Genomic DNA, 57435 nt, shown 5'->3' on the forward strand with positions numbered 1-57435 from the left:
AACCCACCGGTGGGGCCGAAAATGAACGGAAATCACCACCAGGCGCCAGCGATCAGCCGGTCAGGCCGCCATGCTGTGCACCGGATGACCAATCCGCCTTAACGCACCAGCAAAACCATGGTTGTTGCGGGTGTCCAGCTAAAATGCTCTGGAAGGCGCGGTGCCCTACTTTCTCCGGATCGATCCGACCGCGCCCGGATAGCGAGTCTCCACGGAGAGGGTAAAGACACCACAAGCACGCTTGTTGAGCGCACTGAAGAATACCACCAGCCTTCGCATAGGCTTTTCTGTGGCGTCATGGCCACAACCGCTATGCGTCGGGGATAATCTCCCAAATAATAGTCACGCTACTTGCTCCTTCAAGTATAACTTGCAGTAGAAGGAACACCGCATCTTTGCGGGATTGTATTATCCAAATGGGGATACAATGCGTGGTCGCGAAGAATATCTGATTTCTTCGACGATCATAGAAAACGGCCCGCCTGTGCAAAACGCAGGCGGGCCGCTTAATTTGCTTTTCTGCGCCAAATTAGACGCTGACGGGCGCTTCATCATCGTCATCGTCTGACACAAGCAGAACAATCATCCCGATGCCAGCTATAGCGGTGATTATAGCTGCTCGAACCAGGTCACTTCCGCCTTCTTCCTCGTAGGAGCTGGTCTGGGCAGTTGCGGCTACTGGTGCCAAAGCGAGCGAACCGGCTGCTGCTGCTAGTGCAATTTTCGGAAATCTCATATGCGATCCTTTCAATCTCAAGGGACATCAATATGATTGTCCCATCAAGCTAATCACCAATCACCTTGGTTTGTTCCTGATTCTATCGAGGAAAGAGAACCGGTTGGCTATCAATCATGCACATTCGGTGGAACGGGCTCGGGTTCGAGAGCCTTCGACTGGCTTGTCTTCTGCTGCATTTAAACAGGGTTCAGTGCTGCTTCAGTTCGCTTTCGCCAAATTCGAACTCATGATGAAATTTCTGGTTTCTTTTGTTCTCGCGCTTCTCGCTATTGGGCTTGGTGCTGAAACCAGTACCGCCAATTCGGCCACCAACGCATGGCAGATCGGACCTGTCATCGATGGCCGGAGCTACTCAAAAAATATGCCTCTCTATCTGTACGAGGGCAGGGATGGTCCTTGGTTCGAGTTCCCGGGTCCTAGAAAGAGTGACGGCCACGTCCATTATGTCACCATAGCCTCCGGTCCGCTGAACACGGCGAAACGCATTACGATGCGGTATCGCATTGATTCGCCGCCGGATGTAAAATTCAGACCTCAGGAAGCTCCGGGTGAGGAAGCGACGATGTCGTTGTATTTTCAGCGTCACGGTGACCGCTGGACGCGAGATTATCCCCATTATCGATGGTATTCCCCTGCTGCTCGCGTCGTAAAGTTGCGCCCTGGTGTGCATGAGATCAGCATTGGTCTCGACGAACCATGGGTCGCGATGATGGGCGGGAACAGCCACACCCTACCCGGGCCTTTTGCAAAGACTTTAACCAATACTGCTCGGATCGGGTTTACTTTCGGTGGATCGACGGGTCGCGGGCATGGAGTTTACGCAACAAGGCCGGCTCGCTTTACCCTTCTAGAATTTGAGATCCAGTAAGGCTAATCTCCAGTATCCTTTGAGGCTTTGAGATGCGATCTGCGAATACGATCACCCTCAAGAGATTTTGATCGAAAGTCATCGGCCCTCGGTAAGCCACTTTCACCCGGCACCATTCCCGCTTGTCGCACGCGTGCCTATTGCCTAACTGCGGCACTATGACGTCGACTAACGAAATACGCCGCTCCTTCCTCGACTATTTTGCATCGAAGGATCATGCCGAGGTCCCGAGCGCACCACTCGTTCCGTTCAGCGATCCTACGCTGATGTTCGTCAATGCGGGGATGGTACCGTTCAAGAACGCTTTCACCGGTCTTGAAACACCACCCGCCTCGCGCGCGGTCAGCGCGCAGAAGTGCGTTCGAGCCGGGGGCAAGCACAACGATCTCGACAATGTCGGCTATACAGCCCGGCATCACACATTCTTCGAAATGCTGGGCAACTTCAGCTTCGGCGACTATTTCAAGGAACAGGCGATCGATAATGCCTGGAACCTGCTGACGAAGGAGTGGGGCCTCGATCCAGATCGGCTGTTGGTCACGGTCTATCATACCGACGATGAGGCCTTCGACCTGTGGAAGAAGCGCACCGGTTTCGTCGACGAGAAGATTATCCGCATTCCCACCAAGGACAATTTCTGGGCCATGGGCTCCGACGGCCCATGCGGTCCGTGTTCGGAAATCTTTTACGATCACGGAGATCATATCTGGGGCGGCCCTCCGGGATCGCCGGAAGAAGACGGCGATCGTTTCGTCGAGATCTGGAATCTCGTCTTCATGCAGTTCACGCAGGAGAACGATGAAATCGTCGGCGACCTGCCCAAGCCCAGCATCGATACCGGCATGGGCATCGAACGTGTCGCTGCTGTCATGCAGGGCGTCCATGACAATTACGATACCGATACCTTAAGAGCTTTGATCGGTGCCAGTGAAGCACTCACCGGAGTGAAAGCGGAAGGCAACCAGACTGCCAGCCATCGGGTCATCGCAGACCATCTGCGCTCGACGAGCTTCCTGCTGGCCGACGGGGTGCTGCCCAGCAATGAAGGCCGCGGCTACGTTCTGCGCCGCATCATGCGCCGCGCCATGCGTCACGCCCACTTGCTGGGAGCGAGTAAGCCGCTGATGTATCGCCTTGTTCCTGAACTCGTAAGCGAAATGGGGGCTGCCTATCCGGAGTTGGTACGCGGTCAGGCGCTTATCCAGGAAGTCCTCGAACGCGAGGAAGCGCAATTTCGTCGCACGCTCGAAAAGGGCCTCAAGCTGCTCGACGAGGCGACTGGCGAGATGGGTGAGGGTGGCACGCTGGATGGCGGAACTGCGTTCAAGCTCTACGACACATATGGATTTCCCTACGACCTCACCGAAGACGCGTTGCGCGCACGCGGAATAGGCGTGGACAGGGCTGGTTTCGACAGCGCGATGGCTGAGCAGAAGACGGCCGCGCGTGCTGCGTGGAAGGGATCCGGGGAAGCGGCCAGCGAAGACGTCTGGTTCGACATTGTCGAACGCGAAGGTTCGACCGAATTCACCGGCTATTCGTCCAGCACGGGTGAGGCGGCGGTGGTGGCGCTGGTGAAAGACGGCAAGGAAGTGGACACTGCGTCCGCGGGCGATGAGGTAATCGTTCTCACCAATCAGACGCCGTTCTACGGCGAGAGTGGCGGCCAGACCGGGGATGCCGGACGAATCTGGACGCCCGAGGGCCTTGAGATCATCGTCTCGACAACGAAGAAGCCGCTCGGACGACTACACGCTCATGTGTCGAAGGTAGGCAAGGGCAGCGTGAAAGTCGGCGATGCAGTGCATCTCGAGATCGACGCCGAACGCCGCGACCGTATCCGCGCAAACCATTCGGCGACGCACCTTGTTCACGCGGCACTGCGTAATCGCCTGGGCGGACATGTGACGCAGAAGGGGTCGCTGGTTGCCGACGATCGCTTCCGGTTCGACTTTTCGCACCCCACGCCGCTCAGCGACGAGGACATTGCCGCGATAGAAGCAGAGGTGAACGAGGAAATTCGCGCCAACGAGACGGTTGGCACGAGGCTCATGACGCCGGATGATGCAGTAGCCGCGGGTGCCTTGGCCCTTTTCGGTGAAAAATACGGCGACGAGGTTCGCGTCCTTTCCATGGGCCGCAAAGGCGGGGAGGGGCGTAATTACTCGGTCGAACTGTGCGGCGGCACCCATGTCGAAGCGACCGGTGACATCGGCCTGTTCAAGATCGTTGCCGAAAGCGCGGTCAGTTCGGGTGTGCGCCGTATCGAGGCATTGACCGGCGAAGCCGCACGTCAGTGGTTGCTGGCACGGGATGATGCCGTGCGAACCATTGCCGGGGCGCTCAAGACTTCTCCCGACGAAGCAACAGCGCGAGTCTTGACCTTGGTCGAGGAACGTAAGCGACTTGAAAAGGAACTTGCCGAAGCAAAGCGCGCGCTCGCCCTCGGCGGGGGAGGTTCTGCCAATCCTGGCACCGCCGATGAGGACCTCGACGGGGTCACATTTTCAGGTCAGATCATAGACGGACTCGATCCGAAGGAGCTTCGTCCACTGCTCGACGAGGTCAAGAAGCGCATGGGTTCCGGAATCACTGCAATCTGCGCTGTGAATAACGGCAAGGGTGCCTTTGCGGTTGGCGTGACCGACGATCTTACCGACCGGTATAGCGCGGTCGACCTGGTACGCGTCGGTGTGGAAGCGCTCGGGGGCAAGGGCGGCGGCGGTCGGCCCGATATGGCCCAGGGCGGTGGACCGGATGGTTCGAAGGCCGAAAAAGCTATCGCCGCTGTGCGCGAGACTTTGACAAGAGAAGACGCCTGACCGACACTAACGGTCAGGCGTTACCCTGTTTTACTTCATTTCTGCGGAATTGATCAGGCGCTGGGCGTCTTTTTGGTTACGCCGCTCGAACCTTGTTCGATGTCGTAGCCTTCAGTGTCGCCGGGTTTGCCGCGATCTTCGTTCGGTGCCTTGCCCTTTCGCGGATCGGCAACGTTCTGGGGCTTGAATTTCTCGTCATTTGGAAGTGGCTTTGTCGGGTCGATGTCACTCATATCCTTTCCTTTCGCCTCATCAACGCATGGGGAAAGGAAGGGTTCAACCGTCCAACGTACTCGAACGCAGCTTCGGCTTGTAGGAAAGTGCGCCCTCTTTCTCGATCAGATCACGGAACTCATCCCGCTTTTCGTGGATCGAAGCGATTACCGGACCCATGGCAACACCGATGTCGACCAATACGGCTTCCGAAAGTTGTAGCGCCGCTTCGAGTGTTTCGGGAACGGCGTGGCTGGCACCGGCGCGATAAAGCTCGGCAGCATGAGCGATGTCGCGGGCACGAGATACAATAAGCAAATCCGGATATTCGCTACGAAGCTTGGATACCAGACGTGCGGCAAGCACCGGCTCGTCCATGGTAAGCACGATGGCTGGAGCATTTTCGACGCCCAATCTGGCCAGCGATCCACCGCGAGCCGCATCTCCGAACGTCGCCCGATATCCCTTACGTTTGGCAAATTCGATAAGGTCGGCATCGGAATCTATTGCGATATAGGGTTTGCCATGCGCCTTGAGCATTTGCGCCACCAATCGGCCAACGCGCCCTATTCCCACAACTATGACTTTCCCGTCGCCTTCGTCGTCAGGTGGAAGCTCCGGCGCTGGTTCGACGCGGCGGGCGACGATACGACCGAGGCGTGCCAGGAGCGGTGTGAAGGTAAGACCGATTGCGGTCACAATCTGCCAGAACTGCGCAGTGCCAGGTTGAATCAGGAGTGCCGAGCTGGCGGCGGCAAGCACGATCAGAGTTGTCTCGGATGGGCTGGCCATCAAAATCCCGGTTTCGGCTGCCGTACTACGCCGGGCGCCCATCAATCGCAGGAGTACGCCCGTCAGGATTGCCTTGAACAAGAGTACGCCAACCACCGCAGTCGCGATCATCCCGAGGTATTCCCAGATGGTCGCCAGATCGATGCTCATCCCGACAGTAATCAGGAAGATGCCCAGCGCGAGCCCTTTGAAAGGCTCCATGATACTTTCGACTTCCTGATGATACTCGGTCTCGGCAATCAGCAGACCGGCCAGCAACGCACCCACTATCGGTGACAGACCTACGGCCGCCGTTGCAAGGCTGGCCCCGATAACCACCAGCATTGCAGCGGCGAGAAACAGTTCAGGACTTTTGGTCCTTGCTGCCTGGGCAAACAGGCGCGGAAGGGCGATACGGCCGGCGATCATCATGACCGCGATCACCGCCGCGCCTTGCCACATCGTGGTAAGCAGACCCTCCCAACCCTCCGAAGCGGCATTGGGCGCCATTGCGCCGAGGATGAAGACGATCGGAACGATCATGATGTCTTCGAACAACAACATCGAGAGTGCAGCGCGGCCCACGGGACTCGCGGTGCCTGAAATTGGCAGGACGATTGCAGTCGAAGAGAATGCGAGAGCAAAGCCGAGCGCCAGCGCTCCGGTCCAGAACTGGCCCATCATCGAGAGCACTATTGCAAGAATCACACCGCCAATGAGTAATTCCGCTGCCCCAAGTCCGAAGACGAGCCTTCGCAACTGCCACAAGCGTTTGAAGGACAATTCCAGCCCGATTGCGAAAAGCAACAGGATGATGCCGAACTCCGCAAAAGGTTCGAGCGCCTCCGGATCGGATATCGTTATGTGTTCGAGCCAAGGTCGCTCGAATACGAGCTGACCCAGGCCATAGGGACCCACTGCGATGCCGATAAGGATGAACCCGATAACGGGAGTAATCCGGAAGCGCGTAAAAACGGGTATAACTAGTCCCGCCGCGCCGAGGATCACGAGCGCGTCGGATATTGCCGGAGATGCTAGGCCGCCCGAAGCCATGAATAAGCTCTAGCCAGCCATCATTGCGAAGTCACGAAGGTAGAGGATGTTAGCCTCCACCAGGGTGTGCGGGGCCGAGCGGTTCGCGGCGCGGGCGAGGCTTGCCGGGATGCTTTCCGTCTTCATCCCATTCGATTCGGTAAAGGTCGAAGCGACGATCCGCCAGATTGCGCACGGTACCTTCGGCCCGGGCCCATTGGAGGTCGGCCAGGTTGATATCGCTGATCGTCAACGTTTCCACGTTTTCGGTCGCCTCGGCAGCAATGCCATCGCGGGCGAAAGGAAAATCGCACGGTGTCAGAATGCAGCTTTGCGCATACTGGATGTCCATATTGCCCACGTTGGGCAGATTTCCGACGTTGCCTGACAGCACGACGAAACACTGATTCTCGATAGCCCGAGCCTGTGAGCAATACCGAACGCGCAAATATCCCTGGCGGCTGTCGGTGCAGAACGGCACGAAGATGATGCGAGCACCTTCATCGGCAAGGCGGCGACTGAGTTCGGGGAACTCGCTGTCGTAGCAGATCTGCACACCGATCGGGCCGCAGTCGGTCTGGATTACCTCGACCTTGTCGCCGCCCTTGATGTTCCACCAATAACGCTCGTTGGGGGTGGGATGGATCTTTTCCTGCGCATGGACCGATCCGTCGCGCAGGCAGACATAGGCGACGTTGTGGATGTCTCCGTCATCCATGCGTGTCGGGTGGCTGCCGGCGATGATATTGATGTTGTAGCGCATCGCCATTTCGGAAATGTCGTCACGCAGGCGAGGGGTGTATTCGGACAATCGCTCGATCGCCTCGACCGGCGAGAGTTCCTTCTCTTCGAAACTAAGCAGCATCAGCGTGAAGAGTTCGGGAAAGACTATGAAGTCTGCTTCATAATCGCTTGCAACATCTACGAAATATGTCACGTGACGCATGAATTCGTCATAGTCAGCCACCTGCCGTGCCTGTAGCTGGCACGTCGCCACACGGACAGCTTCGACCCCTCGTGGTAGCCGCTTTTTCACCGGCTGGTCGCGCTCGACATAGGGATTGCGCCAGACCATCATGATGGCGTTTGCCATGCTGGCCTTGTCCTCGGGAAGATAGCCAAACATCACCCGCTCGGGCTCGAACCCGTTGGCGAGTTGGAAGCGCAACACAGGGTCGTGCAGCTTTCCTTCGACCACCTTCTCCAGATACTCCTGCGGCCCTTCGACCTTCCGCCGACTGCGGCGATAGTTCGGCATTCGGCCCGCAAAGACGATGCCGGTCAGGTCGCGGTCTTCGGCCAGAGCGCGGCGCTCTTCGTACAACCGTCTTCCGATGCGAACGCCGCGCACTTTAGGATCGACGCACATTTCGTAGCCGTAAAGCCAGTCGCCCGTCGGATCGTGGCGGCTGCCGTAGCCATTGCCGGTAATTTCGTCCCAATCGTGGTCCTGGAAGGCCAAGGCTTCGGCTACCTGCATGGTGGCGCAATAGCCGACCACCTTCTCGTCGAGCAGGGCGACAAAGCAACCTTCGGGAAAATTGTTGATCTGACCGCGAATCTCGCCGTGCGTATAGGCTGGCATGTCTTCGTAGACGCGCCGCACCAGGTCCGCGATGCCACGGATGTCCTTTATTTTCGCGTTGCGGATTTCGAGCCGCTTCTGGCCGAATTTCTCCGAACCCTTCCGGCGAACTGCGCGCTTCTTTGTTGGATGTCTGGCCATTTTACCCCGTCAGTTTTTGTCGACCCCAAAGAAAAACCGGGGCCGGCACGAGCCGACCCCGGTGATCTGGCTTATCTGGATAATGACCCAGAGGCGTTCCGGTTTCAGGCCGACTTTGCCATTTCCGCTTCCAGTCCCTCGACAATCGCTTCGAAGAACTGCTCGGTAGTCATCCAGCTCTGGTCTGGACCGATGAGCAATGCGAGGTCCTTGGTCATCTTGCCGCTTTCGACGGTCTGGATGCAGACCCGCTCCAGCGTTTCGGCGAACTTCACCACTTCGGGCGTGTTGTCGAACTTGCCGCGATACATGAGACCGCGCGTCCAGGCGAAGATGCTGGCGATCGGGTTGGTCGAGGTCGCCTTGCCCTGCTGGTGCTGGCGATAGTGGCGGGTGACGGTGCCGTGTGCAGCTTCGGCTTCTACCGTCTTGCCATCGGGAGTCATCAGGACCGAGGTCATCAGTCCGAGCGAGCCGAAGCCCTGAGCGACGATGTCCGACTGTACGTCGCCGTCGTAGTTCTTGCAGGCCCAGACGAACTTGCCACTCCACTTGAGTGCCGCTGCGACCATATCGTCGATCAGGCGGTGTTCGTAAGTCAGGCCGTGCTTTTCGAAATCTGCCTTGTATTCCGCATCGAACACTTCCTGGAAAAGGTCCTTGAAGCGGCCATCGTACTTCTTGAGGATGGTGTTCTTGGTCGACAGATATACCGGCCACTTGCGGTCAAGACCGTAAGCGAAGCTCGCGCGGGCGAAGTCGCGGATGCTGTCGTCGAGGTTGTACATCGTCAGGGCAACGCCCGGGCTGGGGAACTCGAACACGTCGATGTCGATGTTTTCGCCGTCTTCGCCCTCGAAGACCATGCGCAGTTTGCCCTTGCCGGGGATGAGCGTGTCTTTAGCGCGGTACTGGTCGCCGAAGGCATGGCGACCGACGACGATCGGGTCGGTCCATCCAGGGACGAGACGCGGAACGTTGTCGATGACGATAGGTTCGCGGAAGACTACGCCGCCGAGGATGTTGCGGATCGTGCCGTTCGGGCTGACCCACATCTTCTTGAGGCCAAATTCCTCGACGCGCTGCTCGTCGGGGGTGATGGTGGCGCACTTCACACCGACACCATATTCCTTGATCGCGTTCGCTGCATCGACGGTAATCTGATCGTCGGTCGCATCGCGGCTCTCGATAGAAAGGTCGTAGTATTTGAGATCGATATCGAGATAGGGAAGGATCAGCCGTTCGCGGATCCACTTCCAAATAATTTTGGTCATTTCGTCGCCGTCGAGTTCGACGACCGGGTTGGCTACCTTGATCTTGGCCATGGGTTTCCTGTCAGTTCGAATGGATTTGGCGGCGCCTTAGCAGACAGGCGGGCGAGGGCAAGGTGAGGCGAGAATGTTGCAAACGATTCACGATCCTTTTGTCACTGTGATGATCGTGGGGGCACACCCGCATTAGAACCACGCGGAAAGAAGCGAACGCAGTTAGCGCTCGCGTATCGCTTATTAGTGCCGAGTCTCAAGATGAATGGTATTGCGCCCTGACCCCCACCGATTCTAGAGGGGCATTGCTAGAGGTGAGCCTGCGCTGCCGCTTGAAGCATTGCCGCTGATAATTAAAACCACAATTGCAATGTCTTAAGGCGAGTCATATTAAGGTGGGGCCGCAATTCGGAGTAAATTTTTGTCAGCCCCCTTCCTCTCTCCGATTGTACGTCGTGGACTAGTTCATTCATTGCGATTTGAACTTAGTTTTATTTTGCTTGTAGGGACACTATTACCGCTGTTGGCACTTGCCTTCCTAGAAGGCGGTCGATTTGCCTCTTTTGAGACAACAGCAAATTGGATCGCGCAGCCTGGTGTGGCAAATTCTTTCATTGGAAGTATACTGAGCGCTATTGTTGCAATTCTTGTTTTAAGACGGCTGCGTTATTACCCCGGCGTAGCCGTTGCTCGGTCGATTTTGCCTGTAGTTGCTCTGCTGTTTGGCCTGTTTATTGGGGGAATCGCATGCCTCAGGTTGGAACATTATAACAAGCTGATCCTTTCGTGTTTTCTAGCGACGCTTGCTGCGCGATTTACGATTACAGCGATGCGGACGAGAGATAAGGGGCTACTTTATTATGTGGTGCCTGGTGGACGGGTGGATGTCATCTATCAATTGCGATCTGCCCCGGTCTTTACCCTAAAATCCCCTTCGATCGAGGCACTCCCGGATTGCGCTATTGTGGCCGACCTTCACGCGGACCTTGGCGCAAAGTGGGAGCGCTGCCTTGCCGAGGCCGCAATTTCCGGTCGTCCGGTTTACCATTACAAGCAGGTGTGGGAGGCAGAGACCGGCAAGGTCCAGATGGATCATTTATCCGAGAATAGTTTTGGCGCTCTATTGCCGAGTTTTGGATATCAGAAACTGAAGCGCGCAGTTGATCTGACCCTTGCCATTGCAGCGCTTCCGATGGTTTGCCTTCTGCTGGGAATTTGTGCGATTGTGATAAAGTGCGACAGCGAGGGGCCAGTATTCTTTCGTCAACGGCGAATGGGCTTTCGAGGCAAGGAATTCGATGTCCTCAAGCTGCGCACCATGTCGGAAGGTCATGATGGAGAAGATCGCGATCTTTCCATTACAAAGTCAGGCGATCAACGCGTTACGAAGGCCGGCGCTTTCTTGCGTCGCACTCGGCTGGATGAGTTACCCCAAATCTATAACATCCTCCGAGGCGAGATGAGTTGGATTGGACCGCGGCCTGAGGCGGTAAGTCTCTCGGAATGGTATGAACGCGAAATTCCGTTCTATCGCTATCGCCACATGGTACGCCCAGGAATTAGCGGGTGGGCACAAGTGAACCAAGGGCACGTAACGGAAGTCGGAGAAGTTCTTGAGAAGCTCCAGTATGATTTTTACTATGTGAAGAACCTCTCGTATTGGCTCGACATAATCATTGTCCTGCGAACGGTGAAAGTGGTTCTGTCCGGCTTTGGAGCCAAGTAGCCTATTTTCGGCAAGACTTGAAAAGTTCTCTATGCGCCAGTCCGTCTTATGTCGGCACGTCTGATAAGCGAACGTGTCGCTTTTCCCATTATGTCGATCAATAGCCAGGCTCGCTCATCGGGAGCCAATTTTTCGATCTTTCCTAAGAAGTTAGCGAAGGGGCCATCGCAAATTTCGACTTCGTCACCTTCTGCCATCTGAGCGAAGTTCTGGATGCAACCTTCTGAATCGCAGGAGTTCAATAGCGAATCCATGATTTCGTAAGGGACTGGTGCCGGTTGAAGGCCGAAGCTGATCAATCTCGAAATTCCATAGGTTGAATTGATTGCCCTTGAAGAAGTGGAGCGGGCATCGACCCCAACGAAGATGTAGCCTGGGAAGTAAGGGGACTTGATGGATTTCAGTTGGCCTTTGCGCCGCTTAGTCCTTCGCTCCATGGGAAGAAAAGATCTGAACCCTTGGCGGTTCAAGTTGCGTTCCGCAAGTGGCCCGCAATTAGGCTTCAACTGAGCTACGAACCACTGAGAAGAAGGCTTCTTTGCCATTTTTTTGTCTATCGCTTCAAGATTACTGGAAAGGGATAACTTATTCGAATTTCATCGAATTCCGGGTTGCGTGCCCGATTGACTCAGGACGCGATGTTCGCCACGGGCGCTATCGTAAACTGGTTGCGTTCCGTTGGCGGCATGCTACTGCTCAAAATTGAACGATGCAATTGCATCGTCAAATTGTAGTTCTGCGCTCTCCCCGATCTGGTGTGCGCCAGCATCGGTGCGGTAGCCTGCCTTCCTATACATGACCCGCCGCCGTAGCCATTTTCAGGAAGATACTCGCTTTCGTGTGCTTCGCTTGCTCGAAGAAAACCCTGATATGTCGCAGCGCGAATTGGCTGCAGCACTCGGGGTCAGTACGGGCGGCGTACATTATCTGCTTAGCGCCTTGGTCAAACGCGGGTTGATCAAGATGGGTAATTTCAGTGCGAGCACCGACAAGCGCCGCTACGCGTATATTTTAACCCCTAGGGGCTTGGTCGAAAAAGCTGCTATCACTGGGCGATTCCTTGCCCGCAAACGCGAAGAGTATGAAGTTTTGAGGCGCGAAATCTCACAGCTTGAAGCCGAGCTTAGTGGTGGCGCGGCAAGCGAGGTTCAAGATCTCGAGGGGGAGGGCTTGAGAGTGCTGTCACCCAGCCTTTTGAAACGCAAGGAGGTTGAAAAGCCCTGGGGGCGAAGGAATATACCTTCACGCTTTGCCACGAATTCCGATGATCCAATTGGAGAAATCTGGTTTGAGCATGAAGGTGAGCCGCTCGAGCTACTCATCAAGTACTTATTCACCAGCGAGAAACTCTCCATCCAGGTCCACCCTTCCGATGAGTTGGCGGTAGCCAGCGGCTTGCCTTCGGGTAAGGAGGAGTGCTGGCTTGTGCTCGATGCTGAGCCAGACGCCAAGCTTGGTATCGGTACTCGCGAAATTCTATCTGCTGAGGAGCTCCGCGCAGCCGCGCTCGACGGTTCCCTTGAAGACCTAGTCGACTGGAAACCTGTGTCTCGCGGCGACTTCTATTATATTCCTGCTGGAACCGTTCATGCCATCGGCGCCGGGGTTACCTTAGTCGAAGTGCAGCAGAACGCAGACATCACCTACCGCCTGTATGATTATGGTCGGCCTCGCGAGCTCCACCTGGAGAAGGGCATCGAAGCAGCCGCAGCCGCGCCCTATCCTGTCAGGCTAGGGAGAAAAGTTGATCTCAATAGTGCGCAACAATTGGTCGCTGGCCCCAAATTCGACTTGTGGCTGGGTAATGGCTGGCCTTCGCAGGGACTCAACGGAGGAATGGCGCATGTGATCCCGCTTACCGGAGCTGTCACTGTCGATGACGTGACCGCCGAGGCTGGCGAATGCCTGCTTTGTTCGCCTGACAGGGAGCTTCACGTCGCGCGCGATACTCAGCTGCTGATTGCGCAAGCCAGCTGCGCAGATCGAGATTTACATGACTGACAAGATCACTCCACTCATTCTATCGGGCGGTTCCGGAACCCGTCTTTGGCCCCTTTCGTCGCCCGAGCGCCCTAAGCAATTTCTGCGTCTCCATGGCGATGAAACCATGATTTCCCAGACGCTGCGCCGGGCCGAGAACCGCGATCTGTTCGCTCCCCCTATTATCGTCGGCGCGGCACGGCATGAGCCTCTCCTTTTGGAGGCATTGGCGCAAGTGGATTCCAGGGACGGTGTTGTCATTCTTGAGCCCTGCGCTCGAAACACAGCCCCTGCCATTGGCCTGGGTGCGCACGAAGCAGGAGGTGACGCGCTTGTCCTCGTTATGCCCAGCGATCATGTCATTCGTGACGTCCAGGCCTTTCATGCTGCTGTCAAGCGCGCAGTGCCGGCGGCGCAGCAGGGGCAATTGGTGGCCTTCGGGATTGAGCCCACCGGGCCCGAGACGGGCTATGGTTATATTCGGGCAGGCGACGCCGTTGTCGGCATGACGGGGGTATCCCTGTCCCGGGGCTTTACCGAGAAGCCCGACCTGACGCGCGCGCAGGACATGCTCTCCTCTGGTGACTATTTCTGGAACGCAGGCATCTTCCTCTTTCGCGCTGATGCGTTTCTTGCTGAACTCGAACGACTGCAGCCCGACATTTTTGTCGCTGTCAAATCGGCTATGGCGGGCGCGTCAAGGCAAGGCACCGCCATCAAGCCCGGTGAGCGCCAATTCGCTTCATCTCCGTCAAACTCCATTGACTACGCTGTCATGGAACAGGCGCCAGATGTCGTGGTCGTTCCTGTATCTTGTGGCTGGTCCGATATTGGCAGCTGGGACGTCCTGGCAGACATTTCGGAAGCTGATCAAGATGGCAATGTGTTTGTCGGCGATCTCAACGCGCTCGATTGTAGAGACACTTTTGTCAACGTCAGAGGTGTGCGGATCAACGCGGTAGGCGTGAGCAACCTGATCATTGTTGCCTCGGGAAGTGAAGTTCTCATCATGCCGCGCGGCCAGTCGCAACGGGTGAAAGATCTGCTGTGATAATCAAACATTTGAGAGTTCGCGTTATCGGGGGCGGGAAAATAGCGCGCTGGGATTTCGACACACCGTTCTGCACCATTCCACATTAAATGCGATGGCAAAGTCACAAAACTAGTGGACTGTCCAGCGTTGCAGTAGGTCTGCGGTGCAGGTGCCGCCCCGTGAGGAAAAGCTCGCCTCGCTTCGCCTTGCGCACTAGGACTTTAAGTATTTTGCCCCGCGCGTAAGGCGTATCAACCGCTGCGCCGGGCAGAAAGCGTAGCGTTTCGCGCAGGAGATCTCGCACTTTGCTGGAGGACACTATATGCCCGCAAGCCCCATTCATCACGTCATTCCCTCGATTGCTGAGGAGGCGTCGGGCCCATCCTATTCGGTGCCCGCGCTGGCCATGGCCAGCGAACGACTAGGTCGTGAGGTAGTCATCCATACGTCGCGCTCAAGAAAGCTACCGAACCCGAGGGTCAAGATTCAAATTTTTCCGCATTGGATGGAAAGGACCCCTATTTTGGGAGCAATACACTATGCGCCCGGTCTGCACCGAAAAATGCAAGAGTTGCCGGTTGGGTCGATAGTGCATGGACACGGGCTTTGGCTAATCCCTAATGTCATCAGCGCTGCAGCTGGATCTCGGGATGGGATCAAGGTGGTCCACGCGCCTAGAGGGATGCTTGGGTCGGGTGCGCTGACTTTCTCGTCCGGACGCAAGAAGCTGTTTTGGCACGTGTTGCAAAAACACGCAGTGCGGCATGTCGATTGCTGGCACGCTACATCAGAAAAGGAGATCGCCGACATACGTGATTTCGGTCTAAAACAGCCGATCGCCCTTGTGCCCAATGGGATTGATATTCCGCAGCTACCTTCTGATGCGGCACGGAGAAAGACGGTGCTGTTTCTTGGGCGAATCCACCCTAAGAAGGGGATTGATACGCTGCTTAAGGTTTGGCGCAATTTGGAGAAGAAATTTCCCGATTGGCAGCTGGAAATCGCAGGGCCCGAGGGCAACGAATTTGGCGCGGAATATAGCCAGTATATCACCGCCAACGGAATCGAGCGGGCGCGTCTGATCGGGCCGATCTATGGTGAGGATAAGGGCAAGGCCTATGCCGCAGCCTCGCTGTTCGTGCTGCCCACGCTGGACGAGAATTTCGGTCTGACGGTCGCCGAGGCGCTCGCGTATCAAACACCAGCTATCGTCTCGCACGGGGCGCCATGGGGAGGCCTTGCGTCAGAGGATTGCGGCTGGTGGCACCCCATTGGCCAAGAGCCGCTGCGCAATGCCTTGGCCCAAGCCATGTCCTCATCGCCCGATCGTTTGCGGGAGATGGGGCAAAGGGGCCGCGCATGGGTCGCGCGCGATTTCGGCTGGCCGTCGCTCGCGGGGAAGATGGAGCAGGTCTATGAATGGCTCGCAGACAAGGGCGACAAGCCGGACTTCGTGATCGCCGATTAAAAGCCGAAACGGTAAATCCCGGCTTTGACCTTCGAACGCACCTTGCCGAGCAGCGAACCATATTGCCGCCCGTGGCCCGACGTGCCGCCCATCACCGGGAAGAACGGCCCGCGCGTCGTCGCCAAAGCCGCGTCCTTCGGGTCTCGCAGGATCACCGAGAGCAGCGCCTGTTCGATGCGCCCGCCATTGGCTTCGAGAAGGGCGAGCGTTTCCGCGAGCAAGCGCCGCATCGTCCCCGCGCGCAGGGTAAACACCCGCGTTTCGCAATAGGGCATCTCGTCATAGCCCGCCGCTTCCTTGCCCCAAACATTGGGGCTGACGAGCAGAAATTCGGTGTGCTCCGCCTGAAACGTCTTGAACGCGCCGATATTCTCCAGCTTGCACCGCGCGTGCATCTTGAGAACCAGCGTATCATCTGGAAGCGTCTTCAGTCCGGCGAGGAGGTTGAGGCATTCGCCCATTGAGGGATCGGTCGAGCGTGCGGATAGGTCGTGGACCAGTTCCACACCCTCGGGCACCTGTGGCGGTGTTACCCCGTTGTCGCACACCATAATGCGGCAATGCGGCAAATGCTCGCGCAGATAGGCAAGATTGTGCAGCAGATCGGCCTGCCGCTCCGGCGCAGCGTCCTCAGTAGGGAATGTGCACGAAGGCAGCATCACCACGGGAGCGGTCGAGGCGTCAGGCTTCGCCATGGCGCGCTTACGCGTCGAACGAGCTGCGTGGAACGATGATGAGCGCGGGGCCGGTCGTAGTGATGCGGCCATCGCGGTAGTTCTTGTGCGCAAGCAACCCGGCGAGCGACCCGAAATCGTTGCTCATACCGTCATGCCCTTCGATGAAGACAATCGGCGCCTGACGCAGCCAGTCGGCGGATTCGCCATCCTCGCCAAAGATCACCGATTCCGCGCCTTCGATGTCCATCTTGAGGATGAACAGGTCTTCCTCGCGTCCATCGAGCAACGTGGTCATGGTGATCGCATCGACACCTTCGCCGCCGCCTGATCCCTCGCCCACGCGCCGTGCCGAGGCATCGACCGAATCTTCGAGGAAGACGGTGGTGTCCTCTTTCCAGATCGCCGCCTTGCGGAACGTGACGCCCGAAAGCCCCTTGGTGTTGTCGCGCGCGATGGCGAGGCTGTCATCAGCCGGTTCGATCGCGATCACGTCCGCTTCGGGGAAGAAGTGTTTGAACTGGCGCGTGGCAAGCCCGACATTCGCGCCCGCATCGACGATCAGCGGTCGACGGCCAGCGGCGCGGATGGCGTCGTATTTCCCCTGAGCCAGATCGCGGATGCCGTGCGCGTCCAGATCATAATCCTGATTGACGAAAATCTCGCGGAAAGTCGCCAGATCGGAAGTTTTGGGGCGCAGCGAAATCTCGCCATATCCAGGGATATTGGTTGTGCGCGCCTCGCCCGACATCATGCGAAACTTCACCTGATGCTCGGCCGCGATCAGCAGGCCGCGCAGGCCGAAACGCTGCACATATTCGCCAGCGCGGATCAGATTGGTTGCAAGAGCTTTCATTGCTGTTCCCATCGGGATTGAGTTGTTAAGTTCAGTTGACGTGTTCGACGCCCATTTTGACCGCTTCGGGGTCACGATCTTTAATCGCCGTGGCCGGATTGCCAACGTAAACCTTCCAAGGATCGGTGTTCTTTGATGCCACCGCGCGCGCGCCAAGGACAGTGCCGTCTGCCAGTGTCACGCCGGGGCATACGAATGCGTGCGCCGCGACCCAGCAATACTGGCCGATCACGATGGGCGCCTTGGTCAAGGGGAAGCCTCTAACCGAGACGTCATGGCTGGCCGCGCACAGTTCGGCGTCTTGCGAGACGATGGTCCACGAGCCGAGCGAGATCGGCGCGACATTGTAGACGTTCACGCGGTCGGCGATCATCGAGTGATCGGCCAGGGTGAGATTGGGCGGGTACCACACCTTGGACGTCCCGCGCACATCGCAGGGGCTGCCTACCTTGGCCCCGAACAGCCGCAACACCGCGCTGCGATACCGCCACATGAACGGCGGGCTCCACCGGCACAGCACGAACCAGCTGATATTCCACACCAGCCGGAACAGCCTGTGCCGCAGGGAGAATGTGGGCGCACCTTCGAGAGGAGTGCGGGACGACATGGCAGTGATGGTCCTGTGCTTGTAAACCGGGTTCGGGCGGCCCCCATAGATCGCGAGCGCGGCCTTACTGGCGAAGCGGCAAAGTGGCAACCGTCAGGCCGAGGCAGCGGCCTTGGGTGCTTTGTCGCCAAAGCCCTCACGCCAGCCGACGATCTTACCCGGTGAACCGGCCACGATGGCTCCGTCCGGCACATCGCGCGACACAACTGCGCCTGCTCCAATCACCGCCCAATCGCCGATGCGAGTGCACTTCGGAAGGATAATCGCGCGCATACCCACCCACGCGTTAGCGCCGATTTCCTTGCCATAGACTATCGGTTTGGATTTGGGATCGAGCCCGTGATCATGGGTGTAGATCACTGCCTCTTCGGAAATCAGGGTGTTTTCACCGATGCTCAGCGGACCGGTAACGTCGAGCGCGACATCGAGGTTGATCTGCGCCTTGTCGGCTATGGTCAGTGTCGCGCAATCATCATCAGCCGAGGTGCCTACTCCGCTCCAGATGAGGCAGTTCGCGCCGATATGCACCTGCTTGGGCTCCATGAAATGCACCGAATGCATGACCTTCGATCCCGGCCCCATGCTGCCCACCGTCATCCGGTGCTTTTGCGTCGCACAGGTGTTGCGAATACGCCGCCAGATCGCCGCCGCGATGCGTGGCGCCATTAGTAAGGGGCCTCCAAGACGCCGTGTGTTCAAGTGTTCACCCCCCTTGCGTGAAAGTGATAGCGCTCCTCCCTTGAATACCGGCGGCGCTTCTTGTGAGGTTTGCGGGTCAACAGGAAAATCGTGGCGAACACCAGGCCTGCCTTGACAGCGGCGCTGACCAAGGCGCCCGAAAACGAGGATTGCAGGGTTGCCACGATAAACGGGACAACCACAATCGGATAAAGCCATAAACCCGCCCGCTTCCGGACGCCTTTTGCCGAAAGCGTGAATATCTCAAGCCCGCGATACAGCGCGCCGACGAACAGGCCCACCAGCAGGCCGAACCAACCAAAGTTGATGAAAGCCTCGCCTGGCCCGGTCGGATTGACTCCGCCAATCGAGCCTTCGATCCCCAGAATTTCGCGTTTCACGTAAGGACCAAGCGTGACCACCGGCTTTTCCGGCCAAAATGCGCGCGGAATCCAGGCGTACGTCCAGAAAGTATAGCTCGCACCCCAGAACCGGTCCCGCTCGTCGGACAGTGCGATGATCAGAATCGGCGAATTCACGTCAAGGAAGTATGTCGACCCGACGACTTGTTCGATAGCTGGCCGGATTTCGAACTCTGTCTCGGCAGAGGGGCCACGCCCCATCCGGAATGTTGTCATCGCGACGAACAGCGCCATTGCAACGACACCGGCAACAACGGCGAGACCAAGCTGTCGAGGGGTAAATCGCCGCCCCATCAGGATTGTCGCCAGCAAGATTGTCATCAAGGTAATTACAAGAGCGAAGCGGCTGCCCTGGGTCAAAACGATATAGAATTCCAACAAAAGGAGTGCAGCCAATGGCAGGGCCAATTTGCCCGAAACCTGTTGCTTTAGAAGGAGCACCAGCAAAGCAAGTGTTGGAATGACAAGGATTGTCTTGATGGCAGAATCAGACGCCCCGAATTCGTCCTGCCCCTCAATTCGCTGGATCTTTGTCGAATTCAGGCCGTCGATGGCCTCAATGCTGAAAGCCGTATCCAGCCCGCCAAGTCCGCGTGCTGACAACAAGTATTCGATAACGATGGCAGCAATACCAAATGCCGCTATTACAAGCCCTTTCACATAGCGAATCTCCAAAACCGCTTGGCGCCGTTCTTCGATTGAAGAGAGCTGGAGTTTCCTAGGCGACACCAACGCGTAACCCACGCATACAAGCACGACGAAACCCAGTATGTAGAGGTAGCCCTGATATGCGTACCTATCATCGCGAAGATAGTGTTCAAAGAATAGGATTCCGTCGAAGAAATAAAACCAGACTGTTTTGAGAAGAACACCGAAAAAGATCAAATAAGCGGTGATATGAAGTGGTGAGAAATATCGCACTACACCTAGCTTATTGCCGACGAGCAGCGGTATCAGGAAGGTGAAAAAAGCGATCAAAATTAAAAGAGGGTTCATTTTTCTTCTATCCGTCGCTTGAAAACTGCCAAAAATGTCGTGTCCACCTCGAGGGCCCTCCACAGGTGAAAAGACACCGACACATTGATTATGATTGAGACGATCAAAGCGGCGCTGGCAAGAGCAATCTGGTCGAAGAACTCTACGAGGATTAGCAGCGCTATGATGCCGATCGTTAGGGCAAAAGCGCGTGCGGCAAACGCGATATGTTCCCGGTTGCTCTGCGCAGCCAAGGCAACATTCAGTCCAAACGAAAGATTGACGATGTTGCTCGCTGCGAGGAGATAGAAAACAATCCAGGCCGTACCTGCATCCGCAACCTCGTAAAATTCGAACAGGAACGGCATCGCCACCGTGAGTGCAACGAGGAGCACGAGGCCCGGCAATACGCCCCAGACGACCGCATTGGCGCAATCCTGACGAATCTCGGCAATCTGGCCGTTCGCATGGTGTTTGCCCAGCCGCACAATATAGGCCCAATTCGTTATCGTCTGGGGCATTCCGACCAGATTAGCGAGCCGCTTGATAATCTGGTACACACCAAGCTCCTCTTCGCGCAGGAAAAATCCGCCGATAAAAACATCGAACTGGGTTGCGCCCATGCCGACAATCGCGCTGCCCCAAAAGCCGCTCTGGCCGCCGTGGCTGGCGCCGTCGGCCTCTCGCCAAAGCGCCGTTTTTCCTCTCAGTCCAACGGCAATCGCCACTGCGGCGACTACAGCTCCGATGATCGCAAAGGCGAACAACACGGTTGCCGGGGTCAGGGCGTCGAACAGATAATCGACCGCCACCACCAGCAATATGATCGACTGTGGCCCGGCGTCGCGCACGATCATTGAGGCGGTCTGCCATTCATTGAGGCGAAGCGGTGTGGCGCTGTGCGACAGAGCAATCAGCGCACCCGCGGCTGCACACACGCAGAGGATGTCTGCGAGGCCGACATTGGCAAACGCCGATGCGTCGCCAAAGCCGAACGCGAGAGCGGAGAAGACCGTTGCGCATCCCGCCAGCATCAAAGCCGGAAAGCCGAACGCGATGCGCAAAGCTTCGTGAGGGGAGACGCCCCGCGCGGGATCCCCTTGGCGCGCGGAGCCTTCGCGCATCAGGTAATTCACGCTGCCCAGACCCGCAAAGGCCGACAATAGCTGCGCGGCGGACCACAGGAACACAAATGCGCCAAATTCGGCGGGCTCCATCAGCGCGGCGACGATCAGCAGCGAGGCGAAATTCAGGCCGACGATCCCGCCGCGCGTCGCAAACAGCCCTATGATCCGGCGGTGCATCTCACCACTGCCAATGATCGACCGCAACGCCGAGCGCCTTCAGATCGTCCGCAACATGGCTAAGCCGTTTGCGAAGTTCATTTCGCGTGGCTCCACTTAAATTGATTTTCGCCACACTGGCCGGCTTGGTAAAGGGCTTTCGCAAAACATCTCGCAAAAAGTCAGGCATCATTTTTCTGACAATCTGACGGTAAAATGTGGTTGATGTGAAATCACCAAGCGAACCCAGGCGCATCGTGCGCAGGCTCTCGCGCGAGTTGGAAAATTCGTTGCGCTCAGGCAGCCGCTCGATGTCCAGACCAATGAATTGCGCGATCTCGCATACGGTCTCACGTCGCTTGGACACAAAATCATCGAACCGCACGATCTTGACGTTGTCGCGCCCGAAGGCGGCGATCCAGGGTGCGATCTGACGGCCGTAATCGCTCCAGCTAACATAACGGCTTTCGGATAAAGCTGCGTTTTCGGCGTTCGCCTGAGTGATGCGTTGGGCGGCGATATCATGCGCCAGATGGCTCTCGATTCGCGCAATCGGCTCGCGAACGAGATAAATGATCTTCACATCCGGCCCCAACGCCTCGCGCGCGAGATCGGCGACGGACTCGAACTCGGGTGCCATGGCGTAACGGGTCGAAGCCTCGCCCCGCAATTGCTCGGGACGGGCGGTGCCGAAATGCCCCTCCCACATGGCGACAGCCTCCTGCGCGCCCGAGCAGCGGTGAAGAATGTCGGGTTCCTTGTCGCTCGGCATATTGACGTCGGGATGAACAGCCAGATCATCATAAAGCGTCGTCGTCCCCGCCTTCATCGCTCCGATGATGAGGAAATCAGGTCGCACTCTCTTTTGCCCTTTTTCTTTCGAATCATAAAATGGCGGCTACCCGAAAGAGTCAATCAGCGGCCCTACGCGCCTTACAAAGTCTGTAAGGCATCGCAACCCTGTTCGGGCGGCAGTTCGCTGTCGCTGTCGAGCATCGATCCATTATGATACTCTCGAGAATGAGGCATGTCGCTCAATTGAATGGTTTTTGACGGCTCTCGATTGAGATGACTAGAGTGTGGCGCAACGGCCATTCCAGCCAGAGCGGTCGTTTGACTCTGGTCAGGGGAAGCCATGCGCGGTTCTGCTCAAGCTCTGAAAGTCCTTAAATGATTGCCCGAATTGTCAAAAGTTTTCGCACCAATTCAATTGGCGCCCTTATCTCCAAGATTCCAAGCCGAGTCTTGATGATTGGCCACAAGCTTTGGTTAAGGTCGACCGGATCTAAATCTGTGAAAACCCGATATGGTGTAATCATGGCAGCCAACTGGGGTGATGCTACCTTTGAATTCTGCGCCTTAGGCGCCTACGGTCATTATCTTGCAGATCGCCTGAAGCAGAGCACTAAGCCCTACGTTTTTGTCGATGTCGGCGCCAATCAGGGCTTGTATTCTCTGCTTGCTGGCAAGGCGCCCAATTGTCGGCGAGCCATAGCGTTGGAACCCGTAGCATCCACCTTTGCCCTTCTTAAACAAAATATCGATTTGAACGATCTGAAAGCGCAACTTGTACCATTGCAGTACGGCATTTCGGATAAACTTGGTACCTTCCCCATCTACGTGAGGACAGACCATAGCGGTGTTGCATCGCTGAGCAACAAATCCGAAGGCGCCGTCATTGAACAAGCGGAAATAAAAACTGCACAAGAGCTTGAAGAGTATCTACTGCCGAACATACCAATAGTAATGAAGATCGACGTCGAAGGGCATGAACTGGAAGTATTGCGTTCGCTGAGGGAAACAAATTATTTCAACCGTATCGAATGGATTTTCTGTGAAGTTGACGAGCGATGGCTAGACGCGACTGAACTGAAGAGGCTCCTAAGCGAAATGGGCCTGACCGAATTTGAGAAAGTCGGACAGGGTCATCACTATGATTTGATGTCGCGGCGCGCGAATTAGCTGAGACCCGCATTATCGCACCATCAATGGAAGATAGTCGCAACCCCATTCTTCCGGCCCAATCTTCGCAGCAATATCATACATGTTTGTCGCAGGGGCCGACCATAGAAGGGGGTGGGCAATTGCAGCGACTGCCTCTAAGACCTGCCGCGAAATGACGCAGTGCAGCAATCCCATTCTCCCGGTGACCGTCGCAGTTCCGGTCAAAAACGAAGAGGCCAACCTTGCCCGATGCCTAGAGCGGTTGGGGCGGTTTGCCGAAATCGTTGTGATCGACAGCAGCTCGACCGACCGCACCCGCGAAATCGCCGCCGAATACGGCGCGCGCGTCGTCGATTTCCAGTGGGACGGCAAGTATCCCAAGAAGCGCAACTGGTTTCTGATCAATGACCCGCCAAAACACGATTGGGTGCTGTTCCTCGACGCCGACGAATTCCTCAACGATGCGTTTTGCGATGAAGTGTTCGAAGCCATCGCAAAGGACGACAAAGACGCCTACTGGCTCGCTTACAACAACTATTTCCTCGATAAACCGCTGCGGCACGGTATCGCCCAGCGCAAACTGGCGTTGTTCCGTGTGGGCAAGGCGCTTTACGAGCGGATTGACGAGGATGGCTGGAGCCAGCTCGACATGGAGATCCACGAGCACCCCATCGTCGACGGCGAAATCGGCGAGATCACTGTGCCGATCGAACATCGCGATTACAAGGCGCTCGGTCATTTCATCCAGAAGCACCGCGACTATGCGCTCTGGGAAGCGGCGCGTTACGCCAAGCTCAAGGATGACGGCGAGGCTTGGGCCGGCCTGACCTCGCGCCAGCGGTTCAAATATTGCCACATCACCAAATGGTGGTTCGCGTGGTTCTATTTCGCGCTGACCTATTTCGTGAAGCTCGGCATCCTCGATGGATCGGCAGGCTTTCATTATGCCAGCTACAAGTCATGGTATTTCCAGACGATCCGGCTGATGATCCGCGAACAAGCAGCCTCGCCTGACAGAAAAAAACAAACAGGAGCGTTCCTTGGCTCGAATTTATGAAACCCGGAAACGGATATTGGTAACTGGCGGGGCGGGTTTTCTCGGCTCGCATCTGATCGACCGGCTGATCGCGCAAGGCCACGAGGTGCTGTGCGTCGACAACTTGTTTACCGGCACCAAGCGCAATATCGATCACCTGCACGACGAGCCGCGCTTCGAGTTCATGCGTCATGACGTGACGCTGCCGCTCTATGTCGAAGTCGACGAGATCTACAACCTCGCCTGCCCGGCCTCGCCGATCCACTATCAGCACGACCCAGTGGCAACGACCAAAACCAGCGTTCATGGCGCGATCAACATGCTTGGTCTTGCTAAGCGCCTGAAGTGCAAGATCTTCCAGGCCTCGACTAGCGAGGTCTATGGCGACCCGCATGTTCACCCGCAGACCGAGGATTACTGGGGCAACGTCAACCCGATTGGCGAGCGGTCCTGCTATGACGAGGGCAAGCGTTGCGCGGAGACGCTGTTCTTCGATTACCACCGCCAGCATGGTCTCGAGATCAAGGTGGCGCGCATTTTCAACACTTATGGCCCGCGCATGCACCATGCCGATGGCCGCGTGGTGTCGAACTTCATCTTTCAGGCGCTGCAGGATGAGGACATCACGATTTACGGCGACGGCTCGCAAACCCGCTCGTTCTGCTATTGCGACGATCTGGTCGAAGGCTTTCTGCGTCTGATGGACACCGGCGCGGATGTGACCGGACCAATCAACCTCGGCAATCCGGGCGAATTCACTATCAAGGAACTGGCCGAAAAGGTCATCGACATGACCGGATCGAAGTCGAAGCTTACCTTCCTCGATCTTCCCTCGGACGACCCGAAACAGCGCAAGCCGAATATCAGCAAGGCGCAGGAAACGCTCGATTGGGAGCCGAAAGTCCAACTTGAAGAAGGGCTCGCCAAGACGATTGCCTATTTCGAAAAGCGTTTGCCGGAAATCACTGGCCGCTGATCGAGCGGTACAAGAACAGGAATTGAATCCATGAAGATCGCGATGGTTGGTTCGGGCTATGTTGGCTTGGTGTCTGGAGCGTGTTTTGCGGATTTCGGGCACGAGGTTGTGTGCATCGACAAGGATCAGTCGAAGATTGATCGCCTGCACGAGAACATTATGCCGATCTACGAGCCGGGGCTTGATGCTCTGGTCGAGAGCAATGTGAAGGCTGGACGGCTGAGCTTTACCACCGACCTTGCCGAAGGGATCAAGAGCGCCGATGCGATCTTTATCGCGGTCGGCACGCCGAGTCGGCGCGGTGATGGCCATGCGGACCTCTCCTTCGTCTATGCCGTGGCCAGAGAAGTGGGCGAGAGCCTGTCGGGCGATGCCGTGGTGGTGACCAAGTCCACCGTGCCGGTGGGCACAGGTGACGAGGTTGAACGGATCATCCAAGGCACCGGCACCCCTCACAAGGTCTCGGTCGTCTCCAACCCCGAGTTCCTGCGCGAAGGCGCAGCCATCGGCGACTTCAAGCGCCCGGACCGCATTGTCATCGGCGCCGAGGACGAGTTCGGCGGGAGCGTGATGCGCGAGGTCTATCGCCCGCTCTACTTGAATGAGTCTCCGATCCTGTTCACCTCGCGCCGGACCAGCGAGCTGATCAAGTACGCCGCCAACGCCTTTCTTGCGACCAAGATCACCTTCATCAACGAGATGGCCGATTTGTGCGAGAAGGTGGGTGCGGATGTGCAGGACGTCTCCCGCGGCATCGGCATGGATGGCCGAATCGGTTCCAAGTTCCTCCATGCAGGGCCAGGTTATGGCGGATCGTGCTTCCCCAAGGACACGCTGGCGCTGCTCAAGACGTCGGAAGACTATGACAGCCCGACCCGCATCGTGGAGGCGGTGGTCAAGACCAACGAAACCCGCAAGCGCGCGATGGGTCGCAAGGTCGTGGACGCGCTGGGCGGGCCTGATGCCGCACGCGGCAAGAAGGCGGCGCTGCTGGGACTGACGTTCAAGCCCAACACCGACGACATGCGCGACTCTCCCGCCATCGCCATCGCGCAGACGCTGGCCGATGCGGGCGTGTCCGTGGCCGCCTACGACCCTGAGGGCATGGAGATCGCCGCGCCGATGATGCCCGAGGTGACCATGTGCAACGATCCTTACGAGGCGATCACCGGAGCCGACGCCACCGTGATTGTTACCGAATGGGACGCGTTCCGCGCACTCGACCTCGACAAGGTCAAAGCCCTCGCCAACGCACCCGTGCTGATCGACTTGCGCAACGTCTACACCCCGCAGGATATGCGCGAAAAAGGGTTGCACTACTCGTCCGTCGGACGGGTGTAAGAGCAACCGCGCCATGAAGATTTCCGTCGTTACCGCTGTCTTTAACCGCGTTGCCACTATCGGCGCGGCGATCGAGAGCGTGCAGGCGCAGACCTATCCGCAGGTCGAGCACGTCGTGCAGGATGGCGGATCGAGTGATGGTACGCTCGATGCTGTGCGGGATATCGCCAATGGCTCGACCAGGCTGATCAGCGAGCGCGATCACGGCATTTACGACGCGATCAATCGCGGGATCGGCAATGCAACCGGCGATGTCATCGGCTTGATGCATTCGGACGATTTTTTCGCTTCGCCGGACGCTCTGGCCAAAGTGGCGGACGCCTTTGCCGACCCTTCGGTGCAGGGCGTCTATGGCGATCTGCAATATGTCGCAGCCGACAATCCGGGCAAGGTCGTGCGCCACTGGCGTTCGGGCGAATATACGCCCGCCAAGCTCAGGCAGGGCTGGATGCCGCCGCACCCGACCCTGTATCTGAGGCGCGAAGTTTTCGACACGCACGGCCTCTACGACACCTCGTTCAGCATTGCCGCCGATTACGATGCGATGCTGCGCTACCTCGCCATCGGCAAGATCAAGCTCGCCTATGTCCCGCATGTGCTGGTCAAGATGCGTATGGGGGGTGAAAGCAACCGTTCGCTCGAGCGGATTCTGAAAAAGAGCCGCGAAGACTATCGCGCCATTCGCAAGAACAAGGTCGGCGGCATCGGCACGCTCGCCGCCAAGAACTTCAGCAAGATCAACCAATTCTTTGTAAAGGACGAAGCAGCCCAATGACGAAGCGTGCTCTTATCACGGGTGTCACCGGACAAGACGGCTCCTACCTTGCCGAATTCCTGCTCGAAAAGGGATATGAGGTCCACGGGATCAAGCGCCGCGCGTCGAGCTTCAACACGCAGCGGATCGACCACATCTATCAGGACCCGCACGCACCCGATCCCAAGCTGACGCTGCATTATGGCGACCTTACCGACACTTCGAACCTGACGCGCATCATCAACGATGTGCAGCCGGACGAGGTGTATAATCTTGCCGCGCAGAGCCACGTTGCGGTCAGTTTCGAATCGCCCGAATACACCGCCGATGTTGACGCCTTGGGCACTTTGCGCCTGCTCGAAGCAATCCGGTTCCTCGGACTGGAAAAGAAAACCCGTTTCTATCAGGCTTCGACCTCGGAATTGTACGGTCTGGTGCAGGAAACCCCCCAAACCGAGACCACGCCGTTCCATCCGCGCTCCCCCTATGCGGTGGCGAAGCTGTACTCCTACTGGATCACGGTGAATTACCGCGAGGCCTATGGCCTGTATGCCTGCAACGGTATTCTGTTCAATCACGAAAGCCCCCGGCGCGGTGAGACCTTTGTCACGCGCAAAATCACGCGCGGCCTCGCCAATATCGCGCAGGGGCTCGAAAAATGCCTGTACATGGGCAACATCGATGCGCTTCGCGATTGGGGTCATGCCAAAGATTACGTGCGGATGCAGTGGCTGATGCTGCAACAGGATGCGCCCGACGATTTCGTGATCGCCACTGGCGTGCAATATTCGGTGCGCGAGTTCATCACCTGGTCGGCCGGAGAACTTGGTATCACACTCGAATTCAGCGGTGAGGGTGTGGACGAGGTCGCGACGATTGCTACGATCGAGGGCCACAAGGCCCCGGCGCTAAAGGTCGGCGATGTGATCGTTCGGATCGATCCGCGTTATTTCCGTCCTGCCGAAGTGGAAACGCTGCTTGGCGATCCGACCAAGGCTAAAGAGAAACTCGGCTGGGAGCCCGAAACCACGGCCCGCGAAATGTGCGCGGCGATGGTGGCGGCAGATCTCAAGGAGGCGCAGCGCCATGCTTTCCTCAAGGAAAATGGTTTCGAGCTACCAGTTAGCATCGAGAACTAAAGGCGACTCGCGATGAAGATCTATCTTGCAGGCCACCGCGGTATGGTGGGCGGCGCAATTCTACGCCAGCTGCAAGCGCGTAAGGCCGCTGGCGAAGGAATTGAGCTAATAACCCGATCCCACGCCGAGCTCGACCTCACTGAGCAGTTTGCTGTGCGCGAATTTCTGCAAACTGAGCGCCCAGATGCGGTGATCCTAGCTGCGGCAAAAGTCGGCGGTATTCACGCAAACAATACCTATCCGGCGGACTTCATTTACGACAACCTCATGATGGAGGCCAATGTCATCCATCAGGCTTTCAAGGCAGGTGTCAGGCGCCTACTGTTCCTCGGCTCTTCTTGCATCTATCCCAAGGAAGCTCCGCAGCCAATGGCGGAAGATGCGCTGCTGACCGGAGTGCTCGAATCCACCAATGAGCCCTATGCCATTGCCAAGATCGCAGGGATCAAGTTGTGCGAGAGTTACAACCGCCAGTACGGCACCGACTATCGCTCGGTCATGCCGACAAATCTCTATGGGCCGGGCGACAATTTCCATCCCGAGAACAGTCACGTTCTTCCCGCCCTGGTCCGACGTTTCCATGAGGCCGCGCAGGAAGGCCGAAAGGAAGTCGTGATATGGGGTACCGGAACCCCGCGTCGCGAGTTCCTTCATGTCGATGACATGGCGGCCGCATCGATATTCGTGCTTGATCTGCCGCGCGAACAGTACGAGTTGAATACGCAGCCGATGCTGAGCCATATCAATGTCGGCTGTGGCGAAGACATCTCCATCTTTGAGTTAGCGCAGTTGATCGCTAAGGTTACGGATTTTAAAGGCAAGATCGCCACCGATCCATCAAAGCCGGACGGCACGATGCGCAAGCTGATGGATGTAAGTCGCCTTGCTGGGATGGGGTGGAGGGCGAACATCAGCCTCGAAAAGGGCATAGCCCAAACATTCCAATGGTACCGTGAGAACTTATCTTCATTTCGGTCTTTATAGACTGGCTCCTGGTTTAAGACACTACGTTCTTGTAGGTAGATGCGCCTCGCTTGGCGCTCGATTGAGGTAATGATTTAAGATGCTAGTCGAAAAAACTTGCCTCGGAGGCGTGCTGCTCATGGAGTCGCGCCGTTTTGGCGATCATCGTGGCTTTTTCGCTGAGACCTACAACGCGCGAGATCTGGTTGAGCACGGTATCAAAGAGCATTTCGTCCAAGACAATCATTCGCTCTCTGTACAAATCTACACCGTTCGTGGATTACATTTCCAGGCACCGCCAAAGGCGCAGGCCAAATTAGTGCGCTGTGGTCGGGGGGCGCTGTTCGATGTCGCAGTCGATATCCGCAAAGGTTCCCCCACCTATGGTCAATGGTTCGGGGCTGAGCTCAGCTTCGCGAACGGGCGGCAATTGTTCATTCCCGTCGGCTTTGCGCATGGCTTTGTTACCCGCGCTCCTGACACCGAAATCGTCTATAAATGCTCAGAGTACTACGCGCCCGAGGCCGAAGGCGCGTTGCGTTTTGATGATCCCAATATTGGTATAGACTGGGGGCTTGAAGGCGATGTGATCCTGTCCGAGAAAGACGATCTCGCGGGCTCGTTCGCCGATTTCGATAGTCCCTTCACCTACGAGAGATCTTTATGAAGATCTTAGTCACAGGCGGTGCCGGCTTCATTGGTTCCGCAGTTATCCGGCTCGCGATCGCGCGCGGTCACGGTGTCGTCAATCTAGACGCGCTGACCTATGCCGCCTGCCTCGAAAACCTCGCTACAGTTGCAGATAGTCCGGGCTACGTTTTCGAGCATGCCGATATCCGCGATCGCACTGCGCTCGACCGCATCTTCTCAGAGCACAAGCCGGACGTAGCAATGCACCTTGCCGCTGAAAGCCATGTCGATCGGTCGATTGATGGTCCGGGCACCTTCATGGAAACCAATATCCTCGGCACCTTCAACATGCTTGAGGCGGCCCGGAAATACTGGGTTGAGAACGGCAGGCCCGATGACTTCCGCTTCCACCACATCAGCACGGATGAGGTTTACGGGTCACTGCCGCCCGATCCGGAGGTGCAATTTACCGAAGAGACACCTTACGATCCACGGAGCCCTTACTCCGCTTCAAAAGCCAGCTCCGACCACCTTGTGCGCGCTTGGGCCGAAACCTATAGTCTGCCTGTGCTCGTGACCAATTGCTCGAACAATTATGGACCCTACCACTTCCCTGAAAAGCTGATCCCGGTTGTCACGCTCAATGCGCTGCACGGCAGGCCGCTGCCGATCTATGGTGACGGCTCGAACGTGCGCGATTGGCTCTATGTTGAGGATCATGCCGAGGCGCTGTTGCTGGTGGTCGAGCGCGGCGAGGTCGGTCGCACCTACAACATCGGCGGCGAAAACGAGCGCAGCAATCTGCAGCTGGTGCAGACGATCTGCGCCATCCTTGACCGATTGCGTCCGCGCAAAGACGGCTCTTCCTATAGAGATCTGATCACTTTCGTTGCCGATCGGCCGGGTCATGATGTGCGCTATGCGATAGACCCCAGCCGTATACGTGAAGAACTGGACTGGCGCCCCTCGGTTACGGTTGAGGAAGGGCTGGAGAGGACCGTTCAGTGGTACCTCGACAATGAGGACTGGTGGCGCCCATTGCTGAACCGGCAAGGGGTTGGCCAGCGGCTGGGTACGGCCAAGTAGGCGGGGTATGACTATACTGGTCTTCGGCAAGACGGGGCAGGTGGCGCGCGAATTGCAGGCGCTCACTCCTGCTATGGCATTGGGCCGTGAAGAAGTAGACTTAACCGTGCCGGGGGACTGCGCCGCCGCGATCAAGCGACACGCGGCCACGGCGGTTATCAACGCCGCCGCCTATACTGCGGTCGACCGTGCTGAAGTCGAGGAAGAACTAGCCACACAGATCAACGGTGTCGCTCCAGCTGAAATGGCGAAAGCCTGTGCCATGTACGATATTCCTTTCGTTCACTTGTCGACTGATTACGTGTTCGATGGCAGCGGTGATGCGGCCTGGCGTCCGGATGATGGCGTTGCGCCTATCTCAGCCTACGGGCGCAGCAAGCTGGCAGGGGAGCAGGGCGTGGCGGCTGCCGGAGGACGTTTTGTAATCCTCCGTACCTCGTGGGTGTTCTCGGCGCATGGGCAGAACTTTGTGAAGACAATGTTGCGCTTGGGAGGCGAGCGCAATCAATTGCGTGTGGTTGCGGACCAGATCGGCGGCCCGACTCCAGCTGCAGCAATCGCTCAGGCATGCGTCATTATCGGTGATCGACTGGCGGACGATCAGGCCAAGGCTGGCGCCTATCACTTCGCCGGAGCTCCCGACACATCATGGGCCGATTTCGCGCGCGAGATATTTGCCAAAACGAGGCTCGACTGCGACGTAGCGAATATCTGTACAGCGGATTACGTAACGCCTGCCCGCCGTCCAGCAAATTCGCGGCTCGATTGTAGCGCCACCGAATCCACGTTCGGCATCGCCAGACCTGATTGGCGAGCCGGGCTGGCGACAGTCCTGCAAGAGCTCAAACAAAAGAAAGAAGAACAGTAATGCAACGCAAAGGCATTATCCTAGCAGGAGGCTCTGGCACTCGGCTTTACCCGGTGACGATCGGTCTTTCGAAGCAACTCGTGCCAATCTATGACAAGCCGATGATCTATTACCCCATCAGCGTGCTGATGTTGGCCGGCATTCGCGAGATTGCTGTGATCACTACGCCCGAGGACCAATCGCAATTCATCCGCACGCTGGGCGATGGCAGTCAGTGGGGCATCAGTCTGACCTATATCGAACAACCAAGCCCCGACGGGCTGGCGCAGGCATACCTGTTGGCAGAAGATTTCCTGGCAGGTACGCCTTCGGCGATGGTGCTGGGCGACAATTTGTTTTTTGGCCACGGATTGCCGGATCTGCTGGTCGAGGCCGCGGCCCGTATCGAAGGCGGCACGGTATTCGGCTATCGCGTGGCCGATCCGGAGCGCTATGGCGTGGTTGACTTTCACGAAGACGGTGCGGTCCGTTCGATTGTCGAGAAGCCGGAAGTGCCCGTATCAAACTATGCGGTGACCGGACTCTATTTCCTTGACGGCTCAGCTCCGCAGCGAGCGGCGCAGGTCAAGCCATCGGAGCGCGGGGAGCTTGAGATCACCACACTGCTTGAAAGCTACCTCGCCGATGACGCGCTTCAGGTCAGCCTAATGGGCCGTGGCTTCGCCTGGCTCGATACTGGCACGCATGCAAGCCTGCTCGATGCTGGCAATTTCGTGCGTACGCTGGAGGAACGGCAGGGCCTGCAAACTGGTAGCCCGGATGAGATTGCCTATGGCCAGGGTTGGATATCCAGTGACCAATTGACTGAGCGGGCGAGATTGTTCGGCAAGAACACCTATGGCCGTTACCTAGAGCAATTGGTTGGATAGCATTAAGCGACTCTACTGCGCTCTCAAGCCCAGACGTTGGGCTCGGCCTTTTCAAGATAGCGCGCGAGCACATTCACGGATTTCCAGTCCCTACACGCATGATGGCGGCTTTATCAAACCCCGTTACAACAGATCTTGTGCAGCGCCTACTCGCATTGAGTGGCCGCTGAACGACGCGACCTGATCTTCGCGCAGACCGCAGCGCTGAGCCGCTTATTTGATGGACCGCCGTCCGTTGTTGCCTCAAGGCCGAGATCGATCACATTGCCCTGGTAGATCGGGCAGAACAGCCATTCAATTGCGGGGCAGCGGCACTCGAGCCAATCCCGAAGCAGATCGACCAGGCGTGGTACGAGCATGTCGAGCAGGGCGGTGGAGAAGATGATTGGGAACGCCCTATTGACTACGACGAAGAGGCGGCAGAAGAAGCCGCCGATGGTGGTCGCTCGCGCCACGTCTCGCGACCCACAGATCCAGACAGCGACTTACGCTGAAATCTCCGAGCTCAGATTAAGCCGTCTGGAATTACTTAGCGAAGCGCATCGAGGCAGTGATGGCTTCGAATCAGATGAGTCAGCCGAGTGTCATGATGCTAAGATCTGCAGACTTGAGCGGCGGCGGCGCGAGGTGAAGCACGATTACGACCTACTCCGCAATCGCGGCCACACGAAGGCAATCATCGAGCAATTAGGGAGGATCGTATTACACGCAGCAACCGGGCTAACGCTCAAAAGAGCACTGGCCCAACTTCAAGCGAGGGCAAGGCAAAGGTTGCGGCCAACGCTGGCAAACATCGGCCGGCTGCGTAGCTCGATCCAGAAAGCGTTGCCATATGGCTGTCGATTATTTGTGATCGACCAGACTTAGCGCCACGAGATATCATTCCGACAAATGACGCGGGTTTTAGGGCCTTCGGATTGGCACAAGCCGAAGTGCGGCTCGCGGCAAGCGAACGCGCGTTGTTCAAAATCGAGAGAGACTCTCTCAAGCAGCCTGCCGAGCCGCTAGTCGCTACAAATGCCCGATTACGCGCACTGCTGCGCGTTGGGCCTAACAATGAGGAAGTCTGAAATGAATTCGTTATCGCGACAAGCAATTGCGGCTCCACACCAACGGGCTTGCCTTGCCTTGGCATTGCATGCAGAGGCGCTTCACAAAATTCAAACGTAGAATCCGTCTTGCAAAGGTCGATACGAGTTGATGGCCAAAGGCTCCAGTCACCGATCAGTTTCCAGGCGCCATAAAATTCAATCCTCCAGGGGATGGATTTTCTTAACGCTCTTAGCTCTTGTAGCCGCCTTTTTCGGCGGAGCCTCGAGGTATGATGCGATCCAGATTGTACCGCTCCGCGCTTTGTCGGCCTTGTTTCTGATACCAGCGATCTATTATCTGACACGAGAAGACCTAAAGCGAGAAGCGGTTCTCGTCTCTATTTTTGGCCTGTTCGTGATCCTGGTGGGATTGCAGCTCGTACCGCTCCCTCCCGAGATCTGGCATGATCTGCCGGGACGAAAGGCGATCGAGCAGTTGGACGGGGCATCGGGGAATGCCGAACTTTGGCGTCCTCTATCCATGGCCCCTTTGCGCACATGGAATGCCTTTGGCAGCTTAGTTCTGCCGGCAGCGGGGCTCCTGCTTGCAATTGCTCTTCGAGCGAGCACCCGCATCCTGCTCCAAATTATCGCTGGACTGGGAGTTCTGAATGCAGCGCTGGGATTGCTTCAGGTAATCTCGGGGCGATCCAGTCCCCTCTATTTTTACGATCTTACCAATTGGGGTTCTGCGGTGGGAATTTTTGCGAATGAGAATCATTCTGCAGTGTTCGCCGCCTGCACCCTGTTGATCGTGGCGAGGCTCGGCTTGGACGCGCGACGAAAGCATATCGCTCACTGGTTGAGCATACTTTACCCTGCGGCGTTCTTTTTTATACTCCTGATAGCCCTGATCAACGGATCGCGGGCAGGGTTTGTCGCCTGCTTGGGAGCAGGACTCATATCTGCTCTAATGTTAGGCATGTCATCAAGGCGGCGAGACAGAAAATCGGGATTGGGTCCACTCCAGCGTTGGAGCGAAAATCGTAGTTACCTATTGTGGCTTCTTCCGCTTGCCGTCCTGTTGCTCACGGTTATAGTCTTTGTTGCTTTGGAGCGTGCGCCAGCCTTCAACGATATCTTGGCGCGAGATAGTTTTGCCGATTTGCGTTGGTCAATCTTGCCGATCATTGCTGAAATGCTTTCGACGCACTGGTTGGTAGGTTCAGGGTTTGGCTCGTTCGAACAGGTGTACCAAATTTATGAACCCGCGAACCTTTTGATGCCGCGGTACGTGAACCAGGCGCATAACGATTGGGTGCAACTGGTAATTGAAGGGGGCGTGCTTGCCGGCATCTTGTTGGTCGGACTCGGTGTGTGGATAATGAAAGCTGTTGCGGAATTATTCTACAGCCGGTCGGCGTATGTATCAGGCCTTTTTTGGATAAGCATTTTCAGCGTCATTGGCACTGCTTCTTTGGTCGACTACCCTATGAGGGCGCCAATTTTTCAGATCGTCATGATTTGGCTTCTATTGGCACTCTCGCGTGATCGTCGTGACGCGGAAGACACATAGTTTGACGTGATGATGTGTCTGAAGGACAAAGTGACTTTTTTGCCATCGGAAATGCGCTAAGGCGCTCAACATGAAGAGAAAACGGAAATTGAGTTTAAGTAGAACGGGTTTGGTTGGTTTGGCGGTGGCTCTTGTCTTGCCAGGCTGTGCGACTGATCGCACTTATGGCGAAGCACCGGGGATCGAGATAGCAGAGCTTGAAGAATTGCCCGCTCCTCGTTTCGACAACCTGTATGTTATAGGCCAGCAGGATGCTTTGGAAATTGAAGTGGTCGGAGCTGAGCGGCTCTCCGGTACTTATCTGACTGATGGTCAGGGGCGAATTTCTTTTCCTTTGATTGGCTTGCTCGATGTTGATGGTCTTGCGCCCAATGAGGCCGCAGACTTGATTGCCAACTCGCTGCAAGGCAACTATCTGCTTAATCCTCAGGTGCGGGTTATTCCAACCGAAATTCCACCTCGCACCGTTTCGGTGGGGGGGCAGGTGAATAAGCCTGGTGAATACCCTGTTCCTGGAAAGCAATCCCTGCTGCGGGTAATCAACCAAGCGGGCGGTTTGGCTGAATATGCCGATATGGAGGATGTTTTGGTTCTGCGAACCGTTGCAGGGCAGCGTTACATAGGGGCCTATAATATCCAGGCTATCCAACGTGGCAATTATGCAGATCCAACGGTCTATCCCAATGATATCGTTGTCGTCGGCGATTCTCCCGCACGAAGGCGCCTGGATAATATCCTGAGCTTTGCACCGTTGCTTTCGACCTCTGCAATTTTAATCGATCGGATCGGGCGATGAACAGGGTCGACTTTGGAACGCCTGGTGTGTTGGAGCATGATAGCCGACAGCAGTTTGCCGATGATGAAATCAGTAACGGCGGTGCCTTTGCGCTCGATCTCGAGCGCTACTGGCACGAGGCGCTAGGGCTCAAGTACTGGATTGCCGGGATCATCGCGCTCGGAATTCTACTTGGCATTTTGGCTACCCTCCTCGCGTCCCCTCTATACAAATCCACAGCTCGGCTTGAGGTGTCGCAAGTCACTGCGGATGTAACCAATCTGGATTCTCTCGAGGCTGACGCGGTGGTCTCGGAACTACAGTATCTCAATACGCAGTATGAGCTGCTGGTCTCGCAGTTCATGGCCAAGCGGGTTCTGGAGGCAGGCAATCTTGCCAGAGACGAGGCGTTCCTGACGGCGTTCAATCTTGATCAGGGAGGGGATCTCGGGCGATCAATCGAAAGAGTGCTTCTCGAGAACATCAGCATTGAACCGATCACGCAATCCAGTCTCGTAGATGTGAGATTTTCCAGCCCAGACCCAGCTGTTTCAGCAAAGATAGCGAATCTTTGGGCGCAAGAATTCGTAGCGGCCAATTACGAGAAGCGCTTTGGCGCCAATATCGAAGCGCGTGATTTCCTACAAAGCCAGATCGCGGAACTTAGAGAGCGCCTCGCTCAATCCGAACAAGAACTCGTCGAATACGCAAACGCCAACGAAATCCTCGTCCTGAATGCGGGAGGGGAAGCTGGTTCCGAAAGTGCGGGCCAGACTCTGGTGGGCACTGATTTGCAGGCTCTGAACGCTGCGCTTGCAGAGGCAGTAGCCGATCGAATCAGTGCGCAGGCTGCTGTTGTCGGCGGTAATTTTCCGAGCTCCGATCCGCGCAATGAGTTGCTTTCAAGCTTGAGTAAAGCAGAGGCCGAACTTGCGGTATTGCGTGCCAATTTCGGACCGGAATATCCAGAGGTTCAGGAGAAGCAAGCTGAAGTTAACTCGCTGCGCTCCGCAATCTCAGATGGTGGCAGGGATCTGCTGCAGTCCGCTCGCATCAGGGAGGCGGAGTTGCGCGATCAGGTTGACGAAGTGAAGCGCCGGTTTCTCGGGCAGCAGGGCCAAGGTATTCGCTATGGAATCCTGAAGCGCGAAGTCGATACGAACCGCGAAATTTATGATGCTCTTCTGCAGCGTTTCAAGGAACTGGAGGCTTCGGGTGCTGGCCAGAACAATATCCAGATTATCGATTTGGCTGAGGCGCCCTTGGACCCTTACGCGCCGTCACTTGTCCAAAATCTGCTGATTTCGCTCGTCGCGAGTTTAGTGCTCGCCGCTGGTTTGGTTTACCTGAAGGTGACGTTGAGTCAGACGTTACAGGACCCAGAGGATGTTCGTAGGCGACTCGGGCTTGCTCTGTTGGGTGCGATTCCCCGCAATGGCGAGGGTGCGATAATTGAGCGCATAACCGAGCGATCATCGGAGATAAATGAGGCGTACACCACCGTAAGAACGAACCTGAATCTCCTGACGCCTCAAGGTGCGCCAAAGGTGCTGATGTTTACTTCCTCGGTGCCTGCCGAAGGTAAGAGCATTTCTAGTGTGGGAGTTGCGACAAGTTTTGCGCAACTTGGTAAGCGAACCCTTTTGATCGACGCTGATCTTCGCAATTCGAAGCTTCGCGATACACTTGCTATAGACCATTATAATCAGGGTGGATTGGTATCCTTGCTCGCCAGCCAGGAAACAGACATTTTTTCGCAGATTATCTCCCTGGAAGAATTTGGTTTTGATTTCCTGCCAAGGGGTCAGGTCCCGCCTAATCCAGTAGAGCTACTTGCTGGCGATAAGTTTGCGCAGGTCATTGAGGCTACCAGAGGTGTTTATGATCAGGTCCTGATCGACGGCGCGCCAATGCTGGCCTTGGCTGACGCTATTGAAATGTCGAAGGGCGTGGACGGTGTGATCTTCGTGATCGAGACCGAGAAAATCAAGCTCCGGGGAATCGAGAATGCCCTTGGCCGCTTGATGCGCTCGGGAGCACATGTTTATGGGGCAATTGTGACCAAGGTAAGCCAGAAAAATTCAGCCTATGGTTACGGTTACGGCTATGGTTACGGCTATGGCTATGGTGATGAAGATCGTTTGGAGAAGGCGTGACCGCCGAGACATTACTCGATGAAAGTAGCTAATCCCCTGCGATTGATTTTCATTTCCGTCTTCTGCCTGATATTGGCGGTGGTCTTAGCTATACAGTCCGCCAGCATCGCCCTGACAAGCGAAGCGCCAGAAAACGCAGCTAGGTTGTTCCCGTTAAACGGTCTGGCGCAAGAGAATGTCGCATCGGCAATATTTTCTTCGTCAGTAGCTCTCTCGCGGGAACCGCAGAGCGCTGCGCAGTTGGGGGAGGGCTGGGCTCGCACATCATATAGGTACGAGCCTCTGACACCGGAATCACACGCAATCCTTGCTCTTGCTCAGCAGGACACGCTGGCAAGATCAATCCTAATAGGACTGGCGGCGCAATTGAACCGGCGTGAGCCGACACTTCAGGCGTTGGTACTTCAGGAACACGTCGCCTCGGAGAATTATGCTGGCGCGGTGGAAACTCTCGATGGCATCTTACGTGTCCGACCTTCAAGATCCAGTGAACTGTTTCCAGTCTTGCTGTCGGTGTTCGCGCAAGATGGTGCAGTTGAGGAGTTTGCCCAAGTCCTCGATGGCACGTCCGAATGGCACCAGCAGTTCTTAAATTATGCGGTGAGACAGCCTACGGCCTTAGCCAATCTTGTACAATTACGTAAAGAAGCAGATTTCAATGAGCAGAAGTTCGATCAATCGCTCTTGCGCAACTTGGCTCAGCAGAATGAGCTACAGTCGGGTTACGATCTGTACACCCAATTTGTTCAAGGTGGCAGGCGATCGTTGGAGGATGGTATCCTGAGCTGGGAATCGACATATGCTCCATTTGATTGGCACCTGAAAGATACAGCTGATTTTCGTGCCCAAACCAGCTTAGATAGTGCGGATGTAGAACTTTACGTTCGTCCAGGCTCCGGGGGCGTATTTGCGACGCGGATTATCAAATCTCCGCAAACTCCCTTTTCAATTGTCGCTAAACATCAAATCACTCCCCGTGATTTATCAGAAGATGTTCAAATTAGTCTGAGATGCACTCAAAATCTTGAACCATTTTCCCAAGGAGAATTTAGTAGGGATGGGCTAAATCTGTCTATTGAAAATGTACCTGCCAATTGCACTTTCATGGAAATCGCCCTTCAAGCACGCGCTTGGTCTGGGCAGTCTGCATTGAAGGGCACGATCTCGCCCCTGAAGATCGGCCTGTAGCCAGCGAAATCCTCCCACCCTTCAGGGAGTCTCGACTTCGGAATCGACTGGAGAGTGTGTTTTTTCCGCCACAAGTGCCGAAAAGGGTCGGCAGCTGACAGCCGATTTTCACAATACCTTCATTTTTCAGGAATATATGGCGAAGCCAAGGGTGCTCTTTCGTTGGGAAGGGGTTGAACTCTGGTAAGGGATGGGATAAGCCTTCCCAAGAATTAACTGAATGAGGCTATCCGGCGTGGTGGCCGAACCTAGGAGAATTTAGAACATGAAGAAGTTTATGCTCCCGATCGCCGCAGTGGCAATGGCGGCAACTCCGGTAGTCGCAACTGCAGCAGATGCTCAGCGCAGCTCGCAGCCGGCTGAAGATGTGTCGGAAATGGGTGGTTCTGCTACGATCCTCGCCATTCTGGCCGCTGCAGCAGTAATCGCTGGTATCATTATCGCAGTTGATGGCGATGATGATGACGAACTTCCGGTCAGCGTCTAATCTCTTCAAATTATTCGGAAGCCGGCCTCGCGAAAGCGAGGTCGGCTTTTTTGTGGCTTGCAAGCATTTGAAATGGTTTTGCGTTGCCGTTTTGTCTAAGGCAACGAGCGATGCTCACCCACGCAGTGGATCTCGCGCTTCACGATGTGAGCGAAATGGGTGGCGATCTGCCACAGTGAGATTCTGTAAATATAGGGGCGCGGTTGCGTCGCGCTACGCTGGCAAGCTGCTATGACTCAAAGCCGTGAATTATTGCCAGGCAATCTTTTGTTCGATGGTGGGCGTACCAAGGTTCGAACTTGGGACCCCTACGATGTCAACATAGTGCTCTACCACTGAGCTATACGCCCGCACCATCGATATACCGATTTAATCGGCAGGCGTGCCCTTTAGCGAGGCCTTTCTGACGGCACAAGGGGCAAATTTGCCTATATTCTCAAAGCTGCGCGCTCATCTTTTCTTCAAGCACGCGATCCACTTCGAGAACCAGGTCGCGCAGATGAAAGGGCTTGGAGAGCACCTTGGCATTCGGCTGTTCACGACTGGCTTTAAGCGTGACTGCAGCGAAGCCGGTAATGAACATTACCTTGGTGCTTGGGCTGATCTCGTTGCAGCGTTGAGCGAGCTCGATCCCGTCCATTTCGGGCATAACGATGTCGGACAAGAGAAGATCGTAGTTTCCCTGTTCAAGCAGGGGGATCGCAGCGGTGCCGCGGTCCACTGCATCTACGACGTAGCCCGCATTATCGAGTGCGCGTTCGAGATAGGTTCGCATCGCGTCGTCATCCTCGGCGAGCAGGATCTTCTTCTGGTGTGGCTGACTCATAAGTTTCCCATAGCGCAAACTGCTTAAAGAATCTTCCGATCTGTTCACCATTGTCCCTCAACGGGGCAAGCCTGTTTGACTTCGCGGCAGGTACGGGACAGCATGATGCAATGTTGCCTAGCGATGTGGCGCCCACTCTTTACGATTCTCCGCTTACGCAGCACCACAGCGGCGTATTCTCGCTTCATGTCCCCAAGAAACCCACCGTACCGATCCTTATCGCCGCGCCACATGGCGGGCGGGATTATCCGGATGCCGTTACCGCCAATTTCAGAAGTGCTGTGTCGCGAATGCGATTGGAAGACCGCCATGTGGATACGCTGGCTCTTGAGGTAGCGAATCAGACTGGAGCTGCCGTGTTGTGCGCTGAGGTGCCGCGAGCCATGATCGACCTGAACCGCGCGCCCGATGACGTCGATTGGTCGATGGTAATCGGAGGGAGTCCGGGAAATACGCGGCATTCGTATGCGAATCGTCGGGCGCGTAGTGGTCTCGGGCTCGTACCACGCAAGCTCCCGGGGCTCGGCGAGATCTGGAAGCGTCCCCTGCAACGTGCAGAACTCGACCGTCGGATTGATAGAATCCACCGGCCCTATCACGAGGCCTTGGCGGCAACGCTCGAGCAGCTGCGGGACAACTGGGGATCCGCGTTGTTGATGGATTTGCATTCCATGCCTCCGCTCAAGCCGTCACAAGCAGATTGGTCTGCCCCTGAAGTGGTGATCGGCGATCGGTTCGGATCCAGCTGCGATGGGCGAATTTCCGCCAGCGCTCTCAACTACTTTGGAGAACATGGGCGCCCTGTTGCACACAACAGGCCCTATGCGGGGGGTTATGTCCTCGACAGGCACGGTGCACCACGCAGAGGCATTCATGCAATTCAGGTTGAGATATGCCGAACCACGTATCTGGATTCAGGTCTTGATCGACCGAGCGCCCGCCTGCCAGGCGTGGCGCGGTTGATCGCGGGGTTGGTAAGGACGCTGGCTAGCGAGGTAAATGACCTGATATTGGACAATTCCTTCCGCCAAGCTGCGGAGTAGAGATGACAGAATAAAAAACCACCTCGCGCATCATGCACGAGGTGGCCAAGGTTCAGGGAGGAAATGCATCAAAGATGCATCGTACCGGACGGGTCATGAGGGGATACGCCATCCGGTAACAAGGACATAGGTATCGCCATTGTCGGCTTCAATGGGGTGATCCGGTAGCGTAGCAGCATACCGCAGCTATTGAACGGACGATCCCATGCTACGAGGTCTATTGCATTTCCAACATGGGTTCGAAATGCATCCGCCAATCTAGAGGCGCGCTGATTTCTCCGCCAGACAGAGACTGCAATCTCTCCACTTCTTCGCTAATCATGATAACCCGCTCATCCCAGCCGTCGTGGGTTCGTCTGCGCAATAGCCCGCCGCCATGACGCGGACCGTAGCGGCGCATCATCCTGACTGCAGCTTCTGGCTCATAACCGGCATTGGTCAACAACCACGGCATTAGCCTGTCGGCATCGCGTTCAGAATTGCGCGCTCTGCCTTCCCCGTTGCCAAGCTGTTTTAGAAAAGGGATATGTCCCAGTAAATTATGGGCCATTTCATGCGTAAGAATTGAGGCGAATTCATCTTCGGCATAGGCGAAACCTGGAAAATTTTCTCCGACAAGAACCCGGGTTCCGTCGGCCGCTGCGCCATCATCTCCCGATATCAATTCGAAAACGGAGGTACATGAGTCGACCGCGTCAATATCGTCCACCAACAGCACGCCTTCCGCACTTCTCCAAGTAAGGGATACGATACCGTCAAGCGCCGATTGGTCGATCAATCGACGAAGGGCCGTCGCGCGATACCAAGCGGGTTTGCCGTGATCGCCGATTTGATCGATTCCGACGCCATCAATCGCCAGTAAAATGTCGTTCTGCTTCAGACCTGCCAGATCGGCGGGAGAGCCTTTCGCGACAGACTGGATACCAATGTCTCCAGACAATCCTAGGACCGAGCGGACGTCGTCAGCGTCTGCATAGGCGCGAGCATCGTGGATCATCAGGCCGAGGGTTGGCTGTTTCCGATCGCAATAGTTAGCATTCGAAACACCCAGACGATATCCAATTTGGTATAAACGGTCTTCTTTGATCTGAAAGTCGACGGCCGGGTGGTTTTCGCCAGCGAGACTTTCTTCTTCGAGACCGGTAGTAGTGGTCGCACAACCGCCAAGACTGAGGACCGCCGCCAGACAGGTAGCGAATACAAGGTAACTGCGCTGTCTGTTCTGCGGGACGTACGAGCATTCGTGCGTCCCGCGCCATTTCGAATAGAATTTATGCGCTACCATTGAAGCTTACATTGAAGCATTCGCCTGTGCATTTGGCTTCGGAGCAGTGCCTTGCTGAACCTGCCGCGCAAAGATAACCCGCATCAGTTCGAGGGAGAAGATGTGCGCGTTGATCAGCGTCGTGATGCCGTTCTTGTTCCACTCCGCAGCTTTTTCGGCGCTGATTTCGCGGAGCTTTTCCTGGTCGACCATCTTGAAGCCGCGATAAACGAAGGGTTTATCTTCGCCTTCGCGCTGGATTGCGACTTCGCCGTCCATCAGTAGACCGGCATCCTTGATTTCGGTCAGGAAAGCCTGGGTGCGCTGAGCAGATTGCTCGAAATGCTGACAGAATTCCAGAACGCGCTGGGTCGCATCGGTCGTCTTGCCTTCGTCGTCGAACAGACGCTCCCCTTCGTCGAATTCGCCGACCGCATCGCTGGTGGGGTCAAACATAAGCGAAAGGTCCGTTGCGTCTGCCTTGAGTCTGGCGAGCATGAAAGGATATCGCCGAATATACGCAGGAAGATAAACCTGCTCGGTAACCTTGCCGGCTTCGTCGACGAAAGTGTTCACACCTTCGTTGAGGCCCATGAGAGCCAACGGCAGCGGATTGTCACCGCTCGAGAAGACGATCGGGAAATTACGCTGGGCCTGAACGAATTCGTCGACTGTCAGTGGAATGGCATGAGCCTTGGCCAGCCATGGCGCCGCATCAATGCTGCGCGTACGGTAATTCTTGTGATCCTGGCTGTTCAGCGGCATCAAGTCGTTGAAAAACAGGGGCAGTTGGGGCTGCTGCGGCGCGCTCGCCATGAGAATTCTCCGAGTGTCTTTACGTTTTCTGAGTAGGGCGGACGGTGCCGGATGAGCATCACACGCCGGAAGGTGCGGCCCTTACGGGGTTGGACCTTCTTGCGCAAGCGGGACGAGTTTGCCGGGGTTGAGCAGGTCATGCGGGTCCAGCGCATGCTTGATGCTCCTCATGAGTGATAGTGCAACCGGATCGCCCAAGCGGCCCAGTTCGAAGCGTTTGATCTGCCCGATACCGTGTTCGGCACTGATCGACCCACCCCATTCCGTCACGAGATCGTGAACATAGATACTGATTTTTGTTCCCTGGTTACGCTCCCATTCCCCGCGAGGCGAACCCGGCGGTGCAAGGACGTGGAAATGCACGTTGCCGTCACCCAAATGGCCGAAAGCTACAGCCTTCGTTCCCGGAAACCTCTCTTCCACACGCGGTGCGACTTCTTCCACGAAATCTGCCATCCGCGACACCGGAACAGATATATCGTGCTGCATCGCCGGTCCGATGGCCCTCTCGGCAGGCGAAATGGAATCGCGCAGAAGCCAAAAATCTTCGGCCTGGGTTTCATTGGCGGCAATCACTGCATCTTCGATGATATCCAGATCCAGAGCTGCGGCGAGTGTCTTTTCGGTGAGGGGGCCCAGTCCATCGGATCGGTCTGATCCCGATACCAGTTCGATCAGCGCGTTCCATGGATAGTCTTCTTGCAGCGGCGATCGTGCGTCGGGCAGATGATCGAGGACGGCGGCGAGGCTATGTGCGGGGAGCACTTCGAAGCCTTCTAGCGCATCGCCTGCCATTTCCTGGACATGCCGCAGCAACCGACGGGCATGCTGAATGGAACGGAGCCCTATCCAGATGACCCGGCGCCCGCCGATTTCGGGCAGCAATCGAAGAGTGGCAGCAGTCACGATTCCCAAGGTACCCTCCGAACCGATCAGGATCTGCTTGAGATCGAAGCCGCGATTATCCTTCTTGAGTGGAGTGAGAGTGTCGAAGATGGAGCCGTCAGCCATCACCGCCTCCAAGCCAAGAACCTGATTGCGCATCGTACCATGGCGCAAGACCTGGGTGCCGCCGGCATTGGTCGAAACAAGGCCTCCTATCGTTGCCGATCCCTTGCCGCCTAGCGTCAGGGGAAACCGGAGCCGTCGCTCTTGCGCTGCATCATGCAGGGTTTGCAGAATAACCCCAGCCTCGCACGTAATCTGACTAGCCTTTTCGTCGAACGAGCGGATCCGGTTCATCCGGCGAAGTGAGAGGAGCACCGTTGTGCCTGATGAATCCGGCGTGGCACCGCCGGACATGCCACTGTTGCCACCTTGGGGGACGATCGGGACGCCATGTCCCGCGCAAAGTCTAACGAATGCTGCGACCTCTGCCGTTGTGGCCGGCGAGGCAAGGCCGAGAGCCTTGCCTGTATACCGCCCACGCCAGTCGGTTAACCAGGGCTCGATTATATCGGGATCCCTCGTAAATCCACGCTTTCCAAGCAGGTTGGCGGCTTCCATGACGAATTGATCGAGATTCTTCATCCATCGGCTCATGCCTCAATGGTCAACTCTTGTCATCGGCATCGATCCAATTAAGCCGATATTCAAACGTATGGGATCAAACGGACACCGTGACGCAAGCCGCAGGGCTCATGAACCGGATGAAGGAGGGAAACAGCACCACCGATGCCAAGCTTTTTCGTCCTCTTTGCGCCGTTCGCGCTTCTGTTGCCACTGGGACTTTTTGGTGCCCCTGGCGCTGAACAGGACGTTCGTGGACAGGTGGCGAACCAAAGCGACGAAAACGACAGGCGGGTTTCGCCGTTGCCGCTTTCGCCGGATGCTCCGGGATGGTCGCCGGTTTTTGACGGCATAGGGCCTTCGACCAGCGAACAGGTCCGTATCGAACGGCGGGTGATATTGCGGATATCGCCGGCTCCAAGTCGGCTCCGACGAGATTTCACGACCGACTTGGTGACAAGCCAGCCGCGCACCCGTGTCGTTGCACGACCAGCAGGCAAATGTGTCGATGCCGCATCTATCGGCGGTGTTGCCGATCGTGGAGATCATCTTTTAATGTTCATGCGCGACAGACGAACAATTGCTGCGCAGCTCGAAAAGGGCTGCTCACCGCGCGATTTTTATCGCGGCTTCTATGTCGAGCGCAGCGATGACGGACAGCTTTGCGTGGCGCGAGACCGGATCATGAGCCGGTCGGGTGCCAAGTGCCGCGTGACGAAATTTAGCCACCTTGTGCTGGAACGCAGCTACTAGCCCTATTGAAACCCACTGAGTTTGAATGGAAAGTGACCAGTTTTCGGGCACTTTACTCCAACCGCTAACGTGTCCGATGTTCACCTCTTCACTTTACTCGGAAATGAGTTAACGGGCTTTGCTCAACAGCAGATTGGACGAGACCTGATGCATGCCGCGCTGCAAGAATACGACGAATTCAAGGATTATGTGGCCGCCTATTCAGGTCTTGGAGAGGAACTCCTTCACCTGCACGCAGGAATGGCGATCTTCTTTCTGTTTGCGTTGGTGTTCCGGCGACGGCTGAGATCCTACGTACCAATAGCAGCAGTGTACTTTTTCGCTTTATTCAATGAGGTAGTAGATTTTTGGCAGCCTGATCGTCCGTCCGGATTTTTGCCATATATAATAGACATTCTGCATACGATTTTTTGGCCCACCATGCTGTTTCTTCTCGCTCGGCGCGGAGGGAAATTGATACGTATGTAGTCGTGCTCGGGAGCGACGGTTTCCCGCTCTTTAAGCACTCAATCGGGCGAAAACCTAATCATCGAATAGAAGCATGTTGAATGCCCTACAATTCGGAATGCTCAATGTCGTAATTTCCGCTCCGTTATCGGAAGTCGTGCTCAATAGAAATTGACTAATCTGTCAGTCAAAGGTCCGGATGCCCAGTCTGGCTGATGGAACCCGCTCACGGTCGGAACTGCGGATTTCCTTGACTTCTACGGGGAAGTTCGCAAAAGCCGCGTACGGTGAAGATCAGCTTTTCGCGATCTTTTGCATTTCCAACATTAGGGGCGTTTGATAGCCGCATGAGTTTTGCCGATCTCGGCCTTTCCGAACAATTGCTAAAAGCCGTGGAAGAAGCCGGTTATACAGTGCCGACTCCCATTCAAGAGCAAGCCATTCCTCCGGTTCTGATGATGAAGGACATCGTCGGGATTGCGCAGACCGGCACGGGCAAAACCGCCAGTTTCGTGTTGCCAATGATCGATATCATGGCGAGTGGCCGCCGTCGGGCGCTCATGCCTCGTAGCTTGATTCTTGCACCGACGCGCGAACTCGCCGCGCAGGTTGCCGAGAATTTCGAGAAATACGGCAAGAACCATGACCTCAAGCTGGCGCTCCTGATCGGCGGTGTTCAGATGGGCGACCAGATCAAGGCGCTGAACGATGGAGTTGATGTTCTGATCGCCACCCCCGGGCGGCTGATGGATTTGTTCGAGCGCGGAAAGATCCTGCTTAACGGCTGCGAACTGCTCGTCATCGATGAAGCCGACCGCATGCTCGATATGGGTTTCATTCCCGATATCGAGTTTATTTGCTCCAAGCTTCCAGAAGCGCGTCAGACGATGCTGTTTTCGGCCACGATGCCCCCGCCGATCGAAAAGCTGGCTAAGAAGTTCCTCAACAATCCCAAGCGGATCGAGGTCAGCCGGGCGGCGACTACCAATAAGGACATCACGGCCTTCAAGATTCCGGTGAAAAATCGCCAGAAGCATGAGACGCTGCGCTGGTTGCTGCGAAATGACCACGTTGAAACGGCGATCATTTTCGCCAATCGCAAGACCACTGTGCGGGAAATCAACAAGAGCCTTCAGCAGCATGGCTTCGCCAGCGGGGAAATCCATGGCGACATGGACCAGTCGGGCCGCATCAGGGAACTCGACCGTTTTAAGTCGGGGGGCATAAATATCCTCGTTGCCTCGGACGTTGCGGCACGTGGGCTCGACGTCAAGGGCGTAAGCCACGTTTTCAATTTCGATACACCTTGGCATCCCGACGATTACGTTCACCGTATCGGGCGAACGGGCAGGGCGGGAGCAAAGGGTCGCGCCTTCACTTTCGTTTCCGAGGAAGATGCCGAGGCGATCCATAACGTCGAGAAGCTGACCGAAACCAAGATTCCCGTTTTTGGGAAGAGTGATGTTCGGGTCGACCTCATCGAGCCGGCGAAATCGGATGATGGCGCGGAAGAGCGGCCGCGCGACGATAAGCCGAAACGTGAAAACAAGTCGAAACGTGCGGACAAGCCAAAGCGCGCGAAGCAAGAGACAAAGTCGGAAGGTGTAAAGTCCAAGCCTGCCCGAAGCAGGAGCGAGGCTGAAGATACGCCGACCGCGCCTGGTGAATGGAACGGTCCAAAGCCGGGTTTCCTCGAAGTGTCGGCTATCTGACTTAACGTTTTGCTTACTATGTCTCGCGCATGATGCGGGACTATGCAAAGCCTCGCTCAACCTGCGCTGTCGACATTGGTGCTGCTTTGCATGACCGGCACTGTTTTCGGATTACTGGCCTTTGTCACGAAGCGTCGCGCATTCGGTGACGCTGTCGTTCGCTCGCGATCCGAATTCATCACAAATCTCGGATTGACTATCATCAATTCAATCTTGCTGGTGCCACTGTTCGTATTTCCAGAAGGCGCATTACGCTCTGCGATTGGAAGCCCGAATGTCCTTGCCACATCCTGGAACAGTATCCCAGATCCCCTGATATTCGCAGCGGCGGTGCTCGTTTTCGATTTCGTCGTCTATTGGCGGCATCGGTTAGAGCACACGAGGTTCTTCTGGCCGTTCCATGCTACCCATCATGCCGATACGGCAATGCATTGGCTCTCGGTCCTGCGCAAGCATCCCGTGAGCAAGTTGCTAAGCGTGAGTGTAGATATTGCTTTGCTGCTCTTGCTGGGTGTGCCTGAATGGGCGATCGGACTGGCGGGTATCGTGCGCGGTTGGTGGGGATTCTTCATCCACGCCGATGTGCCGTGGACGCTAGGCGTCTTTGGTCATGTCCTCATTTCCCCTGCAGCACATCGCCTGCATCATATCCGTGACGAAGCGCTGATGGGCAGCAACTATGGAAACACGGTCACGTTGTGGGACAAGATGTTCGGCACCTATGTCGACCCGTCACAGTACCTAAACTGTGAAACCGGTATTGCCGAGGGGACCCGGGGGTTGGGCGGTGAGCTCCTGAGACCCTTCGAGCAGCGCTATTGGCGTCGAAAGCGCGAAGAAGAGACGGCCGAAATCGAACCTGCGATCTAGTCGTCGGCCAATTTAACGAAGCTGTCGAGCACTCGCTTTGCACCAGCTTTTTCGAATTCGATCTCCAGCTTGTTTCCTTCCTGGTCAGTAACGACACCATAACCGAACTTATCGTGAAAAACGCGCGCACCGATAGCGATGTCGGTGCGGGGTTTGGCCGCAAAGCTTGCTGCGCTCTTGCCCGGCTCGGCCAGACGTTTGGGTGTACTATCGTATCCGGTTGAAAGGGCTCGCTGCCAACCCGGTCCGCGTGCGGTGCTGCGATCAGGGCGCGCGTTCGAGACATGTGCGAAGGGGTCCTCGTTCTCGGTCCAGTTAGCGCGCCATAGCGAGGCACCGCCACTCATGGTGGTTTCGCTTTCGATGTGCTCGTCGGGCAGTTCTTCGATGAAGCGGCTGGGGATGGAGCTGGTCCACTGGCCATATATTCGCCGGTTGGCCGCGTGAAAGATCGAGCAGCGCCTTTTTGCGCGCGTGATCGCGACATAGGCCAGACGGCGCTCTTCCTCCAGGCTCGCAAGGCCGCCTTCCTCGATAGCGCGTTGGCTGGGGAAGACACCTTCTTCCCAGCCGGGTAGAAAGACATGGTCGAACTCGAGTCCCTTTGCCGCATGCATAGTCATGATGGTGACCTTCTCGCCATCATCTGCCCGATCATTATCCATCACCAGGCTGACATGCTCGAGGAAATCGCCGAGGGTTTCGTATTCTTCCATCGCCCGGGCAAGTTCGGTCATGTTCTCGAGGCGCCCTGTGCTTTCAGCGCTGCGATCCTTCTGGAGCATCTCCTCATAACCGCTTTCGACAAGAACTGTACGTAACAGTTCGGAGGGCGAGACCTTTTCCTCCAGCTCCCGCCAATGGACGAACTGGCCAAGCAAGCCGATCAGCATGTTTCGCGCACGAGCAGGCAATTCGTCGCTATCAGCAAGATCGAGCGAAGCCGCGGCTAACGGCGTCTGGGTCTTACGCGCATGACGGCGCATGGCCTCCAGCGTCTTGGCTCCGAGTCCACGCTTGGGTTGATTGTAAATCCGCTCGAAGGCGAGGTCGTCTGCGGGCTGGGCGATGGTGCGAAGATAGGCGAGGGCGTCACGGATTTCGGCGCGCTCGTAAAACCGGAAACCGCCCACGATGCGGTAATTGAGGCCGGTCTGGATAAAGCGGTCTTCGAATTCGCGGGTCTGGTATTGCGCCCGGACAAGGATCGCGACCTGGTCCAGCGGAGCTCCTTCGCTCTCGAGACGCTCGATCGCCTCGCCGACACGACGCGCTTCTTCGGGCGCGTCCCAGACGCCGACGATCCGGACTTTTTCACCGGCAGGCAGTTCGGTCCACAGTGTCTTGCCTAGTCGCTCACTGTTAGCGTTGATCAGTCCAGATGCTGCTGCAAGAATTTGCGGGGTGGAGCGATAATTCTGTTCCAGCTTGATTACCGCTGCGCCGGGAAAATCCTTCTCGAACTTGAGGATGTTCGCGACTTCTGCGCCGCGCCACGAATAGATCGACTGGTCGTCATCACCCACGACACAGATGTTCTTGCGGGCCTGAGCCAGTAGTCGCAGCCAAAGGTATTGGACCTGATTGGTGTCCTGATATTCGTCAACCAGGATGTATTTGAAGCGCTGCTGATACTGCTCCAGCACGTCATGATGCTGCCGGAAGATATTCAGAATGTGCAGTAGCAAATCACCGAAATCGCATGCATTCAATGCTTTGAGGCGGTCTTGATACAGCCTGTAGAACTGCGTGCCGCGACCGTTGGCATAAGCTTCGTTTTCGACCGCATCGAGATCGCCCGGATTGAGGCCGCGGTTCTTCCAGCGATCGATCAGCCCGGCAAGCTGCCGGGCGGGCCAGCGCTTTTCATCCAGGTCGTTTTCCTGGATCAGTTGCTTGAGCAATCGCAACTGGTCGTCGGTATCGATGATCGTGTAGTTACTCTGCAGCCCGACAAGTTCTGCATGTCGCCGCAGCATCTTCGCGCCGATCGAGTGGAACGTCCCTAGCCAAGGCATGCCTTCGACCGCATCGCCGATATGCCGTCCGACGCGGTGGCGCATCTCGCGGGCAGCCTTGTTGGTGAAGGTGACACAAAGGATCTCACTCGGCCACGCCCGGCGGGTTGCGATGAGATGTGCGAGTCTTGCGGTGAGCGCAGCAGTCTTGCCGGTACCTGCTCCAGCAAGCATCAGCACCGGCCCCTCGGTTGTCAAAACGGCCTCGCGTTGGGGAGGGTTCAATCGCGCCGCATAGGGCGGAATCGTGTCGTTTCCGGCGCTTTCGGCAGAGGCTGGTAATTCGGGCATCGTTCCGGAACAGCTAGGGAACGCGCGTCCGCAACACAAGCCCTGCCGCCCGAAAGAGATTCGGAACTATGCCCCCTCCTGAATAGTATTGGTGGCAATGATCCTCTCAGGAGACATTACTATGAAAAGCATTATTCTCGCGAGCGCTGCCGCGCTTGCCTTCACCGCCGCTCCGGCCGCCGCACAGGATGCGGTAGCGGTCAATGCCGATGGCGATGTTTACGTCCTGACGGACGATCAGCAGATGATGTATGATGGCTGGCCGACAGATCGCCGTACGACATATGATGCCTGGCCACCCGAGGTGCAGGAATACTACTGGACGCTCGACGATGACCAAACCACCGCCTGGTGGGTGCTCAACGACGACCAGCGTGTCCGCGTGTATGAGATGACGCCGGAGCAGCGCACCATGGCCTGGCAACAAATCAACGCCCAGTTGAACGCTCAGAATAACGCGAGCGCAACTGGTACAACGGCACGCACCACCGCCTCTGCGACAAGCTCTGCATCTCCGCGGTTCGTACGAAACGAGGTGATTCAGACAACGCCAGCCGATTACCAGGCGACATCGAATGGCGATGACCTGCCAATTTGCAAGCCTGACCAACAGGACGGCTGCATTAATGGCTGGGAAAAGAACAAGACCGGCAATCGTCCGCTGGAATATTGGCCGGGACGCCCCGCTAGCGAAATCGATGAGCCGCTTCCGGCAACCCGTCCCGACACTGACGACGATATGTGATCGAAATGTTCCGCCGCGCTAATTACTAGCGGCGACGCTTGGAGGGGGCGGGTCCACTTTGTTGGGCCTGCCCTTCTTCCGTACTCTCTCAGTTGGCTAGGGAGAGCAGGGTAATCTTGGCCTTTCCGACAACGCGCTCAGCTTCGATTTCGAGCTTCTTGATCGCGATTTCCTCGTTCTTGCGGGTTTCAAGCGCAATCCAGGTCGCCGGCCCGATCCATCCGAGCCGGACCATCCGATCCAGCGCCACCTGGCCTGCTCCTGTCTCATAGGGCGGATCCAGCAGAATGAGATCGTGGACAGTTTTTGCAGGCCCGAGACTCATCACCGAACCCTGCTGCACCTGAGCACGACCGCGAGCATCGAAAGCCTCTACATTCGCCCGTATCGCCTTCACTGCGTCGGCATCCTGTTCGACGAACAGGCAGTGCGCCGCACCACGGGAAAGTGCCTCCAGCCCGAGTGCACCTGAACCGGCAAAAAGGTCGAGCACCGAAAGTCCCTCGAAACTGCCGAGACGGCTGTTGAGCATGCTGAACAGCGTTTCGCGAGTACGATCGGCGGTGGGGCGGGTGGCATCACCTTTAGGTGCGATCAATTTGCGTCCTCGCCATTCCCCGGCAATGATCCTCACTTGCGCCCTCCGCGCGACAAGTCGCGCTTAAACGCTTCTACATCGCCGCGTTTCAATTCGATGGCCTGGCCGCGGGGTAGGTCGCCGAGATGGAAAGGGCCGTACCCGATGCGCAGGAGACGATTCACCTCCAGCCCTAAGTGCTCGAGAATGCGCCGAACTTCGCGGTTCTTTCCTTCCCGCAGTGTCATTTCAATCCAGCGGTTACGCCCAGAACCCCTCTCCAGATTGGCCTCGATCTGCCCGTAGCGGATACCGTCGATTTCTACTCCTTCGATCAGCTCGTCCAATTGGCTTTGCGTAATCTCGCCGAAGGCGCGCGCGCGATATGTGCGCGGGACTCCTGAAGAGGGCAATTCCATCGCGCGCTTCATTTCACCGTCGTTGGTAAGGAGCAAAAGACCTTCGGTGTTGAAGTCGAGGCGACCGACCGGCATTACTCGGCCAGCATCCTTGGGCAGTGCATTACGCAGCGCGGTGTAAATTGTGGGGCGCCCCTTGGGATCCCTCTCTGCAGTGATGAGGCCCGACGGTTTGTGGAAGGCAAACAGACGGGTGTCTTCAGCATCGCCGACAGGCTTTCCGTCCACGGACACGCCGCGCAGACTCTCCAGCTTGATGGCCGGGGTGTCCAGCACCTTGCCGTCGAGTGAAACGCGCCCGTCGGCGATCATCCGTTCGATTTCGCGGCGACTGGCAACACCCGCGCGCGCGAGCAGCTTGGCGATACGGTCGCCGGCTTCGGGGAGTCTGTTGTCGGACATAGACGCGCGGTTAGGCCCTCAGTTGGCGGCGCGCAAGGCTTCCTCGACTGTCTCGTGATAACGCCTGATTCCGCCTTCCATCGTGCCGAGCGTCAGTTCCGGAACCGCTCCCGTTTCCAGACCTTGCTGGCCAAGCTCTGCGGCGCGAAAATCTTCGGCGGCAAAAACTCCGCCGTCAAGCAGCGCCCAGCTGCGTTCCCAGTGGTCGCGCGCCTTGTCAGTACTTGGATGCTCGGGGATGAGCATGAAGTCCTCCACCAGGGTCCGGTTCTGGGCCTGTGGCATCATGACCATGAGGTTGATGTAATCGGGGCTGGGGATGACAAGTGCGCCAGGCATCAGCTGGTATGCGAAGGTCACGACCCGACGAAGTTGTGCCATGTCAGTGAGATCGACGCCCTCCATCTCCTCGAGCCTGCCGACGGCGCTGCGTGCATGATGCCCGATCATGTCACCGCTCGTGACGCCGTCCTTGAAGAATGGGCCGATAGTTTGCGCGTGGAGGCGCGTAACGTGGTAGCTTTCGAGGAAGGCATCCATGATGAGCTTCCAATTGCCTGCTACTTCGTGGGTTTTCCGCCTGAAGAGAACGTGTTCACCCATGCCGAGAGCGTCGAAGTCTTCTCCCAGCTTGTCGGCGAGAGTGAAATCCGCGGTTTCCTCTTTCGGACAGAACCATATGACCCCGCCTGTTTCGCGTGAGGGCAATTCCACCAGCCCCATCTCGCTCTTGTCGAGTTGGGGGAAGGTGTCCGGCCGGGGCAATGCGAGGAGACGGCCATCCACTGCATAGGTCCAAGCGTGATAGGGGCAGACGAGCTTCTTGGTGCACTTGATCTCGCTGCCTTCGACAAGACGGGTGCCGCGATGGCGGCAGACATTGAGGAAGACGTGGGCTTTTCCCGCAGCATCGCGGGTGATCAACAGCGGTCGTCCTGTCGCATCATGCGGCACAGCCATTCCGGCATCCGGCAGCAGGGCACTGGGGCATAGAATTTGTGGCAGCCGGTCGTAAATCGCGCTTTTCTCACGCGCCCAATATTCAGGGTCGGTATAGACGTGGGCGGGCACGCTTGTCTGACCGATGCCGTCACGCTCCTTGTTGTCCGCAATATCCTGTGCAAGCGCCAACATGCCGTCGGTCGGCCTGCGTCCATCGAGTAGCGTGGAGGGAACTCCCATCGCGCCTATTCCTTTCTCTCTCCGAGCGCTAGTGTCGCAAAAAACAGATCAAAACGAAAGGACGCTAGGGCATGGCCGAAGCGGTTGAAGAAAAGAAGAAATCCGCGTGGAAGGTGCTGGCTCTTGCGCTGACCAATCGCAAGACCGGTTTCATGCTTCTGTTCGGCTTTGCCAGCGGACTTCCTTTCGCTCTCTTCCTCGGCACGCTCTTCGCCTGGTTGACCGAAGCAGAGGTCGACCTCGAGACCATGGGTATCTTCTCTCTGATCGGGCTTGCCTATGCCTTTCAGTTCCTCTGGTCGCCGTTGATCGACAAGGTGAACATTCCGATCCTGCGCAAGCTGGGGCGACGCAAGCAATGGATCGTGCCTGCGCAAGTTCTGCTCGGCACTATCCTCGTCACGATGAGTCTTCTGGAGCCGAAGAGCCAGCTGGGCTGGTTCAGCCTGCTTGCTGGCATTGGTGCGTTCGCCAGCGCGACGCAGGACATCGCCATCAACGCTTGGCGCATCGATGTGGCGGACGAGCGTGCAACCATCGACATTCTCTCGACGGTCTACCAGATGGGCTACCGCCTGTCCTCGCTCGTCGGCGGCGCGCTGGGTCTGGTCATCGCTGCACGGATCGGTTGGCCGGAAACCTATGCGCTGATGGGTGCCATCTTGCTGGCAGTCGGTTTCGTCGGGCTGTGGGCGCCGAATGCAAAGGAAGAGGCGGCCGATGTGGCCAGCGAGAGCGAATTGCAGGTTCGTGCGCTGCGCAAGGCAGGGGAGCTGGCACCTTCGATTCGCAATCGTGCGCTGCTGTTCGTGGGCCTGCTTTGGGCAGGAGCTATCGGCGTGGTCCTGACCTTCATGATCATGTCGATGACTTATGCGCCGGAAGACCGGCCCAATCCCACGGAATTCACCATTAACGTCGGTCCGTGGATCATCGTGGCGACAATTATCCTGCCCGCCCTGATCGCCGGGTGGCTGGCCAGCAAGAAGCGCCGGGGAGAGCATCTTCTGGCGCAGGACATGGAACCGGCGACGGGCAGTTCGTTCGCGCTGGACCACCTGTATCGCGCGCTCGTCCTTCCACTCGTCGAATTCGTCGGGCGCATGGGCTGGTCGCTGGTTCTCATCCTCGCCGTGGTGCTGACCTATCGCATCTGCGACGCGATCTGGGGAACCTTCGCCTATCCTTTCTATTTGGGTGAACTCGAATACACGAACGATGACGTGGCATTCGCCTCGAAGTTCTTCGGCGTGGGCGCGATCATCGCCGGTCTTGCGCTGGGTGGGCTGTTGCTGACCACCATAGGCCGGATGGCGACCCTGCTGATCGGCGGCGTCATGGCAGCACTGACCAACCTGCTCTATGCCGATATGGCGATTGGCGGCGCGAACATGCAGGCGTTCAGCGATTTCGTGGGCTTCACCTACCTGATCGAGCAGGTGCCGGGCATCGGCGATGCCGCGCTCGCGAAGCTGACCATAACTATCGCTTTCGAAAACCTCGCAATAGGTATCGCTGGCGCAGCATACGTTGCTTGGCTGTCCTCCATCGTGTCCAAGAAGTTCAGTGCTGTGCAGTATGCGCTCCTGTCTTCGCTGACCCTGCTGGTGGGGACTCTGGGGCGGGGCGCATTGGGGGAGATGATCGAGAACCAGGGCTATTTCGATGTCTTTGTCCTCACGACCTGGATCGGTCTTGGTGCTGCAGTGCTGGTCTGCTTCGAATGGTACCGCGAAAGCCGCGGGAAGAGGGCGGCTGGCATCATCGCGCCGGAAGCCGGAGAGGTGCTTCCGCCGAAGTGATCAATCGGGCAATTCGCCGTTAAGTCGCAGGACTTCGCCGGCAAGGTAGAGTGAGCCTGCGATCAGGACCGGCAAACCATCATCGGGGAGCGTCAAAAGGGCTGAGGGCACGTCCTCCGCCAGCGGCACACCGGCGCCGAAGGCATCCGGGCCGTGCCAGTCGTGGCCGGGAACAGGGACCACGGTGATGCTTGCTATGGCGCCGCTCAGCGGCTTCACGATCGCTGCCGGGTCTTTCGCATCTAGCATGCCGACGATCAGGTGCAGGCGCTGACCTGCAAAATGGCGCCCCAGTGTATCTCCTGCGGAAGGGTTGTGTCCGCCGTCCAGCCAGACCTCGCGATCTCCCGTCAGCGGACCGGGAGCAAGGCGTTGCAGGCGGGCTGGCCAGTACGCCTGACGAATCCCAGCAGCAAAGGCTTGGCGCGTAACTTTGATGCGGTCCTGATGTCGCAGCATCGCTATTGCCAGACCAGCGTTCTCCGGCTGGTGGGGGCCGGGCAGGGTGGGGAGCGGCAGAGAGAGTTCGCCGTGCCGATCCGTATAATGCAGCCCGTTTGTGCTGGCATTTATCGACCAGTTCCGCCCGCGCATAGCAAGCCGGGCACCAGTCCGCGCGGCGGCTGCCTCGATCTCGCGCTGCGCCGGTTGGGGGTAGTCCAGCGTGACCAGCGCGCAGCCTTGCTTGGCGATCCCGGCCTTTTCGAAGGCGATGCGGGCGAGAGGCACTTCCGGCGCCCCGTACTCGGGTGCGAGCAGGAAGCGCTCGTGATCGATCCCCAGCGCCGCGATCCCGCAGGCG

The 57435-nt window shown here is 56.9% G+C and carries 52 protein-coding genes and 1 tRNA gene (1 of these 53 only partly in view); 29 read left to right on the plus strand and 24 right to left on the minus strand.

The features are described 5' to 3' along the window. Nucleotides 1-529: 529 nt before the first annotated feature. Entirely contained in the window at nt 530-736 is a 207-nt protein-coding gene (locus tag AC13CE_RS12295) for a hypothetical protein (protein ID WP_482972598.1), read from the minus strand. A 103-nt stretch (nt 737-839) separates the two neighbouring features. Here AC13CE_RS12295 and AC13CE_RS12300 point away from each other — a divergent pair, with 103 nt between their 5' ends. Continuing rightward, entirely contained in the window at nt 840-1607 is a 768-nt protein-coding gene (locus tag AC13CE_RS12300; RefSeq protein ID WP_482972599.1) for a hypothetical protein, read from the plus strand. Nucleotides 1608-1765: 158 nt separating this feature from the next. Then, nucleotides 1766-4429: an alanine--tRNA ligase gene (alaS, locus tag AC13CE_RS12305; protein ID WP_482972600.1), complete on the plus strand. Its 2664-nt coding sequence runs from the start codon at nt 1766-1768 to the stop codon at nt 4427-4429. Nucleotides 4430-4482: 53 nt separating this feature from the next. On the opposite strand, the gene AC13CE_RS12310 is transcribed toward alaS, so the two are convergent. The 4 genes from AC13CE_RS12310 to AC13CE_RS12325 form a co-directional block, all read right to left on the minus strand. Continuing rightward, nucleotides 4483-4662: a hypothetical protein gene (locus AC13CE_RS12310; protein WP_482972601.1), complete on the minus strand. Its 180-nt coding sequence runs from the start codon at nt 4660-4662 to the stop codon at nt 4483-4485. Nucleotides 4663-4705: 43 nt separating this feature from the next. Further along, nucleotides 4706-6466: a cation:proton antiporter domain-containing protein gene (locus AC13CE_RS12315; protein ID WP_482972602.1), complete on the minus strand. Its 1761-nt coding sequence runs from the start codon at nt 6464-6466 to the stop codon at nt 4706-4708. Nucleotides 6467-6515: 49 nt separating this feature from the next. Next, nucleotides 6516-8171, minus strand: coding sequence for a GNAT family N-acetyltransferase (locus AC13CE_RS12320; RefSeq protein ID WP_482972603.1), 1656 nt, complete (start codon nt 8169-8171; stop codon nt 6516-6518). Between the two features lie 104 nt (nt 8172-8275). Continuing rightward, nucleotides 8276-9496, minus strand: coding sequence for an NADP-dependent isocitrate dehydrogenase (locus AC13CE_RS12325; RefSeq protein ID WP_482972604.1), 1221 nt, complete (start codon nt 9494-9496; stop codon nt 8276-8278). A 463-nt stretch (nt 9497-9959) separates the two neighbouring features. Here AC13CE_RS12325 and AC13CE_RS12330 point away from each other — a divergent pair, with 463 nt between their 5' ends. Beyond that, a complete protein-coding gene (locus AC13CE_RS12330) occupies nt 9960-11162 on the plus strand; it encodes a sugar transferase (RefSeq protein WP_482972605.1) in 1203 nt (400 codons plus the stop codon). Between the two features lie 29 nt (nt 11163-11191). Here AC13CE_RS12330 and nusG read toward each other — a convergent pair whose 3' ends face one another. Continuing rightward, the gene (gene nusG / locus AC13CE_RS12335) at nt 11192-11707 is read right to left on the minus strand and encodes a transcription termination/antitermination protein NusG (protein WP_482972606.1); all 516 of its coding nucleotides are present in this window, start codon (nt 11705-11707) and stop codon (nt 11192-11194) included. 250 nt (nt 11708-11957) lie between these two features. Between nusG and AC13CE_RS12340 the strand changes: the two genes are divergently transcribed. The 3 genes from AC13CE_RS12340 (at nt 11958) to AC13CE_RS12350 (ending at nt 15643) form a co-directional block, all read left to right on the plus strand. After that, nucleotides 11958-13163, plus strand: a complete 1206-nt coding sequence (locus AC13CE_RS12340) for a MarR family EPS-associated transcriptional regulator (protein ID WP_482972607.1) — start codon at nt 11958-11960, stop codon at nt 13161-13163. Further along, nucleotides 13156-14193, plus strand: coding sequence for a mannose-1-phosphate guanylyltransferase/mannose-6-phosphate isomerase (locus AC13CE_RS12345; protein ID WP_482972608.1), 1038 nt, complete (start codon nt 13156-13158; stop codon nt 14191-14193). The genes AC13CE_RS12340 and AC13CE_RS12345 overlap by 8 nt, the downstream gene beginning before the upstream one ends. Before the next feature lie 304 nt (nt 14194-14497). Beyond that, entirely contained in the window at nt 14498-15643 is a 1146-nt protein-coding gene (locus AC13CE_RS12350) for a glycosyltransferase (RefSeq protein ID WP_482972609.1), read from the plus strand. Here the strand turns inward: AC13CE_RS12350 and AC13CE_RS12355 are convergent. From AC13CE_RS12355 to AC13CE_RS12385, 7 genes are all read right to left on the minus strand, one after another. Beyond that, a complete protein-coding gene (locus AC13CE_RS12355; RefSeq protein ID WP_482972610.1) occupies nt 15640-16338 on the minus strand; it encodes a hypothetical protein in 699 nt (232 codons plus the stop codon). The genes AC13CE_RS12350 and AC13CE_RS12355 overlap by 4 nt on opposite strands. 7 nt (nt 16339-16345) lie before the next feature. After that, nucleotides 16346-17173: an FkbM family methyltransferase gene (locus tag AC13CE_RS12360; RefSeq protein WP_482972611.1), complete on the minus strand. Its 828-nt coding sequence runs from the start codon at nt 17171-17173 to the stop codon at nt 16346-16348. 31 nt (nt 17174-17204) lie between these two features. Then, nucleotides 17205-17780: an LbetaH domain-containing protein gene (locus AC13CE_RS12365; RefSeq protein ID WP_482972612.1), complete on the minus strand. Its 576-nt coding sequence runs from the start codon at nt 17778-17780 to the stop codon at nt 17205-17207. A 93-nt stretch (nt 17781-17873) separates the two neighbouring features. Continuing rightward, a complete protein-coding gene (locus AC13CE_RS12370; protein WP_482972613.1) occupies nt 17874-18446 on the minus strand; it encodes an acyltransferase in 573 nt (190 codons plus the stop codon). Nucleotides 18447-18475: 29 nt separating this feature from the next. Further along, complete coding sequence (locus tag AC13CE_RS12375) at nt 18476-19876, minus strand: oligosaccharide repeat unit polymerase (protein ID WP_482972614.1); 1401 nt, start codon at nt 19874-19876, stop codon at nt 18476-18478. Continuing rightward, complete coding sequence (locus AC13CE_RS12380; protein WP_482972615.1) at nt 19873-21072, minus strand: lipopolysaccharide biosynthesis protein; 1200 nt, start codon at nt 21070-21072, stop codon at nt 19873-19875. The genes AC13CE_RS12375 and AC13CE_RS12380 overlap by 4 nt, the downstream gene beginning before the upstream one ends. 88 nt (nt 21073-21160) lie before the next feature. Further along, nucleotides 21161-21997 carry a sulfotransferase domain-containing protein gene (locus tag AC13CE_RS12385; RefSeq protein WP_482972616.1) on the minus strand — a complete coding sequence of 279 codons (837 nt, stop codon included), beginning with the start codon at nt 21995-21997 and terminating at the stop codon, nt 21161-21163. A gap of 311 nt (nt 21998-22308) precedes the next feature. On the opposite strand from AC13CE_RS12385, the gene AC13CE_RS12390 reads away from it, so the two are divergent. From AC13CE_RS12390 to rfbA, 11 genes are all read left to right on the plus strand, one after another. After that, nucleotides 22309-23100, plus strand: coding sequence for an FkbM family methyltransferase (locus AC13CE_RS12390; RefSeq protein ID WP_482972617.1), 792 nt, complete (start codon nt 22309-22311; stop codon nt 23098-23100). Between the two features lie 184 nt (nt 23101-23284). Then, on the plus strand, nt 23285-24139 hold the full coding sequence (locus AC13CE_RS12395) for a glycosyltransferase family 2 protein (protein WP_482972618.1): 855 nt from the start codon (nt 23285-23287) through the stop codon (nt 24137-24139). Next, nucleotides 24123-25094: a UDP-glucuronic acid decarboxylase family protein gene (locus tag AC13CE_RS12400; RefSeq protein ID WP_482972619.1), complete on the plus strand. Its 972-nt coding sequence runs from the start codon at nt 24123-24125 to the stop codon at nt 25092-25094. The genes AC13CE_RS12395 and AC13CE_RS12400 overlap by 17 nt, the downstream gene beginning before the upstream one ends. A gap of 30 nt (nt 25095-25124) precedes the next feature. After that, entirely contained in the window at nt 25125-26435 is a 1311-nt protein-coding gene (locus AC13CE_RS12405; protein WP_482972620.1) for a UDP-glucose dehydrogenase family protein, read from the plus strand. A gap of 13 nt (nt 26436-26448) precedes the next feature. Continuing rightward, nucleotides 26449-27210: a glycosyltransferase family 2 protein gene (locus tag AC13CE_RS12410; protein WP_482972621.1), complete on the plus strand. Its 762-nt coding sequence runs from the start codon at nt 26449-26451 to the stop codon at nt 27208-27210. Then, nucleotides 27207-28328: a GDP-mannose 4,6-dehydratase gene (gene gmd / locus AC13CE_RS12415; protein WP_482972622.1), complete on the plus strand. Its 1122-nt coding sequence runs from the start codon at nt 27207-27209 to the stop codon at nt 28326-28328. Before AC13CE_RS12410 ends, gmd begins: the two co-directional genes overlap by 4 nt. Nucleotides 28329-28340: 12 nt before the next feature. Further along, nucleotides 28341-29312 carry a GDP-L-fucose synthase gene (fcl, locus tag AC13CE_RS12420; RefSeq protein ID WP_482972623.1) on the plus strand — a complete coding sequence of 324 codons (972 nt, stop codon included), beginning with the start codon at nt 28341-28343 and terminating at the stop codon, nt 29310-29312. Nucleotides 29313-29391: 79 nt separating this feature from the next. Next, on the plus strand, nt 29392-29958 hold the full coding sequence (gene rfbC, locus AC13CE_RS12425; protein ID WP_482972624.1) for a dTDP-4-dehydrorhamnose 3,5-epimerase: 567 nt from the start codon (nt 29392-29394) through the stop codon (nt 29956-29958). Next, the gene (rfbB, locus tag AC13CE_RS12430; RefSeq protein WP_482972625.1) at nt 29955-31007 is read left to right on the plus strand and encodes a dTDP-glucose 4,6-dehydratase; all 1053 of its coding nucleotides are present in this window, start codon (nt 29955-29957) and stop codon (nt 31005-31007) included. Before rfbC ends, rfbB begins: the two co-directional genes overlap by 4 nt. Before the next feature lie 7 nt (nt 31008-31014). Then, nucleotides 31015-31875: a dTDP-4-dehydrorhamnose reductase gene (gene rfbD / locus AC13CE_RS12435; RefSeq protein WP_482972626.1), complete on the plus strand. Its 861-nt coding sequence runs from the start codon at nt 31015-31017 to the stop codon at nt 31873-31875. Continuing rightward, nucleotides 31875-32744 carry a glucose-1-phosphate thymidylyltransferase RfbA gene (gene rfbA / locus AC13CE_RS12440; RefSeq protein WP_482972627.1) on the plus strand — a complete coding sequence of 290 codons (870 nt, stop codon included), beginning with the start codon at nt 31875-31877 and terminating at the stop codon, nt 32742-32744. Before rfbD ends, rfbA begins: the two co-directional genes overlap by 1 nt. Nucleotides 32745-32890: 146 nt before the next feature. On the opposite strand, the gene AC13CE_RS12445 is transcribed toward rfbA, so the two are convergent. After that, complete coding sequence (locus AC13CE_RS12445) at nt 32891-33199, minus strand: hypothetical protein (protein ID WP_482972628.1); 309 nt, start codon at nt 33197-33199, stop codon at nt 32891-32893. Between the two features lie 745 nt (nt 33200-33944). Between AC13CE_RS12445 and AC13CE_RS12450 the strand changes: the two genes are divergently transcribed. The 5 genes from AC13CE_RS12450 (at nt 33945) to AC13CE_RS12470 (ending at nt 39957) form a co-directional block, all read left to right on the plus strand. Beyond that, nucleotides 33945-35351: an O-antigen ligase family protein gene (locus tag AC13CE_RS12450; RefSeq protein ID WP_482972629.1), complete on the plus strand. Its 1407-nt coding sequence runs from the start codon at nt 33945-33947 to the stop codon at nt 35349-35351. A 70-nt stretch (nt 35352-35421) separates the two neighbouring features. After that, on the plus strand, nt 35422-36147 hold the full coding sequence (locus AC13CE_RS12455) for a polysaccharide biosynthesis/export family protein (protein WP_482972630.1): 726 nt from the start codon (nt 35422-35424) through the stop codon (nt 36145-36147). Continuing rightward, a complete protein-coding gene (locus AC13CE_RS12460) occupies nt 36144-38282 on the plus strand; it encodes a GumC family protein (protein ID WP_482972631.1) in 2139 nt (712 codons plus the stop codon). The genes AC13CE_RS12455 and AC13CE_RS12460 overlap by 4 nt, the downstream gene beginning before the upstream one ends. Before the next feature lie 18 nt (nt 38283-38300). After that, entirely contained in the window at nt 38301-39470 is a 1170-nt protein-coding gene (locus AC13CE_RS12465; protein WP_482972632.1) for a hypothetical protein, read from the plus strand. Nucleotides 39471-39735: 265 nt separating this feature from the next. Then, nucleotides 39736-39957, plus strand: a complete 222-nt coding sequence (locus tag AC13CE_RS12470; protein ID WP_482972633.1) for a hypothetical protein — start codon at nt 39736-39738, stop codon at nt 39955-39957. A 275-nt stretch (nt 39958-40232) separates the two neighbouring features. On the opposite strand, the gene AC13CE_RS12475 is transcribed toward AC13CE_RS12470, so the two are convergent. After that, nucleotides 40233-40307 (minus strand) — tRNA-Val (locus tag AC13CE_RS12475). A gap of 86 nt (nt 40308-40393) precedes the next feature. Beyond that, nucleotides 40394-40783: a cell cycle two-component system response regulator CpdR gene (gene cpdR / locus AC13CE_RS12480; protein ID WP_221538726.1), complete on the minus strand. Its 390-nt coding sequence runs from the start codon at nt 40781-40783 to the stop codon at nt 40394-40396. 110 nt (nt 40784-40893) lie between these two features. Between cpdR and AC13CE_RS12485 the strand changes: the two genes are divergently transcribed. After that, nucleotides 40894-41826 carry an N-formylglutamate amidohydrolase gene (locus AC13CE_RS12485; protein ID WP_482972634.1) on the plus strand — a complete coding sequence of 311 codons (933 nt, stop codon included), beginning with the start codon at nt 40894-40896 and terminating at the stop codon, nt 41824-41826. Nucleotides 41827-42043: 217 nt separating this feature from the next. Here the strand turns inward: AC13CE_RS12485 and AC13CE_RS12490 are convergent, their stop codons facing one another. The 3 genes from AC13CE_RS12490 to AC13CE_RS12500 form a co-directional block, all read right to left on the minus strand. Next, nucleotides 42044-43111 (minus strand): PDZ domain-containing protein, encoded by a 1068-nt coding sequence (locus AC13CE_RS12490; RefSeq protein WP_482972635.1) that lies wholly within the window; start codon nt 43109-43111, stop codon nt 42044-42046. Between the two features lie 6 nt (nt 43112-43117). Next, nucleotides 43118-43906 carry a SapC family protein gene (locus tag AC13CE_RS12495; RefSeq protein ID WP_482972636.1) on the minus strand — a complete coding sequence of 263 codons (789 nt, stop codon included), beginning with the start codon at nt 43904-43906 and terminating at the stop codon, nt 43118-43120. 81 nt (nt 43907-43987) lie between these two features. Beyond that, the gene (locus AC13CE_RS12500; protein WP_482972637.1) at nt 43988-45436 is read right to left on the minus strand and encodes an FAD-binding oxidoreductase; all 1449 of its coding nucleotides are present in this window, start codon (nt 45434-45436) and stop codon (nt 43988-43990) included. A gap of 540 nt (nt 45437-45976) precedes the next feature. Here AC13CE_RS12500 and AC13CE_RS12505 point away from each other — a divergent pair. The 4 genes from AC13CE_RS12505 to AC13CE_RS12520 all read left to right on the plus strand — a co-directional run bounded on the left by AC13CE_RS12505 (nt 45977) and on the right by AC13CE_RS12520 (nt 49197). Then, nucleotides 45977-46168, plus strand: coding sequence for a hypothetical protein (locus tag AC13CE_RS12505; protein WP_482972638.1), 192 nt, complete (start codon nt 45977-45979; stop codon nt 46166-46168). A 69-nt stretch (nt 46169-46237) separates the two neighbouring features. Further along, a complete protein-coding gene (locus AC13CE_RS12510) occupies nt 46238-46636 on the plus strand; it encodes a hypothetical protein (protein WP_221538737.1) in 399 nt (132 codons plus the stop codon). Between the two features lie 326 nt (nt 46637-46962). Continuing rightward, nucleotides 46963-48327: a DEAD/DEAH box helicase gene (locus AC13CE_RS12515; protein WP_221538739.1), complete on the plus strand. Its 1365-nt coding sequence runs from the start codon at nt 46963-46965 to the stop codon at nt 48325-48327. A gap of 42 nt (nt 48328-48369) precedes the next feature. Next, nucleotides 48370-49197 (plus strand): sterol desaturase family protein, encoded by an 828-nt coding sequence (locus AC13CE_RS12520; RefSeq protein WP_221538741.1) that lies wholly within the window; start codon nt 48370-48372, stop codon nt 49195-49197. Here AC13CE_RS12520 and AC13CE_RS12525 read toward each other — a convergent pair. After that, nucleotides 49194-51506 (minus strand): ATP-dependent helicase, encoded by a 2313-nt coding sequence (locus AC13CE_RS12525; protein WP_221538744.1) that lies wholly within the window; start codon nt 51504-51506, stop codon nt 49194-49196. The genes AC13CE_RS12520 and AC13CE_RS12525 overlap by 4 nt on opposite strands. Before the next feature lie 121 nt (nt 51507-51627). Here AC13CE_RS12525 and AC13CE_RS12530 point away from each other — a divergent pair, with 121 nt between their 5' ends. Then, a complete protein-coding gene (locus AC13CE_RS12530; RefSeq protein ID WP_221538746.1) occupies nt 51628-52251 on the plus strand; it encodes a hypothetical protein in 624 nt (207 codons plus the stop codon). An 88-nt stretch (nt 52252-52339) separates the two neighbouring features. Here the strand turns inward: AC13CE_RS12530 and rsmD are convergent, their stop codons facing one another. From rsmD to AC13CE_RS12545, 3 genes are read right to left on the minus strand one after another with little or no spacing between them, the layout of a single operon-like run. After that, nucleotides 52340-52885 carry a 16S rRNA (guanine(966)-N(2))-methyltransferase RsmD gene (rsmD, locus tag AC13CE_RS12535; RefSeq protein WP_221538748.1) on the minus strand — a complete coding sequence of 182 codons (546 nt, stop codon included), beginning with the start codon at nt 52883-52885 and terminating at the stop codon, nt 52340-52342. Further along, nucleotides 52882-53649: a pseudouridine synthase gene (locus tag AC13CE_RS12540; protein ID WP_221538750.1), complete on the minus strand. Its 768-nt coding sequence runs from the start codon at nt 53647-53649 to the stop codon at nt 52882-52884. The genes rsmD and AC13CE_RS12540 overlap by 4 nt, the downstream gene beginning before the upstream one ends. An 18-nt stretch (nt 53650-53667) precedes the next feature. Further along, nucleotides 53668-54831, minus strand: a complete 1164-nt coding sequence (locus AC13CE_RS12545; protein WP_221538752.1) for an aromatic ring-hydroxylating oxygenase subunit alpha — start codon at nt 54829-54831, stop codon at nt 53668-53670. Between the two features lie 71 nt (nt 54832-54902). Between AC13CE_RS12545 and AC13CE_RS12550 the strand changes: the two genes are divergently transcribed. Continuing rightward, complete coding sequence (locus AC13CE_RS12550; RefSeq protein WP_221538754.1) at nt 54903-56633, plus strand: AmpG family muropeptide MFS transporter; 1731 nt, start codon at nt 54903-54905, stop codon at nt 56631-56633. Here AC13CE_RS12550 and AC13CE_RS12555 read toward each other — a convergent pair whose 3' ends face one another. Continuing rightward, nucleotides 56634-57435, minus strand: the 3' portion of a protein-coding gene (locus AC13CE_RS12555; protein WP_482972639.1) for a bifunctional folylpolyglutamate synthase/dihydrofolate synthase. 494 nt of this gene lie beyond the right edge of the window; only the last 802 of its 1296 coding nucleotides appear in the window; its start codon lies off the right edge, out of view; the stop codon is at nt 56634-56636.

The sequence above is a fragment of the Qipengyuania sp. B-5 genome (genome assembly GCF_056857815.1).

What these genes read in the sequence shown, in the direction of transcription:
- gmd (WP_482972622.1), top strand. Translation starts at nt 27,207, where the DNA reads ATGACGAAGCGTGCTCTTATCACGGGTGTCACCGGACAAGACGGCTCC.
- AC13CE_RS12390 (WP_482972617.1), top strand. Translation starts at nt 22,309, where the DNA reads ATGATTGCCCGAATTGTCAAAAGTTTTCGCACCAATTCAATTGGCGCC.
- rfbA (WP_482972627.1), top strand. Translation starts at nt 31,875, where the DNA reads ATGCAACGCAAAGGCATTATCCTAGCAGGAGGCTCTGGCACTCGGCTT.
- AC13CE_RS12545 (WP_221538752.1), bottom strand. Translation starts at nt 54,831, where the DNA reads ATGGGAGTTCCCTCCACGCTACTCGATGGACGCAGGCCGACCGACGGC.
- fcl (WP_482972623.1), top strand. Translation starts at nt 28,341, where the DNA reads ATGAAGATCTATCTTGCAGGCCACCGCGGTATGGTGGGCGGCGCAATT.
- AC13CE_RS12340 (WP_482972607.1), top strand. Translation starts at nt 11,958, where the DNA reads ATGACCCGCCGCCGTAGCCATTTTCAGGAAGATACTCGCTTTCGTGTG.
- AC13CE_RS12380 (WP_482972615.1), bottom strand. Translation starts at nt 21,072, where the DNA reads ATGGAGCCCGCCGAATTTGGCGCATTTGTGTTCCTGTGGTCCGCCGCG.
- AC13CE_RS12295 (WP_482972598.1), bottom strand. Translation starts at nt 736, where the DNA reads ATGAGATTTCCGAAAATTGCACTAGCAGCAGCAGCCGGTTCGCTCGCT.
- AC13CE_RS12310 (WP_482972601.1), bottom strand. Translation starts at nt 4,662, where the DNA reads ATGAGTGACATCGACCCGACAAAGCCACTTCCAAATGACGAGAAATTC.
- AC13CE_RS12405 (WP_482972620.1), top strand. Translation starts at nt 25,125, where the DNA reads ATGAAGATCGCGATGGTTGGTTCGGGCTATGTTGGCTTGGTGTCTGGA.
- AC13CE_RS12515 (WP_221538739.1), top strand. Translation starts at nt 46,963, where the DNA reads ATGAGTTTTGCCGATCTCGGCCTTTCCGAACAATTGCTAAAAGCCGTG.
- AC13CE_RS12460 (WP_482972631.1), top strand. Translation starts at nt 36,144, where the DNA reads ATGAACAGGGTCGACTTTGGAACGCCTGGTGTGTTGGAGCATGATAGC.
- AC13CE_RS12550 (WP_221538754.1), top strand. Translation starts at nt 54,903, where the DNA reads ATGGCCGAAGCGGTTGAAGAAAAGAAGAAATCCGCGTGGAAGGTGCTG.
- AC13CE_RS12540 (WP_221538750.1), bottom strand. Translation starts at nt 53,649, where the DNA reads ATGTCCGACAACAGACTCCCCGAAGCCGGCGACCGTATCGCCAAGCTG.
- AC13CE_RS12450 (WP_482972629.1), top strand. Translation starts at nt 33,945, where the DNA reads ATGGCCAAAGGCTCCAGTCACCGATCAGTTTCCAGGCGCCATAAAATT.
- AC13CE_RS12505 (WP_482972638.1), top strand. Translation starts at nt 45,977, where the DNA reads ATGCGCGACAGACGAACAATTGCTGCGCAGCTCGAAAAGGGCTGCTCA.
- AC13CE_RS12455 (WP_482972630.1), top strand. Translation starts at nt 35,422, where the DNA reads ATGAAGAGAAAACGGAAATTGAGTTTAAGTAGAACGGGTTTGGTTGGT.
- AC13CE_RS12350 (WP_482972609.1), top strand. Translation starts at nt 14,498, where the DNA reads ATGCCCGCAAGCCCCATTCATCACGTCATTCCCTCGATTGCTGAGGAG.
- AC13CE_RS12345 (WP_482972608.1), top strand. Translation starts at nt 13,156, where the DNA reads ATGACTGACAAGATCACTCCACTCATTCTATCGGGCGGTTCCGGAACC.
- AC13CE_RS12485 (WP_482972634.1), top strand. Translation starts at nt 40,894, where the DNA reads ATGTTGCCTAGCGATGTGGCGCCCACTCTTTACGATTCTCCGCTTACG.
- alaS (WP_482972600.1), top strand. Translation starts at nt 1,766, where the DNA reads ATGACGTCGACTAACGAAATACGCCGCTCCTTCCTCGACTATTTTGCA.
- AC13CE_RS12375 (WP_482972614.1), bottom strand. Translation starts at nt 19,876, where the DNA reads ATGAACCCTCTTTTAATTTTGATCGCTTTTTTCACCTTCCTGATACCG.
- AC13CE_RS12410 (WP_482972621.1), top strand. Translation starts at nt 26,449, where the DNA reads ATGAAGATTTCCGTCGTTACCGCTGTCTTTAACCGCGTTGCCACTATC.
- AC13CE_RS12530 (WP_221538746.1), top strand. Translation starts at nt 51,628, where the DNA reads ATGAAAAGCATTATTCTCGCGAGCGCTGCCGCGCTTGCCTTCACCGCC.
- AC13CE_RS12315 (WP_482972602.1), bottom strand. Translation starts at nt 6,466, where the DNA reads ATGGCTTCGGGCGGCCTAGCATCTCCGGCAATATCCGACGCGCTCGTG.
- AC13CE_RS12355 (WP_482972610.1), bottom strand. Translation starts at nt 16,338, where the DNA reads ATGGCGAAGCCTGACGCCTCGACCGCTCCCGTGGTGATGCTGCCTTCG.
- AC13CE_RS12360 (WP_482972611.1), bottom strand. Translation starts at nt 17,173, where the DNA reads ATGAAAGCTCTTGCAACCAATCTGATCCGCGCTGGCGAATATGTGCAG.
- AC13CE_RS12470 (WP_482972633.1), top strand. Translation starts at nt 39,736, where the DNA reads ATGAAGAAGTTTATGCTCCCGATCGCCGCAGTGGCAATGGCGGCAACT.
- AC13CE_RS12490 (WP_482972635.1), bottom strand. Translation starts at nt 43,111, where the DNA reads ATGGTAGCGCATAAATTCTATTCGAAATGGCGCGGGACGCACGAATGC.
- AC13CE_RS12320 (WP_482972603.1), bottom strand. Translation starts at nt 8,171, where the DNA reads ATGGCCAGACATCCAACAAAGAAGCGCGCAGTTCGCCGGAAGGGTTCG.
- AC13CE_RS12325 (WP_482972604.1), bottom strand. Translation starts at nt 9,496, where the DNA reads ATGGCCAAGATCAAGGTAGCCAACCCGGTCGTCGAACTCGACGGCGAC.
- nusG (WP_482972606.1), bottom strand. Translation starts at nt 11,707, where the DNA reads ATGGCAAAGAAGCCTTCTTCTCAGTGGTTCGTAGCTCAGTTGAAGCCT.
- AC13CE_RS12365 (WP_482972612.1), bottom strand. Translation starts at nt 17,780, where the DNA reads ATGTCGTCCCGCACTCCTCTCGAAGGTGCGCCCACATTCTCCCTGCGG.
- AC13CE_RS12370 (WP_482972613.1), bottom strand. Translation starts at nt 18,446, where the DNA reads ATGGCGCCACGCATCGCGGCGGCGATCTGGCGGCGTATTCGCAACACC.
- AC13CE_RS12520 (WP_221538741.1), top strand. Translation starts at nt 48,370, where the DNA reads ATGCAAAGCCTCGCTCAACCTGCGCTGTCGACATTGGTGCTGCTTTGC.
- AC13CE_RS12495 (WP_482972636.1), bottom strand. Translation starts at nt 43,906, where the DNA reads ATGGCGAGCGCGCCGCAGCAGCCCCAACTGCCCCTGTTTTTCAACGAC.
- rfbB (WP_482972625.1), top strand. Translation starts at nt 29,955, where the DNA reads ATGAAGATCTTAGTCACAGGCGGTGCCGGCTTCATTGGTTCCGCAGTT.
- AC13CE_RS12465 (WP_482972632.1), top strand. Translation starts at nt 38,301, where the DNA reads ATGAAAGTAGCTAATCCCCTGCGATTGATTTTCATTTCCGTCTTCTGC.
- AC13CE_RS12500 (WP_482972637.1), bottom strand. Translation starts at nt 45,436, where the DNA reads ATGAAGAATCTCGATCAATTCGTCATGGAAGCCGCCAACCTGCTTGGA.
- rfbD (WP_482972626.1), top strand. Translation starts at nt 31,015, where the DNA reads ATGACTATACTGGTCTTCGGCAAGACGGGGCAGGTGGCGCGCGAATTG.
- cpdR (WP_221538726.1), bottom strand. Translation starts at nt 40,783, where the DNA reads ATGAGTCAGCCACACCAGAAGAAGATCCTGCTCGCCGAGGATGACGAC.
- AC13CE_RS12525 (WP_221538744.1), bottom strand. Translation starts at nt 51,506, where the DNA reads ATGCCCGAATTACCAGCCTCTGCCGAAAGCGCCGGAAACGACACGATT.
- rfbC (WP_482972624.1), top strand. Translation starts at nt 29,392, where the DNA reads ATGCTAGTCGAAAAAACTTGCCTCGGAGGCGTGCTGCTCATGGAGTCG.